The organism is Alloyangia mangrovi, assembly GCF_002300555.2.
Taxonomy (GTDB): Bacteria; Pseudomonadota; Alphaproteobacteria; order Rhodobacterales; family Rhodobacteraceae; genus Salipiger; species Salipiger mangrovi.
Genome location: NZ_NTHN02000038.1, coordinates 1 through 50,893, shown reverse-complemented (window position 1 = coordinate 50,893; position 50,893 = coordinate 1). Strand labels below are relative to the sequence as shown.

Below are 50,893 nucleotides of genomic sequence, written 5' to 3'. Positions count from 1 at the left end.
CGGCGAACGGCGCGCTGACCAGCTTCAACGTCGCGGTGCCGGTCACCCCGCCGCCCACCAGCATCGGCGAGACCTTCCGGGTCGAGGCCGAGACGCTGACCTTGCAGGGGTTTGTCGCCACCGCCAACGGCCACGCCTCGAACGACGCGTTCATCCAGGCCCCGGGCAGCGGACCCAATGTCGCCAGCCTGGTCTTTGCCGAGACCCCGGGCACCTACCAGATCACCGTTGGCCATTACGACGAGTCCGACGGCAACTCGGTGCTCAGCCTGATGATCAACAACGAGGTGCGCGAGACCTTCACCTGGAACCTGAATGCCGGGGATGCGATCGCGAACTCCTCGTCCTTCGCCGAGCACAGCTTCGCGGCCGTGACGCTGGCGGCGGGCGATGTGGTGGCGATCACGGGTGTGCCCAACGGCGGCGAGCCGCTGCGGGTGGACTACCTCGACTTCACGCCGGTCGAAGGCGGTGGCGGGGAGCCGGTGGAAGACCTGCAGGCGCCCACGGTCAGCGCCGCCAGCGCGGCAGGCATCGGGGTCGGCGGTGGCAGCTCCACCACGGTGACGGTGACCTATGCCGACAACGTCGCCATCGATGCCTCGAGCATCGACGTGAGCGACATCACGGTGACCGGCCCGGGCGGTGCCCTTTCGGTCACCGGGGTGAGCGTCAATGTCGGCATCGACGGCAGCCCGCGCAGCGCGACCTATACGGTGGCGGCGCCGGGCGGCAGCTGGGACACCGCCGACAACGGTGCCTACACGGTGGCGCTGCAGGCGGGGCAGGTGCTCGACACCAGCGGCAACGCGGTGGCGGCGAACGGCGCGCTGACCAGCTTCAACGTCGCGGTGCCGGTCACCCCGCCGCCAAGCGCGGACCCGGTGCGCGTGGAGGCGGAAAGCATGGAGCTGCAAGGCTTCCAGGTGCTCAACAACGGCCACGGCTCGAACGACCAGATGATCCAGGCTACCGGCAGCGGGGCGCATGTGGCGGGCTTCGACTTTACCGACGCAAACGGGCTCTACAACATCAAGCTGGGCTACTTCGACGAATCCGACGGGCAGTCGCAGCTCTCGCTGCTGCTGAACGGCGAGACGGTCGACAGCTTCGTCTGGGATGCGGACGCCGGTGCCTCGATCGTCAACGAGACCTCCTACGCCGAACGCGAGATCACCGGTCTTGCGATAGAGGCGGGGGACCGGCTGGAGCTCTCGGGCCTGCCGGACGCAGGCGAGCCGCTGCGCATCGACTTCCTGGAGTATGTCTTCGTCAGCGATCTGCCGGCGGTCTGACCAAGGGCAGGGGTCGCCAACCGGCCCCCGCCACATTACCGCTCGAAAGGTTTCTCGCCGGCGCCGGGGTCGCAACGATCCCGGCGCCGGATCGTCTTGCGGCGATCCCGCGGCTGCTTGACGCCGATCAAGGTGCGCGCGCGGCGACAGGGGCAAGCTTGGGGCAGAAAGGGGTCCCAACCATGCAGATCGTTCTTTTCCTGACCGCCCTCCTAGTCCTCGCGCTGCCGCTTGGCGCTGCCCTTGCGCAGGATGCCGACCGTGGGGCGGCGCTCTACACCGAACATTGCGCCACATGCCACGGCCTTGACGGACGCGGCGACGGGCCGATGGCGGGGGTGCTGATGATCAAGCCGGTGAACCTGACCGAGCTCGCCGCCGCCAATGGCGGCAGCTTCCCGCTGGAGCGGGTGGTCAAGCGCATCGACGGGCGCGATCCGCTGGTCAGCCATGGCTCGCCCATGCCTGTCTACGGCCAGTTCTTCGGCTTCGATGCCGAGGCGGCACTGGAGGGCGAGGTGCCCACGGTGCAGCCGGTGGCCGATCTCGTGGCCCACCTGAAGGAGATCCAGCGCGCCGAGTGAACTGCGGCGCGGCGATGGGCGGAGTGGCGCTCAGCCGGGCAAAACTTGCCCGGCGAAAGCGGAACCGCAGCCCGGACTCGGGGGTTTCTTTTACAGACGTAACCTCAGGAGGACCGGTCATGAACTGGGACCAAATCGAAGGCAACTGGAAGGAATTCAAGGGCAAGGTGCGCGAGCAATGGGGCGAGCTGACCGAAGACGAGGTTCAGCAGGCCAAGGGCGACCGCGAGCAGCTTGCCGGCCTGATCCAGAAGAAATACGGCGTCGCCAAGGAAGAGGCCGAAAAGCAGGTCTCTGCTTGGCAGAACGATCTCTGATCAGGGGACGCGACCCAACAAAGCAACGTCGGCGGGGCCAATTGGTCCCGCTTTTTGATGTCCGGGCTGCGGGTCAGTGGCAGATGTTCGCGATCGCGGCGTCTTTCCAGGGGATCACCACGTCGGTGCCGCTGAGCGCCGCATCCAGCCCGCCGATCGGCATCGCCTCCGAGATCATCGCCCGCAGCCGCGCGGTGCGCGGTGCCTCGGGGTCGAGAAGCTGGCAGCAGACGTATTCCTCGACGATGGCGCCCTGCTGTTCGTAGCCGTGATCGAGGAACCGCGCCGATGTGTCGGGATCGATCAGGTAGGGGTCGACATGGGCCTGGTGCTCGGTGGCGGCTTTCAACGGCGTGTAGCCGGTTGTCTTGCGGTTCTGCCATTGCCAGACGTGGGTCATCTCATGCGCAAAGAGCATCGCCGCATAGAGGTTCACCCGCTCGGGATAGCGGGGCAGGTAGTCGTCGAGGTAGACGTCCTCGCGGTAGAAGATGTGGTTGAACAGCGTCAGCGCCGCCGGAGAGACCGTGACGGTCTCGCCCTGCGAGGGCGGCCAGATACGCTCGGTGCAGGCCAGCCGCGGCCGGATTGGCCGCTCGAAGGTCACCGCGCGCGACGCAAGCCCGTCGTGAAAGCGCACCCGGCTCTTGTCGAGCTGGGGTCCCTGCATGGCGTCGAGGAAGCTGCTCTCATTCGGGCTGAGCGGGCGGCCGCAGCCGGCGAGAGCGGTCAGGAGCAACAGGCTGAACAGGATACGCATAGTCGCAGGGTGCGCTGCTTTTTCGTTTTTGCGCAAGTGGGTTACTCCGCCGCCGCGTAAGTCTCTCGGGGCAGGGCGGAGATCTCGAGGATGAGCTTCTTCTTCACCGCTTCGGCAAAGCTGTCGCGGCTTTCGGCGGTGACCACGAAGGCGCCGGTGCCGCCGATGATCAGCTCCTCGTAGAGTGTCTCGAGCCCCCCCCTGGGCGCGGCCGGGATCGCCCATCGGAAGGATCGGCAAGGCATTGATCGTCACACCGGCCTGCAGCACCTTCGCGCGGGCATCCGCGATGCTCGGACCGGACCAGCTGTTGGCGCTGTCGCCCGAGAAGTCGATCACCCGGCGCCAGCCCTCGAACTCGTTCTCCTCCATCAGCCGCAGCCCCTCGAGCAGCGCCGCGCCGATGGCGTTGCGCCCGTAGGCCTGGCGTGGCTCGTCCAGTAGCGCGGCGGCAAAGCCCCGAGCTGCCTCGGGCCCGTCGATCAGCGTCCAATCCACCACCTGCGCCTGGTTGGCGGCCCATTCCACGTAGGTCACGGCGATATGGCCATAGGCGGTGCCTGCGATGACGGCGAGCACCTCGGGATCGGTGATCGCGAGGGCGTAGCCCTCGCGCTGGAACTGCAGCTCTCCGGGCGTGATCGAGCCCGAGGCGTCGGCCAGAAGAACGAGTTCCAGATCGGTGTCCTGAGCGAGGGCGGGACCGGCGAGGCAGGCAAGGGCGAGGCTCAAGACGAGAGGACGCATCTACGGCTCCTTGCGTTGCAGGCACTTACCCCAGCCTGCCACTGCTCGGCGGCAAAAGAAAGTCACAGGCCCGTTTGCCACGGCAAGATTGCACCGACGCGCAGGATGCGGCATTCTTGCGGCGTGCGGTCTGGCTGTTGGCCTGAACAGGGAATGCGGGCCGCCGCACCGGAGGATCGCCGTGGGACCCGCCAGATGACCAACCCCGAGAAATCCCTGTTTGCCGCCGAGCTCGCACTTGGCCTGTTGCCCGCGCAGGAGCAGGACGAGGGGCTGCGCGCCGTCGCGCGCGATCCCGAGCTGCTGCGAGAGCTGGATTTCTGGCAGAGCCGCTTCATCGGCTTCATGGGGCCGGTCGAGGACGAGGTCCCGCCGCCCCGGGTCTACACCGCGCTGCAGGCGCGGCTGTTCGGGGAGGATGCGCCGCGCAGTTTCTGGCGCGACCTCCTCGCACCAGAGAACCGCGGCCTGCTGGTGCTGGTGATCGCGGTGAAGCTCGGCGTGATCGCGCTGCTGGTCTACGCGCTCTTCTGAGCCGGTATGACGCCACCGCCCAGTGCGCGGCCCAGCGTCATCCAGATCGCGATCGCGGCGACCACGGTGGCAAGCAGCGCCACCAGCAGCAGGTCGAGCCGGCCCGCGACGCCATTGGTCAGCGCATAGAGCACAAGGGCAAAAAGAGGAATATGCACCAGCACGAAGCTGGTGATCTGAAGGCGCAGGAGCGTCGTTTTGGTCATGGGGCGTGTTCGTTTGTCGTGAATGGAACTCGCCTAGGGTGTGCCATGCGCGGAGGGAAAACAAGCACCTTGGGTGCATCTTCCCCGCCGCGCGCGAGCTTGCGCCGTCTCAGACGTCCAGTTCTTCCACGAAACGCGCGTTTTCCTGGATGTACTGGAAGCGCAGTTCGGGCTTCTTGCCCATCAGCCGCTCGACCAGATCGCCGGTTTCGCCGGGCTCGTCCTCGTCGATGGTGACACGGATCAGCTTGCGCGTCGCCGGGTCCATCGTCGTTTCCTTCAGGTCCTTGGCGTCCATCTCGCCGAGACCCTTGAAGCGCTGCACGTCGATCTTGCCCTTTCCGCCAAGGCCTTTGGCCAGCATGACCTCCTTCTCGGCGTCATCGGCGACGTAGATGCGCCGGGCGCCCTGGGTCAGCCGGTAGAGCGGCGGGCAGGCGAGATAGAGGTGGCCATTGTCGATCAGCGGCCGCATCTGGGTGAAGAAGAAGGTCATCAAGAGCGAGGCGATATGCGCGCCGTCGACGTCTGCGTCGGTCATGATGATGACCTTCTCGTAGCGCAGATCGTCGATGTTGAACTTGGTGCCGAGCCCGACGCCGAGCGCCTCGCAGAGGTCACGGATCTCGGCGTTGGAGCCCAGTTTGTTCGAGGCCGCGCCCAGCACGTTGAGGATCTTGCCCTTCAGCGGCAGCAGCGCCTGGGTCTCGCGGAAGCGCGCGCCCTTGGCCGAGCCGCCGGCCGAGTCACCCTCGACGATGAAGAGCTCGGTGCCTTCGCGGCTCTTGGCGGTACAGTCGGTCAGCTTGCCCGGCAGGCGCAGCTTCTTGGTGGCCGACTTGCGGGCGGTTTCCTTTTCCTGCCGGCGGCGCAGACGCTCTTCGGCGCGCAGCACAAGGAAGTCGAGGATCGCGCCCGCCGACTTGGTGTCGGAGGCCAGCCAGTTGTCGAAGTGGTCGCGCACCGCGCCCTCGACAAGGCGCTGCGCCTCGGTCGTGGCGAGACGGTCCTTGGTCTGGCCGACGAACTCGGGCTCGCGGATGAAGCAGGACACCAGCGCGCAGCCGCCGGTCATCAGGTCATCGCGGGTGATGTTGTTGGCCTTCTTGTTGTTCACCAGCTCGCCGTAGGCGCGGATGCCCTTGAGGATCGCGGCCCAGAAGCCCGCCTCATGGGTGCCGCCCTCGGGGGTGGGAACCGTGTTGCAGTAGGACTGGATGAAGCCGTCGCGCGACGGGGTCCAGTTGATCGCCCATTCCACCTTGCCCGGCGCGTTGAACTTCTCGCGGAAGTCGACAGTCCCCGAGAAGGGCTTGTCGGCATAGGTGCTCGCGCTGCCGAGGCTCTCGGTCAGGTAGTCGGCAAGGCCGCCGGGAAAATGGAAGGTGGCCTCCATCGGCGTGTCGCCGTCGGGGATGGCCGACTTCCAGCGTATCTCGACGCCCGAGAAGAGATAGGCCTTGGAGCGCACCATCTTCAGCATGCGCGCCGGCTTGAAGCGGTGGTGGCCGAAGATATCCTCGTCGGCGTGGAAGGTCACCGTGGTGCCGCGGCGGTTCGGCGCGGCGCCGACCTTCTCGACCGGGCCCTGCGGGATGCCGCGCGAGAAGCGCTGCTCGAAGAGCTCCTTGTTGCGCGCCACCTGCACGACCATGGAATCCGACAGCGCGTTGACCACCGAGGCGCCGACGCCGTGTAGGCCGCCCGAGGTCTCATAGGCGTCACCCGAGAACTTGCCGCCCGCGTGCAGCGTGCAGAGGATCACCTCGAGCGCCGACTTGCCCGGGAACTTGGGGTGCGGGTCGATCGGGATGCCGCGGCCGTTGTCGCGGATGGAAACGGAATAATCGGCGTGCAACTCGACCTCGATGCGGTTGGCATGTCCGGCCACCGCCTCGTCCATGGAGTTGTCGAGGATCTCCGCCACCATGTGGTGCAGGGCCCGCTCGTCGGTGCCGCCGATGTACATGCCGGGGCGTTTGCGCACCGGTTCGAGCCCCTCGAGAACCTCGATCGATGATGCGTCATAGGAAGCGGATTCGGTTGCGGCGAGGAGATCGTCGGCCATGTGTTGCTGCTCGTTCCCGGATTCTGGTTGCTGCCGAGTATGGCAGAGCGTGGCTTGCGGGAAAAGCCCCGCACCCCATCATCATGGGGATGACGCTGAGGATCAGGCCGGATCTTGTGGTTGCATGCGCGACCAATGGGCGCCCATGGCGACGATGCAGGAGGTCCCGGAGGCATAGGCGATGACCATCGTCCAGTTGTCGCGCGGGTCGAGCCAGAGTTCGAGCACCTCGTCGGGGCTGCGCAGGCCGGTGGAGGCGAGCGTCGCGCCTTGCTGGCGTTTCAGCCGCTGGGTCATGCGCGGCGAGGGCTCGCAGATCACCTCGGCGATGGGCGAGGTCGCCGCGGCGGGAAGGCCGCAGAGGATGCCGGACAGGGCCGCGAGACAGGCCGCGGCAAACGCCGGAAGGGGAATCGAAACGCTGCGCCACATGCCGAAGAGTGTAACGCCTTCATGACGAAACGCCTAACGCGGTGGCGTTCTCCTGGAAAAATCCCCTGTGCGCGGAGGGAGCTTCCCGGAAAACGAAATGCCCGGCCTCGCAAGGAGGCCGGGCATCGGTCGCAGGGCCGGGGGCCCCGCAACGCGTCTGGATCAGAAGCGGTAGTTCAGCGAGACGTTGAACTGGGTGTTCTTCAGTTCCATGTCTTCGGCGTCGAAGTCGGTGAATTCGTTGTAGGTGATCTCGGTGCCGACGGTCCAGTTGTCGGTCAGGAAGGTTTCGGTACCGATCCCTGCGAAGTAACCGTCGGAGTCACCTGCGTCGATGTCGCCGCCGCTGGTGAACGCCTTGGCGTAGCCGCCCGTGCCGTAAACCATGGTGTTGCCCATGTCGTAGCCGGCACGAAGGCCTGCGCGCATGATGCCGTCGAGGTCGCCGGCAGCGCCGAGGTCAGCGTCGGACCAGTCGTACTGGAGGCCGCCGCCGAGAACCCAATTGCCGAAGTCGTAGTCATAGTACGATTTCAGGCCGTAGGTCATCGCTTCTTCGTAGTCGTCCGGGGTGCCATCGGTGTCGAAGGCGCCGTAGCCCAGCTGAACACCACCGGAGAAGCCGGTCCAGTCACGGCCAACTTCGACGGGCACGGGAACCGGGGTCACGACGGGCTCGACCACGGTCGGTGCGAGGCTGCCGGCGAACGCCGGAACTGCCACGGAGCCTGCAAGGAGGGCCGGGAGGGCGATGCGTGCGAGTTTCATTGGGTCTGCTCCAATTTCTTCATGTTTCATCATGTGTTGTCCAGGCTCGTTTCGGAGCGTGTGACTGAGGATACAACCAAACTTTCGTCCGGAACGATCCACACATAGTGCTCACATGAACGTGCTGTGGCGGAACCACCACGAAAAAACGACCTCTTGGAGGGGGCTCGGCCAAATGCAGCCGGAGCGTGAGTGCCGACAGGCGGAAACTGGCTCATGATTGCAGGGACTTGGAACCTTTTTCGAGATGCTGACGCAGCGTCATTGTCAGGATTAACACGGCCCCGTGAGGGGGCGGCAAGGGCGCTTCGGCGCTCGGACAGGCAAGGAGATGCGACTCAGCGCCATCCGGGTACCCCGCGTGGACCGATCTGCGGGGCGACGGCGTTTAGCGACGCGGGCTGCCGGGGGTCGGATGACCGCCGTCGGAGAGCCACCGCAATCAGCCGTTCGCCACCTTTCGCGACGCTTCGCCGTATTTGCTCGCCGTCGCCAGTATGCGGTCCTTCAGCCCCAGCATGTCATCGAGGTTCTCGATCGGGACCCGCTCTTCCTTGTCTCCGTCGAAAAGTCCGATGTATTTTTGCGTGCGGTTGAAGTGCAGGCGCACGAGAGGCTTGCGATTGTTGTCGTCCAGAAGGATGGCGCAGTAGCTCTTGGCGTCGCGCATGACGACCCGGTCCGTGCTGAGTGCACCACGAAGCAGGCTCTTCACCGTGAGCCACCCTTCGATTTCTTCCTCGGTCGTTATTATGTCGGCGTCGGCGACATCTACGTCCTCGGCGCCACCCTGCATGGGGCCATCCTCCAGCGCGGAAGAAAGGCGCTCGCGAAGCCGGTCGCGAATGATTTCCTTGAAAGCTACCGAAATTGCCGAACTGACGGTGTTGCGGACGGCAGAGTTGATGCGCCCGTCGTGGACCACATTGGCAATGCTCTTCGTCAGGGTTTCCGGAGGCTCTTCGATCCAGGCGAGAAGCAACGATTTCACTGCGGATACATACTTCAGCCGTTCGGCCTGCTGCAAAATGCTTTCGACGTCGAAGCTGGATTTCTCAAATTTGGCGAGTTCCGCGAGGGCGCTGTTGGCGTAGTCCAGAAGGTCAAATGTAAAGAAGGGGCGCCGTTCCAGCTTGTTGGGCTCTTCCAGATCGGAATAGAACCTGTATTCGCGACCATTTGTCAGAATGGCGAATTTGGCATTGGTAACGGTGAAATATCGGAAGAGCTGCGACAGATGCTTTTCGTTGAGCTGGGTGTTCAGGCCCTTGCATTCTATGAGAACGCTGACCTCGGCGTTATGGACGATGGCATAGTCGACCTTCTCCCCCTTCTTGCCGACCGCATCAGCGGTGAACTCGGGGATGACCTCAAGAGGGTTGAAAACATCATAGCCGAGGCTCTGCAGGAAGGGCAGGATCACCGAGGTTTTCACCGCCTCTTCGGTTTGAATGGTTTCGGAATGCGCCCTGACACGGTCCGCCAGGATTTTGACATTGAGGTCGAGATTTGCCATTACCGATTACTCCACCAATTAAACAAAAGATATCCAAACCCAATCCTTTATCAGGAATGGATTTCAATCAAGTAAAATGGCTATTTGGTAAAGGTTGTCGTTTGGCGATATTTTCGATCGGCGTGGCGTGTCGCCGCTATCTCACCAATTCCCGCGCGAAACACCGCGGCCCGTCCCCGCCCAACTCCTTGCGGCCCAACTCGCGCCACTCCGCCTCGTCGAAGGCCGGGAAGAAGGCATCTGCGCCCTCGACCTCGAGATCGACCTCGGTGACCACCAGCCGGTCGGCGTGGGGCAGCAGCCCCTCGTACACAGACGTCCCGCCCATGCCGTAGACACGGAAATAGCCCATCGCCTGCGCCAGTTCCAAAGCCTGCTCGAGCGAGCCCACGACGTGCTCGGTCAGCGAGGCATCCCGCGAGACGACGATATTGAGGCGGTTCTTCAGCGGCTTGACCGGCAGGCTCTCCCAGGTGCGGCGGCCCATGATGAGCGCGCCGCCCGAGGTCTCGCGCTGGAACAGCTTCAGATCCTCGGGCTTGAACCAGGGGATGTCATTGTCCCGGCCGATGGCGCCGTTGCGGGCGCGGGCGACGATGAGGGTCAGCATCAGACGGCCACCGGGGCCTTGATCGCGGGCTCGGGCGCGTAGTTCTCGATGATGAAATCTTCGAAACGGAAGTCGAAGAGCGAAGGCACGTCGCGCGCCAGCTTGAGCGTCGGCAGCGCATGGGGCGTGCGCGAAAGCTGCGTCTCCACCTGCTCGAGGTGGTTGAGGTAAATATGCGCGTCCCCGATCGAATGGATGAAATCGCCGGGCTCGTAGCCGGTCACATGCGCCAGCATCACCGTCAGCAGCGCGTAGGAGGCGATGTTGAAGGGCACGCCGAGGAACATGTCGGCCGAGCGCTGGTAGAGCTGCAGGTGCAGCTTGCCGCCGATGATCCGCACCTGCCAGAGCGTGTGGCACGGCGGCAGGGCCATCTGCCCGATCTCGCCGGGGTTCCAGGCCGAGACGATGAGGCGGCGGCTGTCGGGGCTGGTCTTGATCATCTCGACGAGCTGGGCGATCTGGTCGACCTCGCCAAGCAGCACGCGAGAGGCGCCGTCGTCGCCGATCTCCTCGCGGATCGTCGGGAAGTGCCGCCACTGGTGGCCGTAGACCGGCCCGAGATCGCCGTTCTCGTCGGCCCATTCGTCCCAGATCGAGACGCCGTTGTCCTTGAGATATTTGATGTTGGTGTCACCGGCGAGGAACCACAGCAGCTCGTGGATGATCGAGCGCAGGTGCAGCTTCTTGGTGGTCACCAGCGGGAAGCCCTCGGCGAGCGGATAGCGGCACTGCATCCCGAAATAGGAGATGGTACCGGTGCCGGTGCGGTCGGTCGAACGGGTGCCGAGATCGCGCACGGTGCGCAGGGCGTCGAGATACTGGCGCATGAGGCCTCCGGGCTGGTCGTGTTGCCCCTCCGAGATAGCGGATCGGGGCGGCGAGGCAAAGGCGGATCCGCGGATTTTCGGCAAGATGTTGGGGAAAGGCGGGATCGGCGGGCGATATGCTGTGGCGGCAGAATTGTCTCACTTCGACGTCAATGCTGTTCGCATCAGGGGTTGAACGTTGCTCGGTGATCAGGTGGCTCGCTAGAAAATACCAAAGAGTTTCAACGAGCAGTTTACGGGGCAGTTCTATGGAGAAGGTCTGGATCGCCGCGGCTTTTGCCGGGCTTTTGGCGGGCTGCGGGAGCAGCGGCAGCAGCAACGACGATTGTGTCCGGGACAACCCGCTGCAGGCGTGCGAGGACACCAGCAGTGATGGCGCCGACGGGACCGACGAGGACGGCACCGACGGGACTGACGACACGGTGGATTCCGGCAGCACGAGGACTCCCGAGGACATCGGGGCCACCGTCGCCAGCTTCAGCTTTGCCTCCGACATGAGCGCGCTCACCGTTCAGATCAACGGATTGGACACCAGCCCGGTCAGTGCCGTCTACGAACGCAACGACCGGCTCACCGACGTGATGGGGCTCGACGACTACGTGGCCTACTCGGTGCAGGAGGATCCGCTGGATCGATTTTTCCTGGCGCTTGGCGGCATGAGCCCTGACGAGAGTGTCTCGGCGGTTGCCGTAGGTGACGGTGGCCAGTTCAATACGGTCTTCCAGGACGGCTACTATCGCCGTGTCGGAGCTTTTGATCCGCCCGACTTCGAGAGCGATCCTGCGTCGGGGCAGGTCTCCTACGTTGGGAACTATGCCGCGGTGACGAACGTGGTCACCCGCGATGGTCTGGATCTGAAACCGGTCGGCACGCTGCCGGATGATTATGCAGAACTCGACCTGCCGGGGCAGCCGGTTCCGATGACCGGCGTGATCTTCCTAAATGTCAACTTTGCCGAAGCCGCGCTTAACGGACAAATCCTGAACCGGAAGATGTACGATCCGCGCGACGTCCGGCCCGAAGGCGTCAGCGGGGTCACCAGTGCCGGCAACATCATCCTCGAAGAGGGGGTGATCGACGAGATCGGTGAGTTTGCCGGCAATGGCGTCTTCACCGACGATTCTGCCGCAGGGACGTTCAGCGGTGTCTTCGGCGGCGAAGGCGCGGCCTATGCTGCGGGCAATACCGAACTCTCGTGGTCGATCTCTTCTCTCTTCGGAGAGGACGGTGATTACGACGTGAAGGAAGTCGGCATGTTTGTCCTGACCCAATGCGGCAAGTCCGGCGCACGCGAAGACATCTGCAGCCTCGTCGCCCACTAAGGCCCGACGATGGAACTGCGTAGCTTGCGCCATGCGGCGCTCGCCGTTTCCGGCGCCCTGTTTTTCACCTGTCAGGATGGGGCGCTGGCTGAGCCGTCCGCGCCGACCACCTCCGCGCCCGTCTCCTCCGAAGCGGCCTCGGCGCTTGGCGGCATGACCCTGAGCGCCGCGCAGATGCGCATCGCCGCGCTGCGGGCGGTGCAGACGGGGCATTACGCGCTGGCGGCGGAGCTGGGCGGGCTGCTGCTGCGGGCCGATCCTTCCGATCCCTACGGCCATTTCGTCATCGCCCAGGCCGAGCTGCGCCGCGGCAATGCCGCCGAGGCGCGCAAGGCCGCCCGGCAGACGCTGCGATATGCCAAGACCGATGTGCAGAGGCATGAGGCGGCGCGGGTCATGGCGGCGGCCTATGCGCTCGACGAGAGCTACTTCCTGTCGCAGCTCTGGATGCGCCGCGCAATGATGGACGTGCCCAGCGAGGCGCTCGGGCGGCGCGCGGGGCGCGAATACAAGGCATTGCGCAACCTGTCGCGGCTCAGCCTGTCGCTCGAGCTCTCGGCCGCCCCTTCGTCGAACGTCAACGGCGGCGCCTCGGAGGAGATCAGTACCGTCGACGGGCTGCCGCTGGTCGGCATTCTCTCACCCTCGGCGCAGGCCCTCTCGGGGCTCTCCGCGCGCGGCGCGCTGTCACTGGGCTATGCGGTGCAGCGCGGGCCGAAGTCCGAGACCACGCTGCGCGGATACGGTACGCTGCGCCGGGTCCGGCTGAGCGAGGAGGCGCGGGACAAGGCGCCGAGCGTCGAGAATTCCGACTTCGGGGCCTCCTCGCTGGAGGTCGGCCTGCAGCACCGGCGCCAGCTGGGCGAGAAGGGCCCCGTTGCCTCCGGAAGTGCAACGCTTGGCCGCGCCTGGCAGGGCGGGGAGCACAGCTATGACTACCGCCGCGCCGCGGTCAGCCTCGTGCAGCCGCTGGGCGCGGTCACCGCGCTGACCGGCGGCTTGTCATGGCAGCACCAGCAGGATGCGACGAGCGCCTACAACGACGTCGACACTTTTGGCTACCAGCTTGGGGTGATCCGTGACCTCGGCACGCCGGGCACGGTTTCGGCCATGCTCATCGGTGGCGCCGCGGAATCGGAGAACGGTCAGATCACCCGCGACACCCGCGGGCTGCGGCTCGGCTACGAGCCCGGCGCGCCGGTGGGGCCGGTGCGCCTGTCCTTCGGGCTTTCTGCCTTCGAGCACCGATACCCCGACTACAGGGTTCTCTTCCCGGTGCCAGGTGGGCGCGAGGACGAGGTCTGGCGGGCCGAGATGCAGGTGGCCTTCGAAAAGCTCGATTATGCTGGTTTCGTGCCGGTGCTCGATCTCAGCGCCGAGCGCTCCGAGAGCAACGTGAGCCGCTTCGAGACCGAGACCTTCGCCCTCAGCCTCGGCTTCAAATCGCGCTTCTGAATGTGAAGTCTCGACAAGTGGGCGCGGCCTGCTAGCCTAGGGTCAAAGACTCCAAGACCACGAGGAAAGGGCAAGAAATGCCGATCCGCTACCTGCACACCATGGTTCGCGTGAAAGATCTCGATAAATCCATCGCATTTTACGAGTTGCTGGGGCTGAAGGAGCGCCGCCGCACGGAGAGCGAGAAGGGCCGCTTCACCCTGGTCTTCCTCTGCCCGCCGGATCAGGACGATGGCACCGCCGACGTGGAACTTACCTACAACTGGGATGGCGACGAGGGGCTGCCCTCGGACTCGCGGCACTTCGGGCACCTGGCCTATTCCGTGCCGGACATCTACGCGGCCTGCCAGGCGCTCATGGACGCCGGGGTGACGATCAACCGCCCGCCGCGCGACGGCCACATGGCCTTCGTGCGCTCGCCCGACAACGTGTCGATCGAGCTGCTGCAGCAGGGCGATGCCAAGGAGCCGGCCGAACCCTGGGCGAGCATGCCCAACACCGGCCACTGGTAACCCCATGGGCGCGCGTCTCGCCTGCGGTCTGACGCTGGGGCTGAGGCTGGGGCTCGCGCTGGGACTTTCGGCGGGGCTGGGCCTCTTGCCCAGCTCCGCCGCACGGGCGCAGGAGACCTCCTGCCGGCTTGCGCTGCTGCTGGCTCTCGACGTGTCGTCCTCGGTCGACGACCAGGAGTACCGGTTGCAGAAGGAGGGACTCGCCGGCGCGCTGCGCGATCCCGACGTGCGCCGGGCGATCCTCGAGGGCGGTGGCAGTGTGGCGCTTTCCGCCTACGAATGGAGCGGGCGCAACCAGTCGCAGCTGGTGCTCGACTGGACCATGCTGCACGACGAGGCGACGATCGACGCCGTGGTGGTGCGGCTGCTCAGCGCGCCGCGCAGCTACAACCGGTATCCCACTGCCATGGGCTATGCGCTCGGCTTCGGCGCCGGCATCCTCGAGGCCGCCCCGGCCTGCGAGCGGCGGGTGATCGATGTCTCGGGGGACGGGATCACCAACGACGGTTTCCGCCCGCAGCAGGCCTACACCCATTACCCCTTCGAGGGGGTGACGGTGAACGGGCTGGCGGTGATGGGTTCGGACCCGCGGGTGGTCGAATATTTCGAGGGCGAGGTGCGACACGGTCCGGGCGCCTTCGTCGAGGTGGCTTCGGGCTACAGGGATTTCCTGCGCGCCATGTCGCGCAAGCTCTTCCGCGAGCTCAATGACATGATGGTGGGCGAATTGGTGCCCATCCCCGGTCCCGAGGGCGCTCCGGACTCGGCGCTGCGCTGAGCCCGGCTTGGTTCGGCACGGGCGCCGGCCTATATGTCGAGCAACACGCTCCCCCGATCCAGCCTGACGGAGACACGCCATGGGATATGCGAAGACGGCCCTTCTGATGGCCGCGATGACTGCCCTCTTCATGGGGCTCGGCTACCTGATCGGCGGCAGCTCCGGCATGGTGATCGCGCTGATCTTTGCCGGGGGGATGAACGCCTTTACCTGGTGGAACTCCGACAAGATGGTGCTGCGCATGCACGGCGCGCAGCCGCTCTCGCCGGGCGACCGCTTCGGGCTGCACGACATGGTGGCCGAGCTGGCGCGGAACGCCGGACTGCCGACCCCCAAGGTCTACCTGATGGACAACCCGCAACCCAACGCCTTTGCCACCGGGCGCAACCCGCAGAATGCCGCCGTGGCGGTGACCACGGGGCTGCTGCGCAGCCTCTCGCGAGAGGAGCTGGCGGGGGTGGTGGCGCATGAGCTGGCGCATATCCGCAACCACGACACGGCGATCATGACCGTCACCGCGACATTCGCGGGGGCGATTTCCATGCTGGCCAACTTCGCCTTCTTCTTCGGCGGCTCGCGTGACGAAAACCGCATGGGCATCGTCGGCACGCTGGCGATGATGTTCCTCGCGCCGATGGCGGCGGGCCTGGTGCAGATGGCGATCAGCCGGACCCGCGAATATGCCGCCGACAAGGCCGGGGCAGAGATCTGCGGCAACCCGCTGTGGCTGGCCTCGGCGCTGGGGCAGATCCAGCGCGGCGCGGCGCGGATCGACAACCTGCGGGCCGAGGCGAACCCGGCCACCGCGCATATGTTCATCATCAACCCGCTGCACATGCACAAGCGCGACAACCTCTTTGCCACCCACCCGGCGACCGAGAACCGCATCGCGGCGCTGAAGGAGCTTGCCGCGCAGGGCGGCTACGGCCAGCCGCGCGGCACGCGGCAGGGCGGTATGTCCGGCGACTGGGGCGGGGCAGGCAGCGAATTCGGCAGCCGCGTCGAGGGCCGCGAGGTGGTCGAGGACGATCCGCGCCGTCCCAGTGTCGCCGGTCGCCCGCGCCCGGTGCCGCGCAAGCGGCGGGACGGGGACGAGGGGCCCTGGAGCTGATCTTCCGCCGCCACGGTGTCACCTAAGGGCCGCGCCCGCTCAGTAGATGTAGCGGATCTGGTCCGTCCAGAACCGCTCCAGCCGGCGCAGACCGCTGTTCACGTCCTCGAGCCCCTGCAGGTCGACGATCTGCCGCGCCTCGATGCCCTCGGAATGACGCTGGAACAGCTCGTCGACAAGGGCACGGATATTGCGGCCCTTCTCGGTCAGCCGGACCCGCACCGAGCGGCGGTCGATCTCGCAGCGCTGGTGGTGCATGTAGCCCATGTCGACCAGCTTCTTGAGATTGTAGCTGACGTTCGAGCCCTGGTAGTAGCCGCGCGACTTCAGCTCGCCGGCCGTCACCTCGTTGTCGCCGATGTTGAACAGCAAGAGCGCCTGCACCGCGTTGATCTCGAGGATGCCGACACGCTCGAACTCATCCTTGATCACGTCGAGCAGCAATCGGTGCAGCCGCTCGAGCAGCGAAAGTGTCTCCAGGTAGCCCGCCACGTAGCCCGTGACCGGTTTTCTTCCAAGGGGGGGCGTGGATGCTCATGATCGTCTCCGCCAGTGCCATGCGGCCCAATGCCGAATGACCGATGGTTCTGGAGGGAAAAGACCAAGAAGTGGTTAAATCTAGTCAGATGTGGCGAAAAGCGCGGAGGCCGCGCCTTTCGGTCCTGGCATCGGCCCTTTCGGCCCGGGTCTCAGCCGTTCGCCGCGACCCGGGTGATCTCGGCGATCAGCGGGCGCAGCTCCTCGGGCGCGGGGCGCTGGCCCGAGATCCACTGGTAGAGATCGGGGTCATATTCGTCGAGCAGCGCCTCGTAGGCGTCGAGCTCGGCCTCGGTCATTGCCTCAAGCCGCGCGTCGGCGTAGCGCACGAGGATGATGTCCATCTCCTTGGTGCCGCGGCGCATCGAGCGCATGCGCAGCCGCTTGAGCCGGTGTTCGCGGGTCTCGCCGGTGAGTTCTGCCGTCATCTCAGGCCCCTTCCTTGAGCATCTTGCGCAATTTCTTCTCGAGGCGGCCCAGACGCTCGCCCGTGGCGCGCATTTCGCCGCGCAGGGCGCGAAGTTCAAGCAGCGTTTCGTCAAGATCGGGGGAAATCTGTGCCTCTTCCTCGTCCGGCGCCGAGACGCCGTCGCCCTCGCCGGTGATGAGCCAGACCATCGGCACCCCCAGCAGGCCGGCCAGCATCTGCAGCCGGTTGGCGCGCGGCTCAGAGAGGTCGTTCTCCCAGCCCTGCAGGGTTTTCAGCCGCACGCCGAGCCGCCGCGCCAAGGCCTCCTGATCCATGCCCGCGGCCTCGCGGGCGGCGGCGAGCCGGTCGCCGAAGGTGGCCGCATCGGGGCCGTACCAGTCGTTGTCGTCGATCATGACTCTCCTTTCGCGGCATTCGTGCCACCGGGGCCGGCGACGCGGGGGAAGCCGCTTGAACGGTGTCGGGGCGCAGCCTATGACATGAGGCGCAGCAATACAAACGGTGCCCAAATGCCCTTTCTTTCCGAGACCCTCTCCCGCGTGAAACCTTCGCCGACCGTGGCGGTGACCCAGCTTGCCAACGAGCTGAAGGCGGCCGGGAAGGACGTGATCGGCCTTGGCGCAGGCGAGCCGGATTTCGACACGCCCGAGCACATCCGGGCCGCGGCGAAAGCGGCCATCGACGCGGGCAAGACCCGCTACACCGCTCCTGACGGCATCATCGAGCTGAAGCAGGCGATCTGCGCCAAGTTCGCCCGCGAGAACGGGCTGAGCTACAAGCCGTCGCAGATCTCGGTCTCGACGGGGGGGCAAGCAGGTGCTGTTCAACGCCTTCCTCGCCACGCTCAACCCCGGCGACGAGGTGATCATTCCTGCGCCCTACTGGGTGAGCTACCCCGACATGGTGCGGCTCGGCCAGGGCGAGCCGGTGATCATCGAGGGCGCTCCAGAGCGCGGCTACAAGATCACCCCCGAGCAGCTCGAGGCGGCGATCACCCCCAAGACCAAATGGTTCCTGTTCAACTCGCCGTCGAACCCCACCGGCGCCGGCTACTCGCGCACCGAGCTGAAGGCGCTGACCGACGTGCTGATGAAGCACCCGCACGTCTGGATCATGTCCGACGACATGTACGAGCATCTGGCCTATGACGGCTTCGAGTTCTGCACCCCGGCCGAGGTCGAGCCGGCGCTCTACGAGCGCACGCTGACCTGCAACGGCGTGTCCAAGGCCTATGCGATGACCGGCTGGCGCATCGGCTACGCGGGTGGCCCCGAGCACCTGATCGCCGCCATGCGCAAGATCCAGTCGCAGAGCACCACCAACCCCTGCTCGATCAGCCAGTGGGCGGCGGTCGAGGCGCTGAACGGGCCGCAGGAATTCCTCGGCGAATGGGTCGAGGTGTTCAAGCGCCGCCGCAACCTCGTGGTCGAGGCGCTGAACGCGGTCGAGGGCATCACCTGCCCGACTCCCGAGGGCGCCTTCTACGTCTACCCGACCATCAACGGCCTGCTCGGCAAGACTTCGGCGGGCGGCCGCAAGATCGACACCGACGAGGATTTCGCGACCGCGCTGCTGGAAGAGACCGGCGTGGCCGTGGTTTTCGGCGCGGCCTTCGGGCTCTCGCCGGCGTTCCGCATCTCCTACGCCACCTCGGACGAGGCGCTGACCGAGGCCTGCAAGCGCATCGCCGCCTTCTGCGGGGCACTTCGCTGATGGCCGGGGCGCTGCCGGAGTTCTTCTTCCGCACCCGCGACAACGGGGCCCTCGTGTTCCGCGTGGACGGCGAGAACCGGCAGCGCCGCATCGAGATGACCCAGATCGCCGTGGTCAACCTCGCCAAGGGCGAGGTCCGCGCCCATGGCGAGCACCAGCTCACCCCCGAGGACCTCGCGGCGATCGGCACGTGGGTCGAGGATCGCAAGGCGCTGCTGGCGCGGCGCAGCTTCGACGAGATGCAGCGCACCATCGATCAGCTCAACGCCGCCGCGCAGTGGGCGCAGTCGAAGGCCAGCGATGCCGAACTCGACGAGGTCACCGACGCGCTGCTGCTGGCCATGCACGACCTGCGCGGCGTGCTGGTGCGGCGACGGGCCGAGAAGCTCAGCCGCGAGGGCTGAGCCCGCAGCTCACCCGCTGAAACTGTCGCGGATCCAGTCGTAGACCGCGCGCATCTCCTCACCCGGCTGGCGCGAGAGCATCCGCAGCATGTAGCCATGCCCGCTTTCCAGCTCGGCCTGCGCCGCGGCGGGCAGGGCGGGGACCAGGGCGCCCGTCTCCAGCCGGCTGTCGATCAGCCCGCGCCAGCCGAGCGCCACGCCCAGCCCCTTTTCCGCCGCCTGGATCACGTGGTCGTAGCTGTTGAAGCTGATCCGCTCGCCACCGCCGCGCACGCCCGCCTCCGGCCCGAGCTGCGCCAGCCAGCTGCCCCAGGTGAACCAGGGCGCGCCGGCGTCCGAGGTGAGCTCGATCAACGGCAGCCCCCGCAGTGGGTCCGGATCGCCGAGGCCCGGGTGCGCGTCGCGGAAGGCCGGGCTGCAGACCGCCATCACCCGTTCGGCAAACAGGCAGCAGGCGGTGCCCGTCCCCTCGTGTCGCGGCTCCATGCGGATCCGCAGGTCCGCCTCGCGGTCCGCGCCCGCCTCGGGAAGCTGCCGGGTCAGCAGCGAGATGCCGAGGTCGGGGAAGGCGGCGCAGAGCGAGGGAAACACCGGCAGAAAGCGCAGGCTGGCAAAGGCGAGGTCGGTTTCGATCACCAAAGTCCGGCGGCGGGCAGGGCGCTGGAAGCGAGAAAACCCGGCGGCGGCCTCGCCGAGATGCGGGGTCAGTGCCGTGCGCAGTGCCTGCCCGTCGCGGGTCAGCGCGACCCCGCGCCGCTCGCGCCGCAACAGCTCTTTCCCGAGCGCCTCCTCGAGCGACTTCATCCGCTGGCTCAGCCGTGGCTGCGACAGCCCGGCGATCTCTGCTGCACGAGAGAGCTGACCGCAGTCCGCCACCAGCAGGAAGAGGCTCAGGTCGGCGGCGTAGCGGGCAAATGTGCCATAAGAAATGTCAATATCACGCATAAGCTGATTTCGCGGTTCATCTGCCCGAAAGTCAACTACTCTCTCCGAAACTTATATCATGACACCAGATGCACTTGCCGCGCGCCCCGCTTGCCCAGCGGGTGGGGCGCGCCATGTTGCGACAGACGCGTCCGCCCTCCGGCGGGCGCAACGACGCGTGGAAAGGACAGCACTCCGCATGAACCAGACGAGCCGCCCGAACATCTTGATCTTCATGGTCGACCAGCTGAACGGCACCCTCTTCCCCGACGGGCCCGCCGACTGGCTGCACGCCCCTCACCTCAAGGCGCTGGCGGCGCGTTCCACCCGGTTCCGCAATGCCTATACCGCCTCGCCGCTCTGCGCGCCGGGTCGGGCGAGCTACATGTCGGGCCAGTTGCCGTCGCGCACCGGGGTCTACGACAACGCCGCCGAGTTCGCCTCCTCGATCCCCACCTATGCCCACCACCTGCGCCGCGCCGGTTACCAGACATGCCTGTCGGGCAAGATGCACTTTGTCGGACCCGACCAGCTGCACGGCTTCGAGGAACGGCTGACCACCGACATCTACCCGCCCGACTTCGGCTGGACCCCGGACTACCGCAAGCCCGGCGAGCGCATCGACTGGTGGTATCACAACATGGGCTCGGTCACCGGCTCTGGCGTCGCCGAGATTTCCAACCAGATGGAATATGACGACGAGGTCGCCTACCACGCCACGCGCAAGGTCTACGATCTGGGTCGCGGCCACGACACCCGCCCGTGGTGCCTGACCGTCAGCTTCACCCACCCGCACGACCCCTATGTGGCGCGCCGCAAGTACTGGGACCTCTACGAGGACTGCGAGCACCTGCTGCCCGAGGTCGGGCCGATCCCCTACGAAGAGCAGGACGCCCATTCCAAGCGCATCTTCGACGCCAACGACTGGCGCAGTTTCAACCTGACCGAGGATGACGTGCGCCGCTCGCGCCGCGCCTATTTCGCCAATATCTCCTATCTCGACGACAAGATCGGCGAGGTCATGGAGGCGCTGCGTGGCACCCGGCAGGAAGACAATACCATCATCCTGCTGGTCTCGGACCATGGCGACATGCTCGGCAACCGCGGGCTCTGGTTCAAGATGTCCTTCTTCGAGGGCTCGGCGCGCGTGCCGATGATGATCGCCGCGCCGCAGATGGCGCCCGGCCGGGTCGACACGCCGGTCAGCAATATCGATGTCTGCCCCACGCTCTGCGACCTCGCCGGTGTGCCGATGGACGAGATCGCCCCCTGGACCGATGGCGAGAGCCTCGTGCCGCTGGGGCAGGGCGGCACGCGCGGCACGCCGGTGGCGATGGAATACGCCGCCGAGGCCTCCTACGCGCCGCTGGTCTGCCTGCGGCAGGGGCGCTGGAAGTACAGCCGCTGCGCGCTAGATCCCGAGCTTCTCTTCGATCTCGAGACGGATCCGCATGAACTGACAAATCTCGCCGAAGACCCGCAACACGCCGCAACGCTCGACGCCTTCCGCACCGCCGCCGACACCCGCTGGGACCTCGCCCGCTTCGACGCCGAGGTGCGCCAGAGCCAGGCCCGGCGCTGGATCGTCTACGAGGCGCTGCGCAACGGCAGTTATTTCCCCTGGGACTTCCAGCCGCTGCAGAAGGCCTCGGAGCGCTACATGCGCAACCACATGGACCTCAACGTCGTCGAGGAGAACGCGCGCTTCCCCCGCGGCGAGTGACCCAGTTCCTCACCCCGGAAATTACAACCCGGCCGCCCACGGGCGCTGCGGCCGGGACTATCCCAACGCCCGATCAACAGGGACACAACTGAATGGCAAAGATTGAACCTCCCCTCTCAGACCTGCCGATCAAGACGGCCGACAAGGGCTTTTACAACGGCTTCTCGCTCGACGTGACGGTGACCTCCAAGCTCGCCGTCGGCGGGCTGGTGCTCTGGGCCGTCGCCTTCCCCGAGCAGGCCGGCGGCGTGCTCGGCGGGCTCAACACCTTCATCCTCGCCAATTTCGCCAGCTGGTACATCTACGTGATGGCCTTCTTCGTGCTGGTCTGCCTGGCACTGGCAATCTGGCCGGCGGCGGGCAAGCTCAAGCTCGGCCATGATGACGAACAGCCCGAGTTCGACAACTTCTCGTGGTTTTCCATGATGTTCGGCGCTGGCATCGGGGTCGGTATGCTGACTTGGGCGGTGGCCGAGCCGATCTACCACTTCCGCAACAACCCCGAGGTGATCCAGGGGCTCGCGGACGGCGAGAGCATGAACAACTTCATGAACGCCTACAAGTACAGCTACCTGCACTGGGGCTTCTCGGCCTGGTCCTCCTATGCCATCGCCGGGCTTGCGCTGGGGTATTTCACCTACCGCCGCGGCCTGCCGCTGACCATCCGCTCCTCGCTGACGCCGCTCTTCGGCTCGGCACTTTCGGGCCCGCTCGGCCACCTCGTCGACATCGTCGCGGTGATCGCCACCATCCTCGGCGTGGCGCAGACGCTGGGCTTCGGCGTCGAGCAGTTCGTCGCCGGGATGAGCAAGATCGGCATCGGCGACTGGCTGGTGACCGCCGAGGGCAATGCCTCGCCCGCCGGCATCATCGTGGCGTTGGTGGTGATCATGGGCGCCTCGACCCTCTCGGCGCTCTCGGGCGTCGGCAAGGGCATCAAGTGGCTGTCGAACCTCAACATGGGGCTGTCGATCTTCCTGCTGGCCTTCCTGATGATCTTCGGCTCCACCTGGTTCGGCCTGCAGGCGCTGTTCATGGGGATGATCGACTACCTGATCGCGCTGCCCAAGATGCTGTTCACCGTCTACCGCCCCGACGGGTCGGAAACCGGCGACGCGCTCTCGGGCTGGCAGGGCGCCTGGACGGTGTTCTACTGGGCCTGGTGGGTGGCCTTCGCCCCCTTCGTCGGCCTCTTCCTCGCCCGCATCTCGCGCGGCCGCACCATCCGCGAGTTCGTGCTCGGCGCGATGATCGTGCCGTCGATCATGTGCTTCGTCTGGTTCTCCTTCGCCGGCGGCACGGCGATCGACATGGAACTCTCGGGCGTGGCGAAGGGGGCGATCTTCGCCTCCACCGATGGCGCCAAGATCTTCACCATGACCGGCATCATGCTCGGAGACGTGCTGGGCTGGTGCATGGCGGTGATCATCGTGATCCTGCTGATGACCTACCTGGTGACCTCGGCCGACTCGGCGGTGCTGATCGTCAACACCATCAACGCCGCGGGTGACGAGGGCCCGAAGGCCCGCCCGCACATCATCTTCTGGGGCGTGACCCTGGGTGTCGTGGTCGCCGCGCTGCTGCTGGTCGGCGGGCTGACGGCGATCCAGACCGCCATGGTGATCGGCGCGCTGCCCTTCTCGGTGGTGATGCTGCTGATGTGCCTCGGCCTGTTCAAGGCGATCTACCGCGACGGTCTGCGCGCCCGCCACGGCGTGCCCTCGGTGACGGTGGAGATGCCGCCCGCCGAGTGAGGCCGATGCGGTCAGGGGGCCCGGCTGGCGCAGCGATGCGCCGGCCGGTGCCGTTTCCGGCGGCAAGTCTCGTTCTCATCCAGAGCGTAATCCACGCTCCTGCGCCCAATTGTTTCCGGAGACCTCGAGCGACCGGCAAAATGCGGCGAAAAATTGACATAGCTCTACCGCCTGCTAGCCTCTCCCGAACGGTTCCCCCTGTTCGGGTATGTGAGGGATGAAGATGCGAGTTCTCAGCGTTTGCGCCGCGGCAGCGGCACTGGTGGCCCTTGCGGGCGCGGCCCAGGCGGGCAGCTTGGGGTACCCGGGCGACATGTACATGCCCGGCTCTGCTGGCTTCGTGGCAGGCGCAAGCACTGCGCAGCCGCTGGTGCAAGCCTACCCGGGCCCAAACATGTGTGCCGGAAAGCAGCAGCCGGTGATCCTCGGCGGGCAAATCTGGTGCGGAACCCCCACCGGCGGCGTCTACGCAGAGCCCGTCCGGACTGTCCGGCGCGGCACGATGGGCACCCAGAGCGCGCCGCTGCCGCGGGCCTACGTTCCGGCCGGTCAGTAAGGCGTCGCTTCGACGCACCCCCCAAGGCCATACGGACTTGGCTTTTTCCGGCGAGCCGCGTATACGCGCGGCTTGAACCAAATCCGGGAACCGTCGCCATGCAGGGCAGTGCCAATCTCAACATCATGATCAAGGCCGCGCGCAAGGCGGGCCGGTCGCTGGTCAAGGACTTCCGCGAGGTCGAGAACCTTCAGGTCTCGATGAAGGGTGCGGGCGATTTCGTGTCGCGCGCGGACATCGCCGCCGAGAAGATTCTCAAGGACGAGCTCCTCGGCGCCCGCCCGACCTACGGCTGGCTCGGTGAAGAGGGTGGCGGCCAGGACGGCGAGGATCCGACCCGCCGCTGGATCGTCGATCCGCTCGATGGCACCACCAACTTCCTGCACGGCCTGCCGCATTGGGCGATCTCCATCGCGCTCGAGCACAAGGGCAAGATTGTCGCCGGCGTGGTCTTCGACCCGGCCAAGGACGAGATGTTCTACGCCGAGAAGGGCGCCGGTGCCTGGCTCAACGACTCGCGCCGCCTGCGCGTCTCGGGCCGCCACCGGATGATCGAGGCGATCTTCGCGACCGGTGTGCCCTTCGCCGCCAAGAAAACCCTTCCGGCGACCCTCAAGGATCTCGCCCGCCTGATGCCCGAATGCGCCGGCGTGCGGCGCTGGGGTTCGGCGGCGCTCGATCTGGCCTATGTGGCCGCGGGCCGCTACGACGGCTACTGGGAGCGCGAGCTGAACATCTGGGACATCGCCGCGGGCGGGCTCATCGCCTCCGAGGCCGGCGCCCTGGTCGAAGGCATCCGCGAGGATCAGGACCCCTACGAGACCGGATCGATCCTCTGCGCCAGCAACAACATCTTCGATCCCTTCGCCAAGACCATCCGCGAGCTCTGAACAGGGCGCGCGCTGCCCGCGCAACAGCGGGCCGAGCGGAACGGAAGGGGAGCCACAGGGCTCCCCTTTTTCACATCCGCGCTTCTTCTCTTTCCAAATACGCCCGCCAGAGGCGGTCCCGCCCGGGCCGCCCGCTCACCGGTCGGAAGGATGGTTGACCCCGTCCGACCAGGGGATCGGCTCGTGTTCCGCCGGGTTCACCCCCTCGATGCCGCCCATGTTCACGCCGAACTCGTTCGGGTTCGACGGCGCCGGTGGTACATGTAGATGCCGCAGACCGAGCAGAAATAGTGCTGCGCCGTCTTGGTGCCGAACTGGTAGAGCGTCATCCTGTCTGCACCCTTCACCACCTCGACCCCGCCTTTCGGTGCGGTCACGGCGGCAGCGCCCCTGCGGCGGCAGAAGGAGCAGTCGCAGCGGCGGGCGGAATTCAGCCCGTCCGCCAGCGTCACGCGCAGCTCGCAGGCGCCGCAGTGGCAGGTGACGGCGACCGGCCCGCCGCTCAATGTCTCGACCATGGGTCCTTGCGCCCGTTCTGCCGGGTTCCGGCCCGGGGGATATGGGTGCGCCCGAGCGCGTAATGCGCGGCGGGATGCGGCGGCTGCCCGTGGGTGCGGTTCCAGAAGGCCGGGCCGCCGCGCGCCAGCCAGACCGGGGCGATCATCACGAGGCCCGCGAGGAAGCCGCCCACATGCGCCCAGTAGGCCACGCCGCCCTCGGCCCCGGCGCTGCCGATGCCGCTGAAGATCTGCAGCCCGAACCAGACCGCCAGCAGCAGCCAGGCGGGGATCGGCAGCACCTTGAAGATGATGATCAGGATGATGAGGATATCCACCCGCGCCTTCGGAAAGAGCAGCAGGTACGCCCCCATCACCCCGGCGATCGCCCCCGAGGCGCCGACCGTGGGTACCGCCGAGCTCGGGTCGGCCACATATTGCAGCAGCGCCGCCGCGATGCCCGAGGCAAGGTAGAAGAGCAGGTAGCGCAGGTGGCCCAGCATGTCCTCGATATTGTCGCCGAAGATGAACAGGAACAGCATGTTGCCGAAGAGATGCATGAATCCGCCATGCAGGAACATCGAGGTGATGATCCCCGTGTAGCCGTAGCCCTGCGAGATATGCGACGGGAAGAGCGCCCACCGCTCGAAGAAGGCGTCGAGCGCGGCGGGGTCGGTGAACAGGGCCCAGTACCCCAGGAAGATCACCGAATTGGCGATGATCAGCGCGTAGGTGACGTAGGGCGTGCGCCCCGAGGGGTTGTGATCTCGGATCGGGAACATGGGAGGTAGAGTGACGCGCGCGGGCCGGGCGTCAAGAGCGGATCGGGCGGCGGGCCCGGAAAACCCCTGCACCCGCGGCCTGTCCCCGCGGGGACGCCCTTTCGAGGGCGGCCCGCCTGCGCCCCGTCCCCGCGGGGACGGCGAAGGGGATCAGACCTCCTGTCCCCGCGGGGACGCGCGCGCCTCCAGCACCTGCACCAGCGCCGCGACCTGTCCCGCGTTGTCCTCGGCCGGGCTGCCATCCGGGCGCTCGACGTTGTTCTCGAAGCCGATGCGCATCCCTCCACCCAGCTCGGCGGCGCGCAGCAGGCAGGCCTCTTCGGTGCGGCCAAAGGCGCAGGCGGCCCATTGCACGTCTTCGGGCAGGGCGCGGGCGGCCGTCAGGAAGCCGTCCAGCTCCTCGGGTCGGGCGAGGGTCGGCGGGGCGTAGCGGCCCAGCACGAAGAGCACCTGCCGCGGGGCGGGGAGCAGCCCTTCGGACCAGAGCGATGCCAGCCGGCTCACCTGATCGGGCGCATAGAGAATATGTTGAAGCGCGATGCCCGCCTCTTCGGTTTCGGCGTAGAAGCGCCCCGCCTCGGGGTCGGGACCGGGATCCGGCCACATCTCGCGCAGGGCGACCGAGACGCCCTCGGGGCGCAGCTCCCGCACCAGCGCCCGCTGTTCGGCGGAGCTGTAGAGGCCGACCGCCTCGGTGGTGATCTGCACGGGCATCGTTGGCAGGGCGCGTGCCATCTCGGCGATGAGCTCGCGGTAGAGCCCGGCATCGAGCAGGTGGCGGGCCTCGGCGTCGCGGACATGGGCGTGCAGCGCCTCGGCGCCGGCGTGATGGGCGGCCGTTGCTGCGGCAACGATCTGCGGGATGGTCTCGGGCAGCGCGGGGTGGTCGGCGCGCGTGCGGCGCGCGCCGTTCGGGGCCAGCATGATGCGCGGCAGCTTTGCCAGTCGGCTCATGCGGCGATGGCCCCGTCCAATGCCCTGTCGATGGCGCGCGAGAGCTTGCCGACCAGCTCGCCGATCTGCTCCTCGGAGATGATGAAGGGCGGGGCGAGCAGCACGTGATCGCCGCGCTGGCCATCGAGCGTGCCGCCCGCCGGGTAGCAGATCAGCCCCTCGTCCATGGCGAAGCGCTTGACCTTGGCGTTGATCTTCAGCGCCGGATTGAAGGGGGTCTTGCCGTCCCGGTCGGCCACCAGTTCGATGCCGCGGAAGAGCCCGCGTCCGCGGATGTCGCCGACATGCGGATGCTGGCCGAGCGCCTCGGTCAGCGCGGCCTGCAGAACCTCGCCCCGCGCGCGCACCTGCGGCAGCAGGTTGCGCCCGAGGATGCCGGTCAGCACCGCGCGCCCGGCGGCGGCGGCAAGCGGGTGGCCGTGGTAGGTGTGGCCGTGCTGGAAGGCGCCCGAGCCCTCGGCGATCGCAGTGTAGATCTTGGCGGTGCAGAGCATGGCGCCGATCGGCATGTAGCCGGCGCCAAGCCCCTTGGCGATGGTGACGATGTCGGGCGAGATGCCGTCCTGCTCGCAGGCAAAGAGCGTGCCGGTGCGGCCCATGCCGCACATCACCTCGTCGAGGATCAGCAGCACGCCGTGGCGGTCGCAGATCTCGCGGATGCGCTTGAAATACCCCTCGACGGCGGGAACCGCGCCAGCGGTCGCGCCCACGACGGGCTCGGCGATGAAGGCCATGACGGTCTCCGGCCCGAGGCGCTGGATCTCGGCCTCCAGCTCGTCGGCGGCGCGCAGCCCGTAAGCCTCGGCGCTCTCGCCCTCTGCGCGCAGGCGGTACTCGTAGCAGGGGGCAATATGCGAGGTCTCGACCAGCAGCGGGGCGTATTTCTCGCGGCGCCAGGCGTTGCCTCCGGCGGCCAGCGCGCCGAGCGTGTTGCCGTGGTAGCTCTGGCGGCGGGCGATCACCCGGTGGCGCTGCGGCTCGCCGGTCTCGAGGAAATACTGGCGGGCGAGCTTGATCGCCGCCTCGACCGCTTCCGAGCCGCCCGACAGCAGGTAGACCCGGTCGATGCCCGCGGGGGCGTGTTCGATCAGCAGCTCGGCAAGGCTCTCTGCGGGCTCGGAGGTGAAAAAGCCGGTATGGGCAAAGGCGAGCTGGTCGAGCTGCGCGTGGATCGCGGCGCGCACGTCCGGGTCGGAATGCCCGAGGCACGACACGGCGGCGCCGCCCGAGCCGTCGAGATAGGCGCGGCCCGAGGCGTCGTGGATATAGCATCCCTCGCCGCGCACCGCCGATGGCAGCTGCGCGTTGGAGCGTCCGAAGACATGTCCCATTCAAAGTTCTCCGATTAGTCGCCGCGGACGACGAAGACAGACTGTTTGGCGTGGCGGACCACCCGGGCGGCGTTCGGCCCCAGCAGGTAGTCGGCAAGTTCCGGGGTGTGCGACGAGAGCACGATGGCATCGACCTTCAGCTTGTCGGCGGCACGCAGAAGCTCGTCGTAGATGCGCCCGTGCATGACGTGCGGATGCACCTCCACCGCGTCCGGCACGTTGGCGTTCACCCAGTCCTTCAGCTTGCTGCCGACCTCCTTGAGCGCGCCCTTCTCGAAGCCGTCCTTGAAGTAGCCCGAGACCATCGACATGCCGAAGTCGGGCAGCACGGTCACCACGTGCAGCACCATGCCCTCGCCGCCGAGATGCAGCGCCGTGGGAAGCGCCTTGGACCAGCTCGCGGGGGCCGAAAGGTCGATGGGCAGAAGGATCGTCTTGTACATCGCAAGGCTCCTCAGAAGGCCGGCACGGTCTGGCGGCGGCGTTGCATCAGGATCACCAGCCCCAGCAGCAGCAGCGCGGGGATGTAGAAGAGCTGCGCCGGCAGCCGCTCCTGCGGGACGAGCACCGAGGCGATCTGCACCGGCTCGTCGGCGTAGAAATCGAAGTTCGCCAGTTTCTCGGCGGTGGGGGTGCCGAACATCGGCTCGTCGAGCTTCACCACGTCGCCCTCGGGGAAGAGCATCAGGCCCGAGTTGTCGATCCGCTCCTGCGCATTGGCGCCGTGGGCATCCATGACGAGCGTGGTCGAGGCGGTCTGCCCGCTGTTGAAGTCGGGCCCCTGGATTTCCAGCCGGATCCGGCTGCCCTCGGGCAGCTCGGCCAGCACCTGCTCGAACTCGGCGGGCGGGATGTTGTGGAAGGGACTCTGCACCATGTTCAGCCAGACGTTGGGCACGAAGAGAGTGAAGGCCACCAGCAGCAGCGCGGCGCTTTCCCAGATGCGCGAGCGGGCAAAGAAGTAGCCCTGCGTCGCGGCGGCAAAGAGCAGCATGGCGAAGGTGGCCACCACGAAGACGAAGGCCGCGTGCAGGATGCCCGAGGCGGTGCCGAGGTCGACGCCGTAGAGGATCAGCGTCGGGTTGAAGATGAACAGGAAGGGCAGGGCGACGGTCCGCAGGCTGTAGAAGAAGGCGGTGAAGCCGGTCTTGATCGGATCGCCCCCAGAGACCGCCGCGGCGGCGAAGGAGGCGAGGCCCACGGGCGGCGTCACGTCGGCCATGATGCCGAAGTAGAAGACGAAGAGATGCGCCGCGATCAGCGGCACGATCAGCCCCTCCTGCGCGCCGAGCGAGACCACGACGTTGGCCATCAGCGAGGAGACGACGATGTAGTTCGCCGTGGTGGGCAGACCCATGCCGAGGATCAGCGAGAACATCCCGACGAGGATCAGCATGATGATCAGGCTGCCGCCCGAGAGCTGCTCGACTAGGCCTGCAAGCTCGGTGCCGATCGGGGTCTTGGTGACCGTGGCGACGATGATCCCCGCCGCCGCGGTGGCGACGCCGATACCGATCATGTTGCGCGCCCCGGCGATGAGACCCTCGACCAGGTCGTTCCAGCCGTTGCGGAATTCCTCGGCCACGCGGGCGCCCTCGCCGCGCATGATCGCCTTGAGCGGGCGTTGGGTGATGATGATCAGCAGCATCAGCGCGGTGGCGTAGAAGGCGGATTTCGCGGGGCTCTGGCGCTCGACCATGAGGAACCAGACCAGCACGATGATCGGCAGGATGTAGTGCAGCCCGGTGGCATAGACCTCGCCGACGGTGGGAAGCTTGATGTTGGGGTCGCTGGGGTCGTCGACCTCGAGATCGGGGCGGCGCGCGGCGATGGCCAGCAGCCACAGGTAGGCCGCGGCCAGCACGACCATCATGATCGGGCCCGACAGGCCGGGGGCGACCGACTTCAGCGCGCCGACCGCGTAGATCAGCGCGGTGAAGGCTGCACCGGCGACGGCGAAGCCGATGAAGAACTTGAGGATCATGCCGCCGAAGGACTTGGCCTCGCCGAGAGCGGGCATGTTCTTCTTCAGCGCCTCGAGGTGCACGATGTAGACCAGCGCGATGTAGGAGATCACCGCCGGGATGAAGGCGTGCTTGATCACCTCGACGTAGGAGATGCCGATGAACTCGACCATGAGGAAGGCGGCGGCGCCCATCACCGGGGGCATGATCTGGCCGTTCACCGACGAGGCGACCTCGACCGAGCCGGCCTGCTCGCTGGTGAAGCCGACGCGCTTCATCAGCGGGATGGTGAAGGTGCCGGTGGTGACCACGTTGGCGATCGACGAGCCGGAGATCAGGCCGGTCATGGCCGAGCCGACGACGGCGGCCTTGGCAGGGCCGCCGCGCAGGTGGCCGAGCCCGGCGAAGGCGAGCTTGATGAAGTAATTGCCCGCACCGGCCTTATCCAGCAGCGAGCCGAACAGCACGAAGAGGAAGACGAAGGCGGTCGAGACCCCGAGCGGAATGCCGAAGACCCCGGCGGTGTCGAGCCATTGCGCGTTGATCAGCGCGGTGAACGAAAGCCCCTCGTGCTCGATCAGCTCGGGGATCAGCCAGCCGGTGCCCATGTAGGCGTAAAGCAGGAAGAGCGCGCCGACGATGGTCAGCGCCGGACCCAGCGCGCGGCGGCTGGCCTCGAGCAGGATCACGAGGCCGACGGCGCCGATGACCACCTGAAGCTGCGTCGGCAGCCCCGAGCGCGCGGTCAGCGCGAGATCCTTGGAGAAGAGGAAGACGTAGAAGGCACAGAAGCCGCCGACGGCCATGAGGATCCAGTCGGTCAGCGGCACGCGGTCGCGCGGCGAGGATTTCAGCGCCGGGTAGGCGAGGAAGGCGAGCAGGATGGCGAAGGTCAGGTGGATCGGCCGGGTCTGCGACGAATTGAGCGCCGGGAAGACATCGGCGAACCACAGTTGCGGCTGCGCGATCCAGAGCTGGAACAGCGACCAAGCCAGCGCGAGACCCGCGATGAGCATGGCGACAAACCGGTTGGTCGGCGCCCGCGCGCCGCTGTCGGTGCTGGCGACGAGATCCTGAAGCTCCTCGTCGCTGAACTGGCGACCGCCGTGGTCGGGACCGGTCTGCTGTGGATTGTCGGTCATGCTGCGCGCCCCTCTGATGCCGCCTTCCGGAAAGGCCCGGGCGCCTTTGCAGCGCCCGGGCCGGGTCTCTTACGCGGTGCCGCGACCTTACTCGATCAGACCGGCTTCGCGGAAATAGCGCTCGGCCCCGGGGTGCAGCGGCGCCGAAAGACCCGCGGTCGCCATCTCTTTCGGGTCGAGGTTGGCAAAGGCCGGGTGCAGGCCGCGGAACTGGTCGATGTTGTCGAAGATCGCCTTGACCACCTGGTAGACGACCTCTTCCGGCACGTCTTCGGAGGTCACGAAGGTGGCGCCGACGCCGAAGGTGTGGGTGTCCTCGTCATTGCCGCGGTACATCCCGCCAGGGATGGTGGCGGTGCGGTAGAAGGGGTTGTCGGCGACCAGCTCGTCGACCGCCTCGCCCTCGACGTCGACCAGCACGGAATCGCAGGCGGTGGTGGCCTCCTGGATCGAGCCCGACGGGTGGCCGACGGTGTAGACCATCGCGTCGATGTTGTTGTCGCAGAGCGCCTGGGACTGTTCGGCCGCCTGCAGCTCGGAGGCCACGGCGAAATCGTCCATGGTCCATCCCAGCTTGTCCATCAGCACTTCCATGGTGCCGCGCTGCCCGGAACCGGGGTTGCCGACGTTGACGCGCTTGCCCTTGAGATCCTCGAAGGTCTCGATGCCGGCATCGGCGCGGGCGACCACGGTGAACGGCTCGGGGTGCACCGAGAAAACCGCGCGCAGGCCTTCATACGGGCCCTGTTCCTCGAAACGCGAGGTGCCATTGTAGGCGTGGTATTGCCAGTCGGACTGGGCGACGCCGAATTCCAGCTCGCCGCCGCGGATGGCGTTGATGTTGAACACCGAGCCGCCGGTGGACTCGACGCCGCAGCGGATGCCGTGCTCGGAGCGGCCGCGGTTCACCAAGCGGCAGATCGCGCCGCCGGTCGGGTAGTAGACGCCGGTGACGCCGCCGGTGCCGATCGAGATGAAGGTCTGCTCCTGCGCGACGGCTGCGCTCGCGCCGAACGCGGTGGCGGCGGCGACGAGGGCGCCGATGAGAGGTTTGGTCATGTCGTCTGTCTCCCTGGAAGGTGTCCGAGATTCGGCTCTCGCCCGTCAGTGAAACATTTCATTGCGAAGGGTCAAGCCAAACAATACAAATGTATCATGCTTGCCAACACCACGAACTAAGTCGAAAACCCTGCGAGTAAAGACCCGGGAGGCCGAGCTGCCGATACCTTCTTCGCTAGACGATCTCGCCCGCGCGCTGCGCCAGCTCGGGCGCAGCGGAACGCCGCGTGTCGCGGCATTGGCCCGCTGGGCCTCGGACCAACCCGAGGAGATCGCGCTGAATTCCGTACGCAGCCTTGCCGAACGCTCGGGGGCCAATGCCAACACGGTGGTGCGCCTGTCGCAGGCCTTGGGCTTCACCGGCTACGAGGCCTGCCGAAATGCCTTTCAGGACGCGCTGCGCCAGGGCGGCGAGCTCTACGGCAAGCGGGCGGGGGAGCTCTCGGGGCGCGACAGCGCCTCGGTGCTGGATGCGATCCGCGAGGCGGGGCACCGGAACCTCGAGTCCGCCTTCACCGCCGAGAGCCGGGCGGCGATCGACACCGCGGCGCGGCTGATGCTGGAGGCGCGGCAGGTCTACGTGGTGGGGGTGCGCAGCTGCTACGCCATCGCCGATTACCTCGGCTATACCGCCCGCATGGCCTTTGACAATTTCGCGCCCCGGGCGGGCACGCCGGGAGACATCCGCGACCGCATCGCGCTGGCGGGGCCCGAGGACGTGGTGCTCTCGATCAGCTTCCGGCACTATTCGGTCGAGACCATCGCGGCGCATGAGCTGGGGCTGCGGCAGGGGGCGCGGACGATTGCCATCACCGACGACCCCCGGGGGCCGCTGGCGCGCGGGGCCGACGTGGTGATGCTGCCCGAGATGCATGGGCCGCAGCCCCTGCCGAGCATGATCGGCGCCTTTGCCCTGGCCGAGGCGCTGGTGGCAAGCATGGTGGTGCAATCGGACCGGGCGCTGGGGAACATCACCCGCTTCGAGCAGCGGCTGCACGAGGCGGGGGCATACCGGTAGGGCGATGTGCTCCGGAAGGGCGTGGGGCGGGGGCTGCGCGCTCACTCCCGCGCCAGCGCCACCACCGGGTCGAGCTTGGCCGCCGAGCGGGCGGGCAGGTAGCCGAAGATCACCCCGATCAGCGTCGCCGAGCCGAAGGCCGCCGCCACCGTCGCGCCCGAGTAGACCAGCCGCATCGAGGGGGCGAGCACGCCCAGCACCGCGCCCAGCCCATAGGCCAGCGCCACCCCGAGCGCGCCGCCGATCAGGCAGACCAGCACCGCCTCGATCAGGAACTGCGCGGTGATGTCGGACTGCCGTGCGCCGACGGCCTTGCGGATGCCGATCTCGCGGGTGCGCTCGGTGACCGAGACCAGCATGATGTTCATCACCCCGATGCCGCCCACGAAGAGCGAGATCAGCGCGATCGCCGAGATCAGCCATGTGAGCGTCTTCGAGGTGCTCTGGATGGTCTCGCGGATGGTGTCGGTGTTGGTCAGGAAGAAGTCGACCTTGCCGTGGCGCCGGGTCAGAACCTCGGTGATCTCGGTTTCGGCCTCGGTCATGTCGTAGCCGTCGGCCACCTGCACCGAGATGGAATCCACCGTCTCGCCGCCTGTGATCCGTGCCATGGCGGTGGTGTAGGGGGTGAAGACCTTGATCGATTGCGGGCCGAAGCTGGCGCCCGAGGATTTCACCACGCCGATCACCTGCAGCGGCACCCGGCCGATCATCACCCGCTGGCCGACGGGGCTTTCGCCGCCGAAGAAGGTGCTGGCGGCGTCGCTGTCGAGCACGGCCACCTGCGCGCGGGCCTCGAGATCGCCTTGGGTGAAGGCCGCGCCCTCGGTCACCGTGTAGGCGCCGAGCTGGAAGTAGCCCGCCGAGACGCCCTTGACCGAGGCCGAGGCGCTGGTGCCGCCGTGGATCACCGTGGCGCTGGTCGAGACCTCGGGCGAGACCGAGGCGGCAAAGGCGAGCCCGTCGAGCGCTTCGGCATCACCGCCGACCAGCGTGTCGACGCGGTTGGCCCGGCGGTCGCCGAAGCCGGTGCCGGGGCGGATGTCGATGGTCGAGGTGCCGATCGAGGCGATGTTCTCCAGCACCTTCTGCTGGCTGCCGTTGCCGAGCGCCACCACCGAGACGACCGAGGTGATGCCGATGATGATCCCGAGCATGGTCAGGAACGAGCGCAGCTTGTGCGCCGACATGGATTTCAGCGCCATGCGGGTCGCTTCGCGCAGCCGGTCGGCCAGCGCGCCGAGGCCCGATGCGGCCGGAGCTTCGGTCCTGATCCGGGGCGGGGCGGCGTATGGGCGCTTGCGGGTGTCGGCGGTGATCTCGCCGTCGGAGATCTCGATCACCCGGTCGGCGGCCTCGGCGATCTGCGGGTCGTGGGTGACGAGGATCACCGTGTGCCCCTCGGCGTGCAGCTCGCGCAGCAGCGCCATCAGCTCGGCCCCCGAGGCGCTGTCGAGCGCGCCCGTGGGCTCGTCGGCGAGGATCACCTCGCCGCCGTTGATCAGCGCCCGGGCGACCGAGACCCGCTGCTGCTGCCCGCCCGAAAGCGCGCCGGGCCTGTTGCCGAGCCGCTCGCCGAGGCCGAGCCGGGTGAGCAGGGCCCTGGCGCGATCACGCCGCGCCTTGCGGGCGGCGCCACGGTAAATGGCGGGGATCTCGACGTTGCCGACGGCATCGAGCTCGGCCATCAACTGGTAGCGCTGGAAGATGAAGCCGAAGTGGTCGCGCCGCAGCTCGGCCAGCTCGAGGTCGCTGAGCGCCTGCACGTCGCGCCCGTCGAAGCGGTAGCTGCCCTCGCTGGGGCGGTCGAGGCAGCCGAGGATGTTCATCAGCGTCGACTTGCCCGAGCCGGACTGGCCGATGATCGCCACCATCTCGCCCGCCTCGATGGCAAGATCGATGCCGCGCAGCACGCGCACGGTCTGCTCGCCCGCGGTGAAGCTGCGCTCGACGCCCTTGATCTCTATGAGAGCCATGGCCTGCGCCTCACAGGCCCATCATCGGCGGGCCACCGCGGCCGCCGGGACCGCGCGCGGGATTGCCCATGGCGGCGGGGGCGCGGGCCGCGCTGATGACGCGGTCGCCCTCCTCGAGGCCCGAGAGGATCTCGAAACGCGTGGCGTCCTTCATGCCGATCTCGATCTCGCGCCGCTCGGGCTGGCCGCCGGTGCCGAGCACGTCCAGCGCGTAGCGTCCGCCGCGGCCCTTGGCTGGCAGCAGCGAGAGCGGCAACGTCGGCACGTCCTCGGCGCGGCCGAGGAAGATGGTCACATCGGCGGACATGCCGATGCGCAGCAGGCGGTCGGCGTTGTCCACGGTGAACCGGGCGTTGTAGTAGATCGCGCTGTCGGTATCGATCTCGTCGCTGTCCTTGATCGAGGAGGGCGCCGGTTCGACCGAGGCAAGGGTCGCGGTATAGGTCAGATCGGGGGCGCCGAGCAGGGTGAATTCCACCTCTTGCCCGGGCTTGACGTTGATCACGTCGGCCTCGGAGATCTCGGCCTTCACCTCCATCCGGCCAAGCTGCGCGAGCTTGACGATGGTCGGCGCTTCCTGCGAGGCGTTCACGGTCGTGCCCTCGCCGTTGACCACGGCGACGACGGTGCCGTCGATGGGGGCGGTGATCCTGGTGCGTTCGAGGTCGAGCTCGGCGCTGGCGACCTCGATCCGCGCGCGCGCCAGCTGCGCCTCGAGCGATTGCAGGTTGGCCTGGTTCATCGCCAGCGTCGCCTGCGCGGCCTCAAGCTCGGAGGTGGCCGAGAGTTTCTTGGCGTTGAGCCCGCTCTGCCGGTCCACCGCCAGTTCGGACTGTCGGATCTCGGCCTTCTTCGCCTCGATCTCGGCCTCGATCTGGGTCAGGTCGGCCTTGGCCTGCGCCACGGCGTTCTGCTGCTCGAGCGAGTCGATGCGGGCGATGAGATCGCCCTGCTTCACCTCGTCGCCGACCGCGACCGGCAGCTCCTCGATCAGCCCCGAAGTGCGGGCGCCGACCGAGACGAGGTCGGCGGCCTCGATCAGCCCTGTGGCGAGCACGGTGCTCGAAACGGTGGCGCGGGTCACGGCGACGGTCTGCGGCGCGGCCTCGGCGGGCTCGGTGCCGCGGTCGAGATAGGCCCAGCCGGCGCCCGCCCCGATGAGGGTCAGCATCCCGATGATCAGAGCTGTCTTGCGTATGCTCATTGCGCGTTCCCGAAGCCTTCAACTGTGACGTTCCGAAGGGGTTACACGGATGGGGGCGGCCTTTCCGTCGCAGAAAAATCCCGCGAGGCCGCGCCGCGCCGCAGGGCGCCGTGTGGCTTGCATCTAGGATCTCAGGGCGCGGGAACAACGGCCCTCGGCGCAGGGCTGCCATGCGCGCGGGCCGGGGCCGGACAGAGAAACACCGCGCCGGAGGGGCGCGGTGCTGGGATTTTCCGTCTGTGGCCCGGCTCAGAAGCCGAGCGCCATGCCGTCCTTGCGGCTGTCGCTGCCGCCCGAGAGCAGGCCGTTCCCGGCGTCGATGCGGATCGCCTGGCTGCCGCCGATCGGGCTGGTCATGACCTTGAGCTTGTGGCCGCGCTTTTCCAGCTCGGCGCGGGCTTCGGTCGAAACGCCGGGCTCGATCTGCAGCTCGTCGCCATAGGCGAAGCTGCGCGGCGCATCCATCGCCGCCTGCAGGTCGAGGCCGAGATCCAGAACGCCCGACAGGAAGGCCGCATGGCCCGCCGCCTGGTATTGCCCGCCCATGACGCCGAAGGGCATGACCACCTCGCCATCCTTGCGCACCATGCCGGGGATGATCGTGTGCATCGGGCGCTTGTTCGGCGCGATTGCGTTGGGATGGCCCTCGATCAACCGGAAGGAGGCGCCGCGCGAGTGGAAGAGTACGCCGGTCTCGGGATCGAGCCGGGTCGAGCCGAAGCCGTGGAAGATCGAGTTGATGAACGACAGCGCGTTGCCCTCGGCATCGACGACGCAGAGATAGATCGTGTCCTTATGCTCGGGCTCGTCCCAGAGCGCGGGCTCCATGGCTCGGGTCATGTCGATGCGCGCGGCGAGGGTGTCCACCACCGCGTCCGAGAGCAGCGTCTCGACCACGTCCGGGCAGGCGGCCGGATCGCCGATCAGCGCGTCGCGGTGGTGGTAGGCAAGCTTGGTGGCCTCGGCGTGCAGGTGGATGCGGTCGGCCTCGGACATCTTGGCGCCCATGTCGAACTTCGACAGGATGCGCAGGATCAGCAGCGCGGCGAGGCCCTGTCCATTGGGCGGACATTCGACCACCTCGTGCCCGGCGTAGGTGGTGGAAATGGGATCGGTCCAGAAGGCTGCGTCGGTGCCCTCGTGGAAGTCCTGGGTCGTGTGCAGCCCGCCGAGCGATTGCAGGTGCGCGGCCATCTTCGCGGCGGTCTCGCCCTGGTAGAAGCCCTTGGCGCCTTCGGAGGCGATCTCGCGCAGGCGCGCCGCCAGCAGGGGCTGGGCGTGGCGCTCACCGGCAACGGGAGCGCGGCCGTTCGGCAGGAAGACCTTGGCGGCATGTGCGTCCTTGCCGACCAGCTCGGCGGCCTCGGACCAGTCCTGCGCCACGCGCGGAGTCACCGCGTAGCCGTTCTCGGCATAGCCGATGGCGCGGGCGAAGAGCCGCTCGAGCGGCAATGTGCCATGGTCGGCGTGCAGCAGGCACCACGCCGAGATCGCGCCGGGGATGGTTACCGAATGCGGGCTGGTCTGGGGGATTTCATCGCCGAGCCCGGCCTCTTTCAAGGCAGCCACGGTGGCTGCGGCAGGGGCACGGCCCGAGCCGTTCAGCGCCTTCACCGCACCGCCCTTCGGCGCGTAGAGCGCGAAGCAGTCACCGCCGATGCCGGTCATCAGCGGATCGACCACGCATTGCACCGCGACGGCGGCGAGGGCCGCGTCGACGGCGCTGCCGCCGGCCGAGAGGATCTCGAGGCCGGCCGCCGTCGAGAGCGGGTGCGAGGTGGCGATCATCGCCTGCGAGGCCAGGGTGCTGGGGCGTCGGGCGGAGAAGAAGTCGAACATGCGTGGTCTTCCTGTCGGGAATAAAAAAGTGCCGAGTTTTGGTTGTCCGTGAGTGATGGCGGTCTCGGCAGAGTCTCGTCAAGTGTCTGATGGCGCGAGCGGGTGCAGGCAGGCGACGGCGCGGCCCGCGCCCAGCGTTCCGAGCTGCGGGTCGCGGGTGCGGCAATCGTCCTGCGCCATGGGGCAACGGGTGGAGAAGCGGCAGCCCTTCGGCAGGTCGAGCGGGCTCGGGATCTCGCCAGGCAGCGGCTCGGGGATCGGCTCGAAGAAGCGCGGCGCAGCCCCCCGCAGCGCGGCGGCATAGGGGTGCGCCGGGGCGTTCAGCACGGCGTCGGTCGGGCCGGTCTCGACGATGCGGCCAAGGTACATGATGGCGATCTGTTCGCAGAGGTAGCTGGCGACGCCAAGGTCGTGGGTGATGAAGACCAGCGTAATGCCCATCTCCTGCTGCAGCTTGCGCAGGAGGGTAAGGAGCTGCGCCTGCGTCGAAACGTCGAGCCCCGAGACCGCCTCGTCGGCGACCAGCACCGAGGGCTCGGAGGCGAGCGCCCGGGCAATGGCGACGCGGCGCACCTGTCCGCCCGACAGGCCCGAGGGATAGCGTTTCGCCGCATCGGCGGGCAGGCCGACGCGCTCTAGAAGTTCGCCGACGCGGGTTTCTTCCTGGGCCTTCGGCACGATGCCGAAGTGGCGCAGCGGCTCGGCGATCAGCGCACCGACGGTCATGCGCGGGTCGAGCGAGCCGCGGGCGTCCTGGTAGACCATGGCGACGTCGCGGGCGAAGCCCGGCCCCTCGGCGCGCACCTCGCGGATCGGGCGGCCGTGATAGAGCGCGCGGCCACCGCTCGGGGCGTCGAGCCCCGCCACCATGCGCAGCAGCGTGGACTTGCCCGAGCCGCTCTCGCCCACGAGGGCCAGCGAGGCGCCCTTCTCGACGCTGAGGCGCACGCCGTCGAGGGCGCGCAGCCCGACCTTTTCACGGGTGAAGCGGCGGCCCGGCGGGCGGACCTGGAAGACCTTCTCGACCTCGATCAGCTCGAAGATGGGGGCGGTGCGGGACGGGGCCGTGCGGGTCGTGGCGGTGTCGAGCATCATTCCGGGTTCCAGCAGGCAAAGAGGTGGTCGCGCGCGTCGCTGCGGGCGGGATCGGCGGGGGTGAGCGGCGGCGCTTCGCGCGCGCAGCGGTCCAGCGCGCGGGGGCAGCGGGTGGCAAAGCGGCATCCGGCGGGCATCTGATCGTGCGAGGGCACGGTGCCCTCGGGCGCCTGCAGGTCCTTGCGCCCGATCTCAAGCACGCAGCTTTCGAGCTGGCGGGTGTAGGGGTGCCGGTGGCGCTTCAGCACCTCCTCGGAGGGGCCGGATTCGACCACCTGCCCGGCGTAGAGCACGACGATCCGGTCGCAGGACTGGCTGGCCAGCGCCAGATCATGCAGCACGAAGATGCAGCTCGCGCCGCGCTCGCGGGTGAGCTGCAGGATCAGCCGGATGATCTGCGCCTGGATGGTCACGTCCAGCGCCGAGGTCGGCTCGTCGGCGAGCAGCAGATCGGGGTTGCAGGCGAGCGCGATGGCCACCATGACCCGTTGCTGCATCCCGCCCGAGAGCTGGTGCGGGAAGGCCGAGAGCCGCGCCTCGGCGTCGTTGATGCCGACCTGGGTGAAAAGCTCGATGGCGCGGCTGCGGGCCGCGCTGCGCGAGAGGCCGAGGTTGCGGCGCAGCGTGGTGATCAGCTGGCGGCCCACGGTGTAGGCCGGGTTGAGCGCCGCGCCGGCGTCCTGGAAGATCATCGACAGGCGCTGGCCGCGCAGCTTGACCATCTCGCGCTTGCGCAGCGACAGCAGGTCTCCCGCGCCTTGAAGATCGGCGGTGCCTTCGATCTCGGCCCCGTCGAGGAGCTGCATGAGCGCGGTTGCGATGGTCGATTTGCCCGCGCCGCTCTCGCCGACGAGGGCCAGCGTCTCACCCTTGGCGAGCGACAGGCTCACCCGGTCGAGGATCTTCGCCGGACCGCGGTGCACGGTCAGGTCCGAGACGCTCAGCAGCGCCTCGGCGTTGATCTGCTGCAGCATCATGCGCCCCTCCGGCTCTTGGGGTCATATTCCTCGCGGATGCCGTCGCCGACGATCGACAGCGCGATCAGCAGCAGCGCCAGCGCGAAGCCGGGCATGGCCGACATCCACGGCGCGAAGCTGACGAAATCGCGCCCCTCGGCGATCATCAGCCCCCAGTCGGGGGTCGGGGGCGTCACGCCGATGCCGAGGAACGACAGCGAGGACGACACGAGGATGGCTTCGGAGATGCGGATGGTCACCTGCACGGCCAGCGGGAAGATCACGTTGGGCAGGATGTGGCGGCGGATCACCTGCAGCGAGGGGATCGACATCAGGTGCGCCGCCTCGACGAAGCCCTGCACCTTGACCTGCATGACGTCGGCGCGGACGGTGCGCGAGAAGGGGCCGACCATCGACAGGCCCACGGCGATCACCACCTTGTCGACGCCCTGTCCGAGGATGGCGATGAAGGCGACCGCGAGGATCAGCGAGGGCAGGGCGAGGATGGAATCGATGAGCCGCATCAGCGCCCATTCCACCCAGCCGCCCGAGAGCCCGGCGGCAAGGCCGATCACCAGACCTCCGGCGGCGCCGATCAGCACCGAGAAGATGCCGATCACCAGCGCGTAGCGGGCGCCGAAGATGACCCGCGACAGGATGTCCTGCCCGTAGCTGTCGGTGCCCAGCGGATGCGCGCCCGAGGGCGGCTGCATCATCGCGTCCATCGACTGAAGGACCGGGTCGTAGGGGGCGACATGGGGCGCGAAGGCGGCGGCCAGCAGGTAGGCGGCGGCGATCACCAGCGCGACGGTGAAGAAGGGGCGGCGCACGAAGATCGAGCGGCGCTTGCGGCTCTGCGCCTGCGGTGCGGGCCCGGCGGGCGGCAGCGTCGCGGGGGCCGGGGCATTGGTGGCCTCTGCGCTCATTTGCGGTCTCTCAGTCTGGGGTCGAGGATCGGGTAGGAGAGGTCGACCAGCAGGTTGACCCCGATGAAGAGGAAGGCGGTCATCATCACCCCCGCCTGCACCACCATGTACTCGCGCCCGAGCACCGCCGAGGTCAGCATCTGGCCGATGCCGGGCAGGTTGAACACCGTCTCGGTCAGCACCGTGCCCTGCAGCAGCGTGCCGAGCTGCAGACCGAGGATGGTGACCAGCGGCATGGCGATGTTGCGCACGCCGTGTACCCAGATCACCCGCCAGCCGGGCTCGCCCCGCGCGCGTGCGGCGGCGATGTAGGGCTGGTCGAGCACCTCGATCAGCGTGGCGCGGGTCAGGCGCGTGATCATCGCGATGAAATAGGTGGACAGCGTCAGCCCCGGCAGGATCATGTGATAGACCCCGGTCCAGAAGTCCTCCCAGGGCGAGACATAGCCCATTACCGGGAACCAGCCGAGCCGCACCCCGAAGAACCAGATCAGCAGGATGCCGAGCAGGAACGACGGAAACGCGGTGCCGGTCAGGGCAAAGACCGCCGAGCCCGCGTCGAAGGCGGTGTCCTTCTTGACCGCCGAGAGCACCCCCAGGGGCACGCCGATCAGCACCGCGAAGACCAGCGAGAAGCTCGCCAGCGTCAGCGTCACCGGCAGCGCCTCCTTGAAGGCATAGGTGAAGATGTCGGTGCGGGCGACAAAGGAGGTGCCCCAGTCGCCTTGCACGAAGTTCAGCGCCCAATCGGCGTATTGCGCCAGGAAGGGCCGGTCCAGACCCATTTCGGCGGTGAGCGACTCGTAGGACTCCTGCGAGTATTCCGAGCCGAGCATGATCTGCACCGGGTCGCCCGGCGCCAGCTTCAGAAGTCCGAAGGTGGCAACCGAGACGATGAACAGCACGACGAGCGTCTGCCCGAGCTTTCCGAGGGTCTGGACCAGCAGCATCAGGTGAGGCTCACCGTATGCAGGTTCACGAGGTCGGCGGGGATGTAGTTGAAGCCCTGCACCTTGTCCGAGAAGACCTTGTAGATCGGCATGTGTGCCATGATCGCGATCGGCGCCTCGTCCATCAGCAGATCCTCTGCCGCGTAGTAGAGCTTGGCCCGCTCCTCGGTTTCCAGGATCACCTGCGCCTGCTTGCACAGGTCGTCGAACTGGGTGTTGACCCAGCCGCAGAAGTTCCAGGCACCGTCAGACTTGAACTCGGGGTAGATGGTCTCGTCGGGGTCGAGGTCGGCCACCCACTCGAAGTCGTAGAGGTCGAAGTCGCCCTCGTTGCGGCGCTTGAGCCAGGCGGCGGGCTCGATCAGTTCGAGCTTCACCTTGATGCCGATCTCGGCCAGCATCGGCGCCACGGTCTGCGCGATGCGGGTGCCGACCGGGCCGCGCTCGGCCATCATGTAGGTCACTTCGATCTCGTCCTGGTTTTCCGCCTTGGCACGGAATTCCTTGGCCTTCTCGAGGTCGAACCACTGGCCACGGCCGGAGGTCGCGATCTCGGGGTCGAAGAAGCCGCTCATGGGCGGGGAGATCGGGGTGTAGGCCTGCTGGGCACGGCCGAAGTAGGCCTGTTTCACCAGCTTCTCGCGGTCCAGCGCCCAGGCGACGGCGCGGCGCAGGTTGATGTCGGTGAAGGGGCCCTTCTTGCAGTTCATGCCGACGAAGGTGTAGTTGCCCTCGATCTCGCCGTAGAGCGTCGCCTTGGGGAAGGCGTCGACCTGATCCACCAGCTGCATCGGGCAGTCGGTCATGCCGTGGATCTGCCCCGACATCAGCGCGGCGAGCGCGGTGGAGGCCTCGTTCATCAGCACGAAGGTGACGCGCTCGAGCTTGGGCATGTCGGGCTCGAAGTACTCGGTGTTGGCCTCGAGCTCGATGGCATCATTCTCGCGCCAGGAGACGAATTTGAACGGGCCGGTGCCGACCGGGTTGCGACCGTAGTCGGTGCCGTATTTCTGCGCGGCGGCGGGGCTCACGATGGTGCCGGCGCGGCCTGTGGATCCGGTCAGCGCGACGGGCAGGAAGGCATAGGGCTCGGAGAAGTGCAGCTTGACGGTCAGCGGGTCGACCACCTCGATCTCCTCGAGCAGCTCCAGCTTCCAGGCGTGCGGCGACTTGGGCTCGCCTTCCTTCACCCGCAGCAGCGAGAACTTCACCGCCTCGGCATCGCAGGGGGTGCCGTCGTGGAATTTCACGCCCTCGCGCAGCTTGAAGACGTGGGTCTTGTCGTCCTCGAGATCCCAGGTCTCGGCCAGATCGGGCTCGAAGGTCACCTTCTCGCCGTCATAGGCGATCTTCAGCAACCCGTTGTGGATGTTGTTGATGATCTGGATCGCCGACAGGAAGCCGGTGAAATGCGGATCAAGCGTGTCGATCACCTTGACCGAGGCGATCTTCAGGTGGCCGCTCTGCTGGGCGCGGGCAATTCCGGGGAAGGACCCGGCGCTGGTTGCGGCGACGATGCCGGCGCCGAGACCCTTGAGCACGGCGCGGCGGCCGAGCCGGGCCGAGAGGCGCTCGGCCAGAACTTTCTTGTGGTCGACTTGCGTCATGTCTTGTCTCTCCTGTTGGCATGGTCTCCTCCCATGTCGAAACGAACGCATCGGGCCCTGCCTGTCCGGTTGTCCCGGCTCTGAGGGGGCAACAGCCCAATTGGACGGCGTTTTTCCTGTTTCCTCCTGTACCGACCTGTTGTCTCGTGGTTTCAGGTTGTGGGGACATGTATACATAAACAAGATAAAAGTGTTCATTTCGACGACGGCGGGGCGCACATGATCATTCGGACGGCAGAAAGCATATTCGACAGCCTCGTGGACCAGATCGTGGCAGGGCGGATGAAGCCGGGAGAGCCGCTGGTCGAGCAGGCACTGGCCGAGCAGTTCGGGGTCTCGCGCACCCCGGTCCGCGAGGCGCTGCACCGGCTCGAGCAGGCGAGCCTTGCCGAGCGCGGCGCGCGGCGCGCCTTCGTGGTGCGCCGGATGAAGGCCAGCGACCTCGCGGAGCTCTTCGAGGCGGTTGGCGAGGTGGAAAGCGTGCTGGCCGCGCTGGCGGCGCACCGGATGACCGAGATCGAGCGGCGTCACATGCTGGCCATCCTCGAGGAGGGCAAGACCTGTGGCGAGGACGCCGAGCGCTACGGGCTGATCAACGCGCGCTTCCACGCGGCGCTGAAGACCGGCGCGCGAAATGCCGCGCTGGCCTCGGTGCTGGAGGAACTGAACCTGCGGACGCAGGCATGGCGGGCGGCGAACTTCCACGTGGATGCCTCGCGCCTGTCGACCTCGCGCGCCGAGCATGACGCCATCGCGCAGGCGATCATGGCGCAGGATGCCGAGGCCGCGCGCGGGCTGATGCGCAGCCATGTCGCCGCCTCTTACATCGTGCTGGCGGACATCCTGTCGCGGCGCGGGGCCTGAGGCGGCGGGGCTTTTGGACGCGGGCCGGCAGATCGCTCCTCGCCATTGACCATGGGGCATGGCAATCTCCGCGCAGGCCGGCCAATTCGATGCCAGAAAGGATTTTGCCATGAATTCCAGACGTCTCTTTGCGACCGTGCTCGCGCTCACCCTTGTCGCGCTCGGCACTGCCTCGCCAGCGCTGGCCCATTCGGGCGATGTTGCCGCAGGGGGCTTCGTCACCGGCTTCCTGCACCCGATCCTCGGCTGGGACCACGTGATCGCCATGGTGGCGGTGGGGCTCTGGGGCGCGTTCCTTGGCGCGCCCGCGGTCTGGCTGCTGCCGGTGACCTTCCCGCTGGTCATGGCGCTTGGCGGGATGCTCGGGGCAGCGGGCGTGCCGCTGCCGGGGATCGAGACGGGGATCGCCGCATCGGGACTGGTGATCGGGCTCGCGGTGCTTTTCGCCGCGCGACCGCCGCTGCCGGTGGCGGCGGTGATCGTGGCGGTCTTCGCGATCTTCCACGGCCATGCCCATGGCACCGAGATGCCGGGTGCGGTGAGCCCGCTGGCCTATGCGGGCGGCTTCGTGATCGGCACTGGCCTGTTGCACATCTGCGGCATCGCCTTCGGCATGCTGACCCGCTCGCGCGCGGGCGCGCTGGCGGTGCGCGGCGCCGGCGGGGTGATCGCGGCGCTTGGCGCGGGCTTCCTGATCGGCGCGCTGTGACCCGGGCAGCCCTTCCGGCGGCTGCGCTGGTCGCGATGCCGCAGGCCGCGCTGGCGCATGATGCTTTCGGAGACCTCGGGCCGTTCTACGCGGGGCTGCTGCATCCGGTGATGGCGCCGCTGCAGATGCTGCTGCTTGCCGCGGTGGCGCTGCTGCTGGCCCGGCAAGCGCTGGAGTCGGTGCGGGTTGCCTACCCGGCGCTGGTTCTGGCGGCAGCGGCGGGCATCGTGCTGCACGGGGTCTGGCCGGAGCTCGCACCCTCGTTACGGCTCGGCGCCCTGCTGGCCGTCGGGCTCGGGGCGCTGGCGCTCTGGGGTGTTTCGCTGCCGGGGGCGCCGCTTGCGGTGCTCGCCATGGCGGGCACCACAGTTGCGGCGCTCTCGGGAGATGCGCCGGCGGCGAGCCGGGATGGGCTGCTCGCCGCGCTCGGCGGCATCCTGGGGATGGCCGCCTTCGTGCTTGTGGGCTGGGGGGGTGATCGACCTGCTGCAGGCGCGGCTCGGGCGCATCGCGGGGGCAGTGGCCTCCGCCTGGCTCATCGCCATCGGCGGCATGGCGGCGGTGCTGCCGGGCTGAGCGCTCAGCCTGGGGTCAGGCGGTGCCGACTGTCTCGGCGCTCTGCAGGGCGGTGCGCAGCCCGGCCGGGTTGATCGGCTTCAGGCAGCAGCCGGCCTGCGGGTACTTGGCGTGGATCTCGTCGTCGTAGACGTGGCCGGACTGGAAGACGAGCCCGACGCCCATGTCGCGCAGCCGGTCGGCAAGCGGAAAGACCTCGCCATCCTTCAGGCGCACGTCAAGAAGCGCGATGTCCGGGCGCTGATCACCAAGCGCGGCAAAGGCCTCGCGCAGCCCGGGGAAGGGGCCGATGACCTCGTAGCCAAAGTCCTCGACCAGCATCTGCAGGTCCATGGCGACGATCACCTCGTCTTCGCAAATCATCACGCGCCCCCGGGCCGGGGTCGTCTTACTGCTCGTCAGGGACATAACGCAGCACCATCCTTCTTTCGTAGTCGCCGAAGTCGACAGAGACCGTGCCGCTCAGCTGAACCGCCGAAAGCTGGACCAGCGTCGAGCCGAAGCCCGCTGCCCCGTCATCAGGCTCAACCCGCGTCTCGTGAATTTCGTTCCACAGGAGTTCGACGAATTTTCCGTCGCGCCGCCAAGAGACTTCGAGCCGCCCCGGCTTATGCCCCAGCACGCCGTATTTCGCGGCATTGGTCGACCATTCGTGCAACAGCAGCGAGAGGGAGGTGAGCTCATGCGTGGCCACAGGGACCTCGGGGCCACCGGGGGTCAGCTCCTTGTCGCCGCGGTAGGGCTCGAGCGAAGCGCGGATCGCATCCTCGAGCCCGAACTTGTGCCCGCGCGGGGTCTTCTGCGTGAGGTCATGCGAGCGGGCGAGGGCGTTGATCCGGCTCTGCACGCCCTCCACCAAGTCGGGCACGCTCTCGGCCTTGCGGCCAGCCATGCGCACCATGCTCGAGATGATCGAGAACATGTTCTTCACGCGGTGGTTCATCTCGCGCAGCATCATCTCGCGCACGTCTTTGGCGTCCTGCTCCTCGGTCACGTCGAAGAGCACGCCGAGCACCCGCTCGGCCCGCGGTGTGGCGATGCGGCGGCCGACGATCTGGATCGAGCGCGCATGGGCGCCAAGACCGCCGAGCCGGGCCACCACGTCGATGGGGGCGCCGCCCTGCATGGCCTCGTTGATGGCCTTGCGCACCTCATCACGGCTGTCCTCGGCGATCGACTGCAGCAGCCGCTCGAGTGGAAGCGTGTGGTCATCGACGCCGAGCAGGGCGCAGCCGGAGTCGTCCAGCGTCACCGTGCCGTTGCGCGGATCGCACTCCCAGACCGCCAGCCCCGAGACATCCAGCGCCAGCCGCAGGCGCTCGCCTTCATGCTTGAGCGCCGCTTCGAGGCGCAGGGCATCGGTCACCTCGGTGAAGACCAGCGTGGCGCCATTGAGGTCGCCGTCGCGGCTGCGGTAGGGGGTGATGACCAGCGACCAGGTGCGCGCCTCGGCCCTGTCGCTGACGCGCATGTGGCGCAGCTCGCCGTTGCGCATCACCTCGCCGATGGCCTGCAGCACCTCTTCATTGCGACGCAGCGACGAGGTCACCTCGGCCAGTGGCCGGCCCCGGTCGGCGCCGCGGAACGGGTAGATCGACTGGATCGCGTCGGTGAAGTTGCGGATCGCCATCTTGGAGTCGACCACCACCAGCGGCAGCGCGGTGGAGGCGAAGAAGTTCGACAGGTCGGCATTGGCCACCGACAGCTCGTCGACCTTGCTCTTGAGCTCGTCGTTGACCGTCGAGAGTTCCTCGTTGGTCGACTGCAGCTCTTCATTCATCGACATCATTTCTTCGTTGGAGCTTTTCAGCTCCTCGTTCGCCGTCTCCAGCTCCTCCACCGTGGTGTGCAGCCGCGCGCGCGTGTCGCGCAGTTCGTGTTCGAGACTCTGCACGTGGCTGTCCGCGGGGTCGAGTTCCTCGAAGGCGTCATCCTCAAGCGCCTCGAAGCGGTCGCGCTCGCGGAACACCAGAAGGATGCTGCCGTCCTCGAGCGGATCGGCGATCAGGTCGAACGCCTGCGTCCCGAACTCGGAGCGCGCCGAAAGATCGCGCGAGATGGTGCGCTTTTTGCTACGCGCCACCTGCCGAAGGATCGCGGAAAGCGCCTCGCGCACGCCGGAGCGGGCGAGAGAGGGCGCGAAATTGTCGCTGTCGGGGCCGGGCGTCACCTCGAGGTATTTGCCGAGCCGGCCGGTGGAGCGCAGAATCTCGCCGCGCGCGGTCACCCGCAGCGTCGGCGGAGCGTAGGCCGAGAGGATGCGCTCGGCGACGTCGCTTTCCTGCCAGTCGAGGCGGGCAGGGGGCTCGGCGTCATCCGCGGCGTGGCGGCGGCCCGAGGGCTGGCTGCGCTGCGCGTTGCGCAGGTGCAGCGGGTACTCGGGGCGGCCGTTGTTGCGCTGGAAGACGCGCGCGCTCTGGTCGAGCGGATTGAAAACGTGATCGTGCCGGCCCACCGTCTCGGAGGGGCCGAGAAAGAGCGTCGCGCCGGGCTTTAGCGCGTAGTGGAAAATCGGCAGGGCGGTCGATTGCAGCTGGTCGCCGAAGTAGATGAGCAGGTTGCGGCAGGACAGCAGGTCGATGTTGGAGAACGGCGGGTCTCGGACGATGGAATGCACCGAGAAGCGGATCATGTCGCGGATCTTGGCCGAGACCCGGAACCGCCCGTCTAGCGCGATGGTATAGAGGTCGCGCATCTGCTCGGGGATGTCGGCCAGCGCCGATTGCGGGTAGGTCGCGTCGCGCGCGATGCGCAGCATCTGCTCGTCGATGTCGGTGGCGAAGATCTGGATCTTCACCGAGCGCTTCTGCGTCCGCGCCTCCTCGGCGAACATCATCGCCAGAGAATAGGCTTCCTCGCCGCTCGAGCAGCCGGGAATCCAGACGCGGATCTCGTCGTCATTGCCGGCGCCCCGGACCAGCGGCGCGACGGCCAGTTCCCGCAGCCGCTCGAAATGCTCGGGGTCGCGGAAGAAGCGCGTGACGTTGATCAGCAGCTCGCGGAAGAGGATCTCGCATTCCTTGGGATCCGAGCGCACCCGCTTGAGGTAGGCGCTGGCGTCGTCGAGGTCGAGCACCTGGATGCGCCTTTGCACCCGGCGGATCAGCGTCGACTTCTTGTAGCCCGAGAAATCATGCCCGACGAAATTGCGCACCACGCCGCAGATGTCCTCGAGATGCGCCTCGACCGTGTTGGCGAGCTGGCGGTCGGCGGTGTCGACCAGTGTGTGGGCGTAGAACTGCTCGATCGCCTCGACGATCTCGCCGGGGCGGCGGACGAAATCCACCAGCCCGGTCGCCTGCGCCGAGGTCGGCATGCCGTCATATTTCGCCGTCTCGGGCTGCTGCACGAGGCACAGCCCGCCATGTTCCTTGATCGCCCGCAACCCGGCGCTGCCGTCGGCGCCGGTGCCCGACAGGATCACGCAGGCGGCAAAGCGGCCCTGGTCGAGCGCGAGGCTCTCGAAGAAATCGTCGATCGGCCGCCGCAACCCCCGCGGCTGCGCGAACTCGGTGAGGTGCAGCACCCCCCCTTGTGACCGAGAGCCCGTGGCCGGGGGGGAATGATATAGACGTTGCCGGCGGTGATCTTCTCGCCGCCCGAGGCCTGGCGCACCCGCAGCTCGGTGTGCCGCGCGAGCAGCTCGGCCAGCAGGCTCTCGTGGTTCGGATCGAGATGCTGGATCACCACATAGGCCAGGTTGCTCGTGGCGCGCGCCGCGGTCAGCATCTCGCGGATTGCTTCCAGCCCGCCCGCCGAAGCGCCGATGCCGACGATGCACAGGCGCTCGCTGTCGCCCGTCTGGGCCGGGGCCTGTTGCGCGTCCTTATCCTTCATGCCTGCTCTTTCCTTGGCGATCCGGGCTCCGGGCCCGCTGGCGTGCATATCAATCTTTGTGGTCATCGAGCGAGAGCCGCGCCAGCAGCGCGACGGAGTCCGCGATCAGCTGCGCCGAGCCGACGACCGCGAGCCCGAATTCCCGGCTGATCTGCTCGACGTCATCGAGGGCCCGGGTCAGTTCCTTGTCGTTCTGCGGCAGCCTGCTGCGGCGCATCGCCGAGGTCATGTCGAACTGCGAAGCGAGGATGAAGCGCGCCGTCCCGCTCCGGTCGAAAAGCCGGGTCATGAAGACGAAGTTGGAGAAGCTGCTGCCGTCCTTGCGGTAGTTGAGGATCGGGAAGCGGCCGCTGTCGGGTCCGGCGCCGCGCACGAAGTCATGCAGGGGGCGGCGCATCTCATCGGTGGTCTCCTCGCCCTGCAGGAGCCGGCAGTTGCGGCCAAGGACCTCTGTCGCGGCATATCCGGTCAGCCGGCAGAACGGCTCGTTGACCAGGATCAGCGGCGCGTCCTCCTCGATGCGCGACACGGCAAGGGCGATGCGAGACGTCCGGATGTAGTCGCCGAGAGGTTTGGGAAGGCTGTCCTGGGATGTCATCTCGGCAGTGTGTCTGGTCGGCGGTGTATCTGGCAAGTGGGTGGATCGGCGGAGCTTTGGCAGGCTTCCGGGCAGGCAATGGTCAAGATGCGCCTGCGGGCCCGCAAGGCAAGGCAAATTGCGCAAGAATTTGTCGCTGCGGCACCCGGCTGGCCAGCCGGTGCGCATGGTCGGGGCATCTCCTGTGCATGCGTTGTGCCGCCGCGAGTCTGTGTGGGTGCCTTCTGACTCGC

Annotated in this window: 47 protein-coding genes and 3 pseudogenes; 19 read left to right on the top strand and 31 right to left on the bottom strand. The window is 67.4% G+C overall.

Annotated elements, in window-relative coordinates:
* The 3 genes from CLG85_RS18560 to CLG85_RS18550 form a co-directional block, all read left to right on the top strand.
* Positions 1 to 1,295, top strand: a 1,295-nt coding sequence (locus tag CLG85_RS18560; protein WP_260349835.1) for a hypothetical protein, incomplete at its 5' end; no start/stop codon positions are given.
* Positions 1,296 to 1,477: 182 nt separating this feature from the next.
* Positions 1,478 to 1,879, top strand: a complete 402-nt coding sequence (locus tag CLG85_RS18555) for a c-type cytochrome (protein ID WP_095883289.1) — start codon at positions 1,478 to 1,480, stop codon at positions 1,877 to 1,879.
* Positions 1,880 to 1,998: 119 nt separating this feature from the next.
* Positions 1,999 to 2,196 (top strand): CsbD family protein, encoded by a 198-nt coding sequence (locus CLG85_RS18550; RefSeq protein ID WP_095883290.1) that lies wholly within the window; start codon positions 1,999 to 2,001, stop codon positions 2,194 to 2,196.
* A 73-nt stretch (positions 2,197 to 2,269) separates the two neighbouring features.
* Here the strand turns inward: CLG85_RS18550 and CLG85_RS28015 are convergent, their stop codons facing one another.
* Positions 2,270 to 3,703 (bottom strand): DUF1194 domain-containing protein, encoded by a 1,434-nt coding sequence (locus tag CLG85_RS28015; RefSeq protein ID WP_446323476.1) that lies wholly within the window; start codon positions 3,701 to 3,703, stop codon positions 2,270 to 2,272.
* A gap of 195 nt (positions 3,704 to 3,898) precedes the next feature.
* Between CLG85_RS28015 and CLG85_RS18535 the strand changes: the two genes are divergently transcribed.
* Entirely contained in the window at positions 3,899 to 4,237 is a 339-nt protein-coding gene (locus CLG85_RS18535; protein ID WP_095883293.1) for a hypothetical protein, read from the top strand.
* Here CLG85_RS18535 and CLG85_RS18530 read toward each other — a convergent pair.
* The 7 genes from CLG85_RS18530 to CLG85_RS18500 form a co-directional block, all read right to left on the bottom strand.
* Complete coding sequence (locus CLG85_RS18530; RefSeq protein ID WP_095883294.1) at positions 4,222 to 4,443, bottom strand: hypothetical protein; 222 nt, start codon at positions 4,441 to 4,443, stop codon at positions 4,222 to 4,224. The two genes, CLG85_RS18535 and CLG85_RS18530, sit on opposite strands and share 16 nt — an antisense overlap.
* A gap of 109 nt (positions 4,444 to 4,552) precedes the next feature.
* On the bottom strand, positions 4,553 to 6,511 hold the full coding sequence (gene parE / locus CLG85_RS18525) for a DNA topoisomerase IV subunit B (RefSeq protein WP_095883295.1): 1,959 nt from the start codon (positions 6,509 to 6,511) through the stop codon (positions 4,553 to 4,555).
* A gap of 102 nt (positions 6,512 to 6,613) precedes the next feature.
* Positions 6,614 to 6,943, bottom strand: a complete 330-nt coding sequence (locus CLG85_RS18520) for a hypothetical protein (RefSeq protein ID WP_235865457.1) — start codon at positions 6,941 to 6,943, stop codon at positions 6,614 to 6,616.
* A 162-nt stretch (positions 6,944 to 7,105) separates the two neighbouring features.
* Positions 7,106 to 7,711 (bottom strand): outer membrane protein, encoded by a 606-nt coding sequence (locus CLG85_RS18515; RefSeq protein ID WP_095883296.1) that lies wholly within the window; start codon positions 7,709 to 7,711, stop codon positions 7,106 to 7,108.
* Positions 7,712 to 8,153: 442 nt separating this feature from the next.
* Positions 8,154 to 9,227: a type I restriction endonuclease gene (locus CLG85_RS18510; RefSeq protein WP_095883297.1), complete on the bottom strand. Its 1,074-nt coding sequence runs from the start codon at positions 9,225 to 9,227 to the stop codon at positions 8,154 to 8,156.
* Between the two features lie 136 nt (positions 9,228 to 9,363).
* Positions 9,364 to 9,837 carry a dihydrofolate reductase gene (locus tag CLG85_RS18505; RefSeq protein WP_095883298.1) on the bottom strand — a complete coding sequence of 158 codons (474 nt, stop codon included), beginning with the start codon at positions 9,835 to 9,837 and terminating at the stop codon, positions 9,364 to 9,366.
* Positions 9,837 to 10,667, bottom strand: coding sequence for a thymidylate synthase (locus tag CLG85_RS18500; RefSeq protein WP_095883299.1), 831 nt, complete (start codon positions 10,665 to 10,667; stop codon positions 9,837 to 9,839). The genes CLG85_RS18505 and CLG85_RS18500 overlap by 1 nt, the downstream gene beginning before the upstream one ends.
* A gap of 248 nt (positions 10,668 to 10,915) precedes the next feature.
* On the opposite strand from CLG85_RS18500, the gene CLG85_RS18495 reads away from it, so the two are divergent.
* From CLG85_RS18495 to htpX, 5 genes and pseudogenes are all read left to right on the top strand, one after another.
* A complete protein-coding gene (locus CLG85_RS18495) occupies positions 10,916 to 11,989 on the top strand; it encodes a hypothetical protein (protein WP_095883300.1) in 1,074 nt (357 codons plus the stop codon).
* Between the two features lie 9 nt (positions 11,990 to 11,998).
* On the top strand, positions 11,999 to 13,444 hold the full coding sequence (locus CLG85_RS18490) for a hypothetical protein (RefSeq protein WP_141244627.1): 1,446 nt from the start codon (positions 11,999 to 12,001) through the stop codon (positions 13,442 to 13,444).
* Between the two features lie 77 nt (positions 13,445 to 13,521).
* Positions 13,522 to 13,956 carry a VOC family protein gene (locus tag CLG85_RS18485; RefSeq protein ID WP_095883302.1) on the top strand — a complete coding sequence of 145 codons (435 nt, stop codon included), beginning with the start codon at positions 13,522 to 13,524 and terminating at the stop codon, positions 13,954 to 13,956.
* Between the two features lie 4 nt (positions 13,957 to 13,960).
* Positions 13,961 to 14,734 carry a DUF1194 domain-containing protein gene (locus CLG85_RS18480; RefSeq protein WP_095883303.1) on the top strand — a complete coding sequence of 258 codons (774 nt, stop codon included), beginning with the start codon at positions 13,961 to 13,963 and terminating at the stop codon, positions 14,732 to 14,734.
* 79 nt (positions 14,735 to 14,813) lie between these two features.
* Positions 14,814 to 15,639 (top strand): annotated as a pseudogene (gene htpX, locus CLG85_RS18475) (zinc metalloprotease HtpX); the annotation flags it as partial.
* 245 nt (positions 15,640 to 15,884) lie between these two features.
* On the opposite strand, the gene CLG85_RS18470 reads toward htpX, so the two are convergent.
* The 3 genes from CLG85_RS18470 to CLG85_RS18460 form a co-directional block, all read right to left on the bottom strand.
* Positions 15,885 to 16,337 carry a winged helix DNA-binding protein gene (locus tag CLG85_RS18470; RefSeq protein WP_260349834.1) on the bottom strand — a complete coding sequence of 151 codons (453 nt, stop codon included), beginning with the start codon at positions 16,335 to 16,337 and terminating at the stop codon, positions 15,885 to 15,887.
* A 197-nt stretch (positions 16,338 to 16,534) separates the two neighbouring features.
* Positions 16,535 to 16,810, bottom strand: coding sequence for a succinate dehydrogenase assembly factor 2 (locus tag CLG85_RS18465; RefSeq protein WP_224845864.1), 276 nt, complete (start codon positions 16,808 to 16,810; stop codon positions 16,535 to 16,537).
* Position 16,811: 1 nt separating this feature from the next.
* Positions 16,812 to 17,207, bottom strand: coding sequence for a helix-turn-helix domain-containing protein (locus CLG85_RS18460; protein WP_095884429.1), 396 nt, complete (start codon positions 17,205 to 17,207; stop codon positions 16,812 to 16,814).
* A gap of 114 nt (positions 17,208 to 17,321) precedes the next feature.
* On the opposite strand from CLG85_RS18460, the pseudogene CLG85_RS18455 reads away from it, so the two are divergent.
* Positions 17,322 to 18,525, top strand: a pseudogene (locus CLG85_RS18455) (pyridoxal phosphate-dependent aminotransferase).
* Complete coding sequence (locus CLG85_RS18450) at positions 18,525 to 18,929, top strand: hypothetical protein (protein ID WP_095884427.1); 405 nt, start codon at positions 18,525 to 18,527, stop codon at positions 18,927 to 18,929. Before CLG85_RS18455 ends, CLG85_RS18450 begins: the two are co-directional and overlap by 1 nt.
* Before the next feature lie 9 nt (positions 18,930 to 18,938).
* Here CLG85_RS18450 and CLG85_RS18445 read toward each other — a convergent pair whose 3' ends face one another.
* On the bottom strand, positions 18,939 to 19,874 hold the full coding sequence (locus CLG85_RS18445; protein ID WP_260349833.1) for a LysR family transcriptional regulator: 936 nt from the start codon (positions 19,872 to 19,874) through the stop codon (positions 18,939 to 18,941).
* A 178-nt stretch (positions 19,875 to 20,052) separates the two neighbouring features.
* Between CLG85_RS18445 and betC the strand changes: the two genes are divergently transcribed.
* The 4 genes from betC to CLG85_RS18425 all read left to right on the top strand — a co-directional run bounded on the left by betC (position 20,053) and on the right by CLG85_RS18425 (position 24,776).
* Positions 20,053 to 21,576: a choline-sulfatase gene (gene betC, locus CLG85_RS18440; protein WP_095884221.1), complete on the top strand. Its 1,524-nt coding sequence runs from the start codon at positions 20,053 to 20,055 to the stop codon at positions 21,574 to 21,576.
* A 92-nt stretch (positions 21,577 to 21,668) separates the two neighbouring features.
* Positions 21,669 to 23,330 carry a BCCT family transporter gene (locus CLG85_RS18435; protein ID WP_095884220.1) on the top strand — a complete coding sequence of 554 codons (1,662 nt, stop codon included), beginning with the start codon at positions 21,669 to 21,671 and terminating at the stop codon, positions 23,328 to 23,330.
* A gap of 223 nt (positions 23,331 to 23,553) precedes the next feature.
* On the top strand, positions 23,554 to 23,886 hold the full coding sequence (locus CLG85_RS18430) for a hypothetical protein (protein WP_095884219.1): 333 nt from the start codon (positions 23,554 to 23,556) through the stop codon (positions 23,884 to 23,886).
* A gap of 98 nt (positions 23,887 to 23,984) precedes the next feature.
* The gene (locus CLG85_RS18425) at positions 23,985 to 24,776 is read left to right on the top strand and encodes an inositol monophosphatase family protein (RefSeq protein WP_092422508.1); all 792 of its coding nucleotides are present in this window, start codon (positions 23,985 to 23,987) and stop codon (positions 24,774 to 24,776) included.
* 135 nt (positions 24,777 to 24,911) lie between these two features.
* Here CLG85_RS18425 and CLG85_RS18420 read toward each other — a convergent pair.
* The 7 genes and pseudogenes from CLG85_RS18420 to CLG85_RS18390 form a co-directional block, all read right to left on the bottom strand.
* Positions 24,912 to 25,294: pseudogene (locus tag CLG85_RS18420) on the bottom strand (GFA family protein).
* Positions 25,279 to 26,055 (bottom strand): rhomboid family intramembrane serine protease, encoded by a 777-nt coding sequence (locus tag CLG85_RS18415; RefSeq protein WP_260349832.1) that lies wholly within the window; start codon positions 26,053 to 26,055, stop codon positions 25,279 to 25,281. The pseudogene CLG85_RS18420 and the gene CLG85_RS18415 overlap by 16 nt, the downstream one beginning before the upstream one ends.
* A gap of 150 nt (positions 26,056 to 26,205) precedes the next feature.
* Entirely contained in the window at positions 26,206 to 27,000 is a 795-nt protein-coding gene (locus tag CLG85_RS18410; RefSeq protein ID WP_260349836.1) for a beta-keto acid cleavage family enzyme, read from the bottom strand.
* 5 nt (positions 27,001 to 27,005) lie between these two features.
* The gene (locus CLG85_RS18405; protein ID WP_260349831.1) at positions 27,006 to 28,340 is read right to left on the bottom strand and encodes an aspartate aminotransferase family protein; all 1,335 of its coding nucleotides are present in this window, start codon (positions 28,338 to 28,340) and stop codon (positions 27,006 to 27,008) included.
* 14 nt (positions 28,341 to 28,354) lie between these two features.
* Positions 28,355 to 28,783 carry a universal stress protein gene (locus CLG85_RS18400; protein ID WP_095883774.1) on the bottom strand — a complete coding sequence of 143 codons (429 nt, stop codon included), beginning with the start codon at positions 28,781 to 28,783 and terminating at the stop codon, positions 28,355 to 28,357.
* An 11-nt stretch (positions 28,784 to 28,794) separates the two neighbouring features.
* Positions 28,795 to 31,446, bottom strand: a complete 2,652-nt coding sequence (locus CLG85_RS18395) for a TRAP transporter permease (RefSeq protein WP_095883775.1) — start codon at positions 31,444 to 31,446, stop codon at positions 28,795 to 28,797.
* Positions 31,447 to 31,533: 87 nt separating this feature from the next.
* Complete coding sequence (locus tag CLG85_RS18390) at positions 31,534 to 32,505, bottom strand: TAXI family TRAP transporter solute-binding subunit (protein ID WP_095883776.1); 972 nt, start codon at positions 32,503 to 32,505, stop codon at positions 31,534 to 31,536.
* 100 nt (positions 32,506 to 32,605) lie between these two features.
* Between CLG85_RS18390 and CLG85_RS18385 the strand changes: the two genes are divergently transcribed.
* Positions 32,606 to 33,523, top strand: a complete 918-nt coding sequence (locus CLG85_RS18385) for a MurR/RpiR family transcriptional regulator (protein ID WP_260349830.1) — start codon at positions 32,606 to 32,608, stop codon at positions 33,521 to 33,523.
* A 41-nt stretch (positions 33,524 to 33,564) separates the two neighbouring features.
* Here CLG85_RS18385 and CLG85_RS18380 read toward each other — a convergent pair whose 3' ends face one another.
* The 8 genes from CLG85_RS18380 to CLG85_RS18345 all read right to left on the bottom strand — a co-directional run bounded on the left by CLG85_RS18380 (position 33,565) and on the right by CLG85_RS18345 (position 44,076).
* The gene (locus CLG85_RS18380) at positions 33,565 to 35,499 is read right to left on the bottom strand and encodes a MacB family efflux pump subunit (RefSeq protein ID WP_260349829.1); all 1,935 of its coding nucleotides are present in this window, start codon (positions 35,497 to 35,499) and stop codon (positions 33,565 to 33,567) included.
* Positions 35,500 to 35,509: 10 nt separating this feature from the next.
* Positions 35,510 to 36,703, bottom strand: coding sequence for an efflux RND transporter periplasmic adaptor subunit (locus tag CLG85_RS18375; RefSeq protein ID WP_260349828.1), 1,194 nt, complete (start codon positions 36,701 to 36,703; stop codon positions 35,510 to 35,512).
* Positions 36,704 to 36,952: 249 nt separating this feature from the next.
* Positions 36,953 to 38,542: a gamma-glutamyltransferase family protein gene (locus CLG85_RS18370; RefSeq protein ID WP_260349827.1), complete on the bottom strand. Its 1,590-nt coding sequence runs from the start codon at positions 38,540 to 38,542 to the stop codon at positions 36,953 to 36,955.
* Between the two features lie 78 nt (positions 38,543 to 38,620).
* The gene (locus CLG85_RS18365; RefSeq protein ID WP_260349826.1) at positions 38,621 to 39,637 is read right to left on the bottom strand and encodes an ABC transporter ATP-binding protein; all 1,017 of its coding nucleotides are present in this window, start codon (positions 39,635 to 39,637) and stop codon (positions 38,621 to 38,623) included.
* Positions 39,634 to 40,614 carry an ABC transporter ATP-binding protein gene (locus CLG85_RS18360; protein ID WP_260349825.1) on the bottom strand — a complete coding sequence of 327 codons (981 nt, stop codon included), beginning with the start codon at positions 40,612 to 40,614 and terminating at the stop codon, positions 39,634 to 39,636. The genes CLG85_RS18365 and CLG85_RS18360 overlap by 4 nt, the downstream gene beginning before the upstream one ends.
* Complete coding sequence (locus CLG85_RS18355; RefSeq protein ID WP_260349824.1) at positions 40,611 to 41,519, bottom strand: ABC transporter permease; 909 nt, start codon at positions 41,517 to 41,519, stop codon at positions 40,611 to 40,613. Before CLG85_RS18355 ends, CLG85_RS18360 begins: the two co-directional genes overlap by 4 nt.
* A complete protein-coding gene (locus CLG85_RS18350; protein ID WP_260349823.1) occupies positions 41,516 to 42,469 on the bottom strand; it encodes an ABC transporter permease in 954 nt (317 codons plus the stop codon). Before CLG85_RS18350 ends, CLG85_RS18355 begins: the two co-directional genes overlap by 4 nt.
* Positions 42,469 to 44,076, bottom strand: a complete 1,608-nt coding sequence (locus CLG85_RS18345; protein ID WP_095882652.1) for an ABC transporter substrate-binding protein — start codon at positions 44,074 to 44,076, stop codon at positions 42,469 to 42,471. Before CLG85_RS18345 ends, CLG85_RS18350 begins: the two co-directional genes overlap by 1 nt.
* A gap of 219 nt (positions 44,077 to 44,295) precedes the next feature.
* On the opposite strand from CLG85_RS18345, the gene CLG85_RS18340 reads away from it, so the two are divergent.
* The 3 genes from CLG85_RS18340 (at position 44,296) to CLG85_RS27455 (ending at position 46,299) form a co-directional block, all read left to right on the top strand.
* Positions 44,296 to 44,940: a GntR family transcriptional regulator gene (locus tag CLG85_RS18340; protein ID WP_095882653.1), complete on the top strand. Its 645-nt coding sequence runs from the start codon at positions 44,296 to 44,298 to the stop codon at positions 44,938 to 44,940.
* A gap of 109 nt (positions 44,941 to 45,049) precedes the next feature.
* Positions 45,050 to 45,649: a HupE/UreJ family protein gene (locus CLG85_RS18335; protein ID WP_260349822.1), complete on the top strand. Its 600-nt coding sequence runs from the start codon at positions 45,050 to 45,052 to the stop codon at positions 45,647 to 45,649.
* Positions 45,646 to 46,299, top strand: a complete 654-nt coding sequence (locus CLG85_RS27455; RefSeq protein WP_311735007.1) for a hypothetical protein — start codon at positions 45,646 to 45,648, stop codon at positions 46,297 to 46,299. Before CLG85_RS18335 ends, CLG85_RS27455 begins: the two co-directional genes overlap by 4 nt.
* Here CLG85_RS27455 and CLG85_RS18325 read toward each other — a convergent pair.
* Genes CLG85_RS18325 through CLG85_RS18310 form a run of 4 tightly spaced genes read right to left on the bottom strand, consistent with a single transcriptional unit; the run spans position 46,241 to position 50,660 of the window.
* Positions 46,241 to 46,588 (bottom strand): response regulator, encoded by a 348-nt coding sequence (locus CLG85_RS18325; RefSeq protein WP_224917715.1) that lies wholly within the window; start codon positions 46,586 to 46,588, stop codon positions 46,241 to 46,243. The two genes, CLG85_RS27455 and CLG85_RS18325, sit on opposite strands and share 59 nt — an antisense overlap.
* Positions 46,589 to 46,613: 25 nt before the next feature.
* Positions 46,614 to 49,751 carry a CheR family methyltransferase gene (locus CLG85_RS18320; RefSeq protein WP_260349821.1) on the bottom strand — a complete coding sequence of 1,046 codons (3,138 nt, stop codon included), beginning with the start codon at positions 49,749 to 49,751 and terminating at the stop codon, positions 46,614 to 46,616.
* A complete protein-coding gene (locus tag CLG85_RS18315) occupies positions 49,646 to 50,062 on the bottom strand; it encodes a chemotaxis protein CheB (protein WP_260349820.1) in 417 nt (138 codons plus the stop codon). Before CLG85_RS18315 ends, CLG85_RS18320 begins: the two co-directional genes overlap by 106 nt.
* 49 nt (positions 50,063 to 50,111) lie before the next feature.
* Positions 50,112 to 50,660: a PAS domain-containing protein gene (locus CLG85_RS18310; RefSeq protein WP_260349819.1), complete on the bottom strand. Its 549-nt coding sequence runs from the start codon at positions 50,658 to 50,660 to the stop codon at positions 50,112 to 50,114.
* Positions 50,661 to 50,893 lie beyond the last annotated feature (233 nt).

What these genes read in the sequence shown, in the direction of transcription:
- CLG85_RS18370 (WP_260349827.1), bottom strand. Translation starts at nt 38,542, where the DNA reads ATGTTCGACTTCTTCTCCGCCCGACGCCCCAGCACCCTGGCCTCGCAG.
- CLG85_RS28015 (WP_446323476.1), bottom strand. Translation starts at nt 3,703, where the DNA reads ATGCGTCCTCTCGTCTTGAGCCTCGCCCTTGCCTGCCTCGCCGGTCCC.
- CLG85_RS18490 (WP_141244627.1), top strand. Translation starts at nt 11,999, where the DNA reads ATGGAACTGCGTAGCTTGCGCCATGCGGCGCTCGCCGTTTCCGGCGCC.
- CLG85_RS18345 (WP_095882652.1), bottom strand. Translation starts at nt 44,076, where the DNA reads ATGACGCAAGTCGACCACAAGAAAGTTCTGGCCGAGCGCCTCTCGGCC.
- CLG85_RS18535 (WP_095883293.1), top strand. Translation starts at nt 3,899, where the DNA reads ATGACCAACCCCGAGAAATCCCTGTTTGCCGCCGAGCTCGCACTTGGC.
- CLG85_RS18375 (WP_260349828.1), bottom strand. Translation starts at nt 36,703, where the DNA reads ATGAGCATACGCAAGACAGCTCTGATCATCGGGATGCTGACCCTCATC.
- CLG85_RS18415 (WP_260349832.1), bottom strand. Translation starts at nt 26,055, where the DNA reads ATGTTCCCGATCCGAGATCACAACCCCTCGGGGCGCACGCCCTACGTC.
- CLG85_RS18530 (WP_095883294.1), bottom strand. Translation starts at nt 4,443, where the DNA reads ATGACCAAAACGACGCTCCTGCGCCTTCAGATCACCAGCTTCGTGCTG.
- CLG85_RS18460 (WP_095884429.1), bottom strand. Translation starts at nt 17,207, where the DNA reads ATGATCGACGACAACGACTGGTACGGCCCCGATGCGGCCACCTTCGGC.
- CLG85_RS18360 (WP_260349825.1), bottom strand. Translation starts at nt 40,614, where the DNA reads ATGATGCTGCAGCAGATCAACGCCGAGGCGCTGCTGAGCGTCTCGGAC.
- CLG85_RS18465 (WP_224845864.1), bottom strand. Translation starts at nt 16,810, where the DNA reads ATGACGGCAGAACTCACCGGCGAGACCCGCGAACACCGGCTCAAGCGG.
- CLG85_RS18325 (WP_224917715.1), bottom strand. Translation starts at nt 46,588, where the DNA reads ATGATTTGCGAAGACGAGGTGATCGTCGCCATGGACCTGCAGATGCTG.
- CLG85_RS18315 (WP_260349820.1), bottom strand. Translation starts at nt 50,062, where the DNA reads ATGAAGGATAAGGACGCGCAACAGGCCCCGGCCCAGACGGGCGACAGC.
- parE (WP_095883295.1), bottom strand. Translation starts at nt 6,511, where the DNA reads ATGGCCGACGATCTCCTCGCCGCAACCGAATCCGCTTCCTATGACGCA.
- CLG85_RS18485 (WP_095883302.1), top strand. Translation starts at nt 13,522, where the DNA reads ATGCCGATCCGCTACCTGCACACCATGGTTCGCGTGAAAGATCTCGAT.
- CLG85_RS18400 (WP_095883774.1), bottom strand. Translation starts at nt 28,783, where the DNA reads ATGTACAAGACGATCCTTCTGCCCATCGACCTTTCGGCCCCCGCGAGC.
- CLG85_RS18310 (WP_260349819.1), bottom strand. Translation starts at nt 50,660, where the DNA reads ATGACATCCCAGGACAGCCTTCCCAAACCTCTCGGCGACTACATCCGG.
- CLG85_RS18430 (WP_095884219.1), top strand. Translation starts at nt 23,554, where the DNA reads ATGCGAGTTCTCAGCGTTTGCGCCGCGGCAGCGGCACTGGTGGCCCTT.
- CLG85_RS18435 (WP_095884220.1), top strand. Translation starts at nt 21,669, where the DNA reads ATGGCAAAGATTGAACCTCCCCTCTCAGACCTGCCGATCAAGACGGCC.
- CLG85_RS18405 (WP_260349831.1), bottom strand. Translation starts at nt 28,340, where the DNA reads ATGGGACATGTCTTCGGACGCTCCAACGCGCAGCTGCCATCGGCGGTG.
- CLG85_RS18390 (WP_095883776.1), bottom strand. Translation starts at nt 32,505, where the DNA reads ATGACCAAACCTCTCATCGGCGCCCTCGTCGCCGCCGCCACCGCGTTC.
- CLG85_RS18350 (WP_260349823.1), bottom strand. Translation starts at nt 42,469, where the DNA reads ATGCTGCTGGTCCAGACCCTCGGAAAGCTCGGGCAGACGCTCGTCGTG.
- CLG85_RS18520 (WP_235865457.1), bottom strand. Translation starts at nt 6,943, where the DNA reads ATGTGGCGCAGCGTTTCGATTCCCCTTCCGGCGTTTGCCGCGGCCTGT.
- CLG85_RS18510 (WP_095883297.1), bottom strand. Translation starts at nt 9,227, where the DNA reads ATGGCAAATCTCGACCTCAATGTCAAAATCCTGGCGGACCGTGTCAGG.
- CLG85_RS18365 (WP_260349826.1), bottom strand. Translation starts at nt 39,637, where the DNA reads ATGATGCTCGACACCGCCACGACCCGCACGGCCCCGTCCCGCACCGCC.
- CLG85_RS18355 (WP_260349824.1), bottom strand. Translation starts at nt 41,519, where the DNA reads ATGAGCGCAGAGGCCACCAATGCCCCGGCCCCCGCGACGCTGCCGCCC.
- CLG85_RS18335 (WP_260349822.1), top strand. Translation starts at nt 45,050, where the DNA reads ATGAATTCCAGACGTCTCTTTGCGACCGTGCTCGCGCTCACCCTTGTC.
- CLG85_RS18495 (WP_095883300.1), top strand. Translation starts at nt 10,916, where the DNA reads ATGGAGAAGGTCTGGATCGCCGCGGCTTTTGCCGGGCTTTTGGCGGGC.
- betC (WP_095884221.1), top strand. Translation starts at nt 20,053, where the DNA reads ATGAACCAGACGAGCCGCCCGAACATCTTGATCTTCATGGTCGACCAG.
- CLG85_RS18340 (WP_095882653.1), top strand. Translation starts at nt 44,296, where the DNA reads ATGATCATTCGGACGGCAGAAAGCATATTCGACAGCCTCGTGGACCAG.
- CLG85_RS18550 (WP_095883290.1), top strand. Translation starts at nt 1,999, where the DNA reads ATGAACTGGGACCAAATCGAAGGCAACTGGAAGGAATTCAAGGGCAAG.
- CLG85_RS18450 (WP_095884427.1), top strand. Translation starts at nt 18,525, where the DNA reads ATGGCCGGGGCGCTGCCGGAGTTCTTCTTCCGCACCCGCGACAACGGG.
- CLG85_RS18445 (WP_260349833.1), bottom strand. Translation starts at nt 19,874, where the DNA reads ATGCGTGATATTGACATTTCTTATGGCACATTTGCCCGCTACGCCGCC.
- CLG85_RS18500 (WP_095883299.1), bottom strand. Translation starts at nt 10,667, where the DNA reads ATGCGCCAGTATCTCGACGCCCTGCGCACCGTGCGCGATCTCGGCACC.
- CLG85_RS18425 (WP_092422508.1), top strand. Translation starts at nt 23,985, where the DNA reads ATGCAGGGCAGTGCCAATCTCAACATCATGATCAAGGCCGCGCGCAAG.
- CLG85_RS18555 (WP_095883289.1), top strand. Translation starts at nt 1,478, where the DNA reads ATGCAGATCGTTCTTTTCCTGACCGCCCTCCTAGTCCTCGCGCTGCCG.
- CLG85_RS18505 (WP_095883298.1), bottom strand. Translation starts at nt 9,837, where the DNA reads ATGCTGACCCTCATCGTCGCCCGCGCCCGCAACGGCGCCATCGGCCGG.
- CLG85_RS18480 (WP_095883303.1), top strand. Translation starts at nt 13,961, where the DNA reads ATGGGCGCGCGTCTCGCCTGCGGTCTGACGCTGGGGCTGAGGCTGGGG.
- CLG85_RS18395 (WP_095883775.1), bottom strand. Translation starts at nt 31,446, where the DNA reads ATGACCGACAATCCACAGCAGACCGGTCCCGACCACGGCGGTCGCCAG.
- CLG85_RS18380 (WP_260349829.1), bottom strand. Translation starts at nt 35,499, where the DNA reads ATGGCTCTCATAGAGATCAAGGGCGTCGAGCGCAGCTTCACCGCGGGC.
- CLG85_RS18515 (WP_095883296.1), bottom strand. Translation starts at nt 7,711, where the DNA reads ATGAAACTCGCACGCATCGCCCTCCCGGCCCTCCTTGCAGGCTCCGTG.